The sequence below is a fragment of the Nonomuraea sp. B1E8 genome, assembly GCF_039871515.1.
GTDB lineage: Bacteria > Actinomycetota > Actinomycetes > Streptosporangiales > Streptosporangiaceae > Nonomuraea.
In genome coordinates, this window is record NZ_JBDPLS010000004.1 from 396,040 (window position 1) to 453,710 (window position 57,671).

Below are 57,671 nucleotides of genomic sequence, written 5' to 3' on the forward strand. Positions count from 1 at the left end.
GCCGATCGCGCCGCCCAGCCCGATCATGGTGAGCTGGCGCCCGGTCAGCCTGCGTCGCAGTCCGGATGCGTTGTCCACAAGAGACCTCTCGGGGGTGATCAGGCCCGGCGGCAGGCGCTGATGGCTTCGACGGCCGCGTCCACGTCGGACCGGTCGTTGTAGTAGTGGAAGGACAACCGCAGCAGGCCGCCCCGCGGCGCGGTCCAGATGCGGCGCTCGGCCAGCCTGGCCGCCAGCCGGGCCGGGTCGTCGTCGGCGATGGCCACCTGCGCGCCGCGTGCCCCAGCCGGGCTCGCCACGCGCTCGCCGGCCGCCGTCAGCCGCTCCGCCATCTCCTTGACCAGGGCGGACACGTGCGTGTCCACGGCCTCCATGTCGACCCGTTCGATGAGGTCGAACCCGGCGTTGGCCGCGTAGGCGGACGGGATGGGCGGCGTGCCGGTCTCGAAGCGCTGGGCGCCGGCGGGGAAGTCGAGCAGCCGGGGGTCGAAGGCGAACGGGTCGGTGCGGCCGAACCAGCCGGTGAGCTCGGGCTCGCGCTGCTGCTCCATGCCGCCGCGTACGTAGAGGAACGCGATGCCGGGCAGGCCGAGCAGGTATTTGAGCGACCCGGCCGCCAGGTAGTCGCAGCCGAGCCGTTTCACGTCGATCGGGGTGACGCCGGCGCCCTGGTAGGCGTCCACGAACACGCGCGCGCCCTTCTCGTGCGCCAGGCGGACGACGTCCTCGACCGGGAGGCGGGCGCCGTTGCGGTAGGTGTGCAGCGGCACCGACACCAGGTTGACGCTCTCGTCGACGACCTGCTCGTACGCCTCGGCTGTGACGTTCTCGCCGGTGTCGGCGGCCACCCTGACCATGGCGCCGCGCCCGCGCTGGGCCAGCCACACGTGGGCGATGGACGGGAACTCCAGGTCGTTGGTGACGAGGCCGGGACGGCGCGACCAGTCGAGCGACGAGGCGGCCTGGAAGGCGGCCTCCGAGGCGCACGACAGGACGGCCACCTCGTCCGGCTCGGCGCCGATGAGCCGGGCGAACCGCCGCCTGGCGCGGCCGACCTCCCCCATCCACGCCTCCCAGGGGGCGCCCGCGTCGCGCAGCGTGTGGCCGATCTCCTGGAGCGCGTACGCGAGCCGCGACGACAGGGCTCCCTGGCTGCAGCTCGCCAGGTGCACGGAGTCGGTCAGGGAGGGAAACTCGGCCCGGAACTGGGTGGCGTTCAGCAGATGCGACATTTCGGGCACCTTATCGGGACTGTTTTAACCAGGTCAATACATCTTCAATGGGATTAATGCCCGCTAGGATCTGCGTGTGATTGGCGCCAGGATCCGTGAGCTCCGCACCGTACGCGGGCTGACCCTCGCCCGGCTGGCCGCGGAGGCGGGCGTGTCGAGCGGGCTGATCAGCCAGGTCGAGCGCGACCTGGCCGACCCCAGCCTGGAAACGCTCAGGAAGATCGCGAAGGTGCTCGACCTGCCGCTGTTCAGCCTGTTCCAGGAACCCGACGCGGCCACCGTGGCCGTGGTCAGGCGCGAGGGGCGGATGCTGGTCAGGTCCCCCGCGGGCGGGATCACCTACACCCGCGTCTCGCCCGGGCACGGGCGGCTGGAGGTGCTGGAAGGGCACCTGCTGCCCGGCGGATCGTCGGCCGCCGAGCCGTGGTCGCACCCGTCCGAGGAGTGCGTGCTCGTGCTGCGGGGACGGCTCGTCGTCGAGGTGTCCGGGGCCGGGCACGTGCTGGAGGCGGGGGACAGCTGCTCCTTCGACTCGGCGCTGCCGCACCGCTATCTCAACACCGGGGACGAGCCGGTCGACTTCCTGATCGTCGCCACTCCGCCCAGCTACTGACCCGGCGCGCCGGCAGGTGAGCGCGTCGATCACGTAACACGCCCACGCGTCGGGATTTATCCCGTTAAGGTGCATGAGGTCCGCCCCAGCCGTCACAGGAGTTGCCCCCCTCATGCCGAACGCCGAGCCGCTGCGCCCAGACGATCCCGCGGCGATCGCGGCCTACCGGCTCGTCGGGCGGCTCGGCGAGGGCGGCCAGGGCACCGTCTACCTCGGACAGGCTCCCGACGGCCGGCCGGTGGCCGTCAAGGTGCTGCGCCAGTCCGTCGCCGGGGGCAACGGCTTCGCCAAGGAGATCGCCGCGGCCCGGCGCGTGGAGCCGTTCTGCATCGCGCAGGTGCTCGACGCCTCGATGAGCGGGCGTCCGTACATCGTCAGCGAGTACGTCGAAGGCCCGTCCCTGCAGGAGGCGGGCCCCCATCGCGGCGCCGATCTGCAGCGCCTGGCGGTCAGCACGGCCACGGCGCTGGCCGCCATCCACGAGGCCGGGGTCGTGCACCGCGACTTCAAACCCTCCAACGTGCTGCTCGGACGGGACGGGCCCCGCGTCGTCGACTTCGGCATCGCCCGCCTCGCCGACTCCGCGGTCACCGTGACCAGCAGCGTGGTCGGGACGCCCGCGTACATGGCCCCCGAGCAGCTGGCGGGCGCGTACGTCGGCCCGGCGGCGGACGTCTTCGCCTGGGCGTCGGTCATGGTGTTCGCGGGGACGGGCACGCCACCGTTCGGCGAGGACTCGTTGCCCGCGGTCATCAACCGGGTGCTCAACCAGGAACCGTTCCTCGGCGACCTGTCGGAGCCGCTGCGCCAGGTCGTGCACGCCTGCCTGGCCAAGGACCCGAACGCCCGCCCGCGGATGCGGGACGTCCTGCTGCACCTGCTCGGCGGGTCACAGCCGCACCCGGCCGGGGCACACCCACCGCCGCCGCAGACCGCACCCGGCCATCCGCACGGCGCGCCCGGTTCGCCGCGCCGCACGCTTCCGCCGCGCCGTACGGGAGCGCGTGTGCCGCTGATCGCCGCCGTTTCCGGGGCGGTCGCCGTGTGCCTGGCGGCCGGCGTCGTCGTGTGGAACGCCTTGGCGGACAGGAGTCCCGCCCCGCCGGTGCTGGCCGCCGGCTCCAGCGAGCCGTCCCTCTCCGCCACCACCACGCCCCGGCGCGAGAGGACCGCCCCGCCCAGGAAGAAGGCGCGTACTCCATCGGCCGCTCCCGAGACCGCGCGCTCGCGCCCCGCCACGCGGCCGTCACGGGAGCGCACCGCCGCGCGGCGAACGCCCACGAGCACGCCGAAGCCGACGAGGAGCCCGGCGACCAGGAAGCCGGTGACCAGGCGGCCGTCGCCCACCGCCAGCAAGAAGAGCACGAAGGCCGCATCGTTCACCCTCGCCTATGTCCGGGTCGCCGGCTCGTCCAAGATCAACAGCGAGGGCGTCACCTGTTACACGGGCTCGCTGGGCTTCGGCGTCGGGCTGGACGCGTCCGAGATGGGAGCCCCGTTCTCCTACCAGTGGGTGGTCGACGGCCAGGTGATCGAGAGCGGCTCCAGGCGCATCCCGTCCCACGCCAGGTCCGACTATTTCGGTTCGAAGAAGCAGATCAGCCCCGACCTCGGAACCGAGCACACGGTCGTCTTCCAGCTCACGTCGCCGGTGCGGAAGAGCCAGTCCACCTCGTGGACCATGTGCTGAACGCCGGACGCGGCGTCAGCCGAGCTCCTTCGTCAGGGTCTCGAACGCCAGGTCGTCACGCATGGGCACGCCGACTGCACCAGGTCGACCAGCGCGGGGACGTCGGAACGGCGGGCTGGGCGGAAGGTGTGCTCGCGGGGGCCGCTCATGCTCCAGAAACGTACCCGGGAACCTTCCGCGCGGTCGCCCGCCATCAGGAGACGGCGACGCCGAGCAGGTGGCCCAGCCCGAAGGTGACGGACGCCGCCCCCACGCCCAGCGCGAGCTGGCGCAGCCCGCCCAGCCACCACGGCCGCGCCGTCATCCGCGCCACCGCCGCCCCGAACCCGAACAACGCCAGCACGCTCAGCACCACGGCCACCGCCAGCCCCGACGCTCCGAAGAGGAAGGGCACCAGCGGCACCAGCGCCCCGGCGGCGAACGCGCAGAACGAGGACCCCGCGGCCACGTACGGCGAGGGCAGGTCGTCGGGATCCACGCCCAGCTCCTCGCGGACGTGCACCCGCAACGCCTGCTCGGGATCGGCGGACAGCCCCTCGGCCACCCGGTGCGCCAGCGCGGGGTCGAGCCCGCGCGCCTGGTAGAGGGCGGCCAGCTCGGCCAGCTCGCCCTCAGGGTTCCTGGCCAGCTCGCGCCGCTCGACGGCGATCTCCGCCCGCATGAGCTCGGTCTGGGACTTCACGGACGTGTACTCCCCGGCCGCCATGGAACACGCCCCGGCGACGAGACCGGCGAGCCCCGCCAGCACCGCGCCGCGCCCGGCGCCCGCCGCGCCGACGACGCCGGCGATCAACGCGAAATTGGACACGAGCCCATCCATCGCCCCGAACACGGCCGGACGCAGCCAGCCGCCGGTGACGTCCCGGTGGCTGTGATGCTTCTCGGGCGAGTACGGCCGGGTGAGCTCGATGGTCATGCATTCCTCCGTTTTCGGGTGCCTTATCCGGAAATGTAGGCATATGTCGCCAAGATCCGCAACGAAGGAAAGCCTTTCCTGACCAGGCATTCCGCCGCCAGAACAGCTCGGCGGGCGTGGTCCAGCGGTTCTCGCCGGCGTCAGCCGGCCGCGCGGCCGTGGTGGCGGCTAGCGCGCGGGCCTCCCGTCGGCGTCGACGTCGATCACCACGCGGTCGGAGTAGGTTCGCCGCTCGGTACGGAGCACCGTCAGCGCGTCGTCCATGACCGGGAAGACATGGACGGGTGTCAGGGTGATCCGCGCCTTCCGGCCGCCCTTTCCCCGCACCCGGTCGACGTCGATCTCGAGATGGCCGTAGTGCTTGCCGCCCGAGAGCAGCCGCGGCGTACCGCCGGCGACGTCCCACACCTCGGGCTCGCCCTGGTCAGCCGTCCACCGGCTGAACGCGTTGTACGCCAGGGGCGGGCTGTCGAGCGTGGGGCCGTCCCTGCGCACGCCCCGCAGGCCGTCGCCCGAGACACCCACGTCGTAGTAGTGCACACCGGTGCCGTCGCCGTCCGTGTCGACGAAACTCCGCTCGAACATCTCGCTGTGTCCGGAGATGACGGCGGTCACCCCGTACCGTTCGAACAGGGGATGGTAGACCCGCATCGGGGTGCCGCCCTGGCCCGAGGTCAGCGTGTGGTTCATGGGCAGGCCGTGCTCCCCGCTGCTGTAGGGGATGTGGTGGAACTGCACGAGCACGATCTGACCCGCCGCTCTGGCATCGCGGAGCTGCTGCTCCACCCACGTCCATTGCCGGCCGCCCGGGCTGTAGTCCGAGAGGTCACGGCCGCCGGCCGCCTCGTACTCCGAGCGCGTGAAGTTCTCCTGGGTGTCGGTGCCCGGTCCGGTGTACTCGCGGCCGGTCAGCTTCTCCTCGGGCGGGTAGCTCGCCGCGCTGTCATCCGGTTCGCCGTTGTTGCTGTCGAGCGTCAGCACGGTGACCGGCCCGTAGTCGATGCGGTGGTAGTTGTCGCGGTGCTCCGGCGTTCCGTTGGGCGGCCCGTCGAAGTAGGCGTGGAACTTGGCGCGCGATCGTACGACCGGCGTGCGGTCCTCCGGCGTGCCGTACCCGCCGTTGATCGCCCCGAAGCTCTCCCAGTTCCCGAACGCGGGGATGATGGGCACGCCGGTCAGCAGGTCGCCGGAGGCGCCGGCGGTGTGCCGGAAGAACTCGTCCCAGCCGGGCTGGTAGCCGCCGCCCTGGACGAGGTCTCCGGTGAAGAGCACCGCGTCGGGCGATCTGCCGCGCACGACCGCGAGGTTGCGGCGCAGGCCCTCGTCCTCGGTGAGCGGATAGCGCAGGACGCGTGTCCCGGACAGGACCGTGGTGCCGTAGGTTCGGTCCCAGAGCGAGCCAACATCGGCCAGGGGCCGGGAGTGGGCGCCGGCGCCCGGCGCCCACTCCCGGCGCTGGACGCGCCCGCGCGGCTCGGTCTCGGAGTCGGACATGGCGATCAGCCTGATGTGCTGCCAGCGGTCGGCGGCCGGGGCGGTGCGGAAGCGCCCGCGGAAGGTCTCCCCGCCCTGTTCCACCGTGTAGTGGTACTGGGCGCCCGGTCGCAGGCCGCTGACCTGCCTGGAGTGCTTGTAGCTGTCCGGCCCTCCGAGCCATGATCCCTGCTCCAGCCCGGGGATCTCCTGGGTGAGCTCGGCGGCCGTGTAGGCCAGGTCCGGCTGCGGCTCGCCGGCGACCCGCGCGATCTGGCGGCCCCGGAGGCCCGGGCCGCGGACGGTCAACCGGCCCGGCTCGCCGTCCTCGGTGAACCAGGTGATGGTGATGCCCGAGGAACTCGGGCTCTGCAGATACGGAAGGATGCGGAACTCCGCCTGCCGGGTGGCCGCCGTGGCCTGACCTGACAGGGTGCCCGCCGGAAGGAGGGCCGCGGTCAGCGCCGCGGCGCACAATCTCGTTCGCCTTCGCATGTGCGTGCCCCTCAGTGCTTCAGCGCGACGTCGCCGACGACGATGCGGTGGTCGGAGTACGGCGTCGAGACGACCCAGCCGGACGTGGGGCCGACCTTGAAATGGCGGCGATCGACGAAGATGTAGTCGATCTTCCGGTTGCTCTGGTACGGCCGGTCGTAGTCGTCGGGCAGACCTTCGGCACCCATGGTCCACTCGCCCTGGCGGTGCGGGCACGCCTCCGTCCCGAGGTGCCATCGCCTGATGTTGCCGCGCCAGCGCGGGTCCGCCCCGTCGACCTCGTTGAACACCCCCGTCCCGCCGCACTTGGCGTAGAAGTGGGTGAGCGAGGGCAGGAACGGCAACTCGTTCAGGTCGCCGAGCAGGGCGACCGGCATCCGGGCGGCCATCGGCGTGATGGTGTCGGCGATCAGCTTCGACTGGGCGTAGTTGATGGAGCGGCCGTAGTGGGGGTCGGCGGCGATGTCCGGGTCGTCGGGGAAGGAGTCCTCGTTGATGATGACCAGGGGCACCTCGGTATGGGTCACGCACGCGCGCACGGCCGCGGCGCGGGGCACGTGGACGTCGCCGCAGACGAGCTTGCGGAACCGCTGGCGATAGTGGTAGCCGAGGTCCAGGTACGGCGTGTCGCCGAACATCACCCGGTCGGACGGGTGCTTGCTCAGCAGTCCCATGACGTACCAGCCGCCGGGATTGACGTCCGCGTCGTGGCAGTTGGGGATGTCGTGGTTCGTCACGACGACCTGCTCGGTGAGGCCGCCGTACCCCGGCTTCGCCTTCAGCCGGTCCCGCAACGCGACCCACTGCGTGTAGCACATCTCGTTGAGAGAGATGATCTCGGCGCCCTGCTCGTAGATCTTCGTCACGGCGTCGTCGACCGGGGCGCCCGTGCTCCCGCCGTTGAAGCCGTTTCCGGCGAAGTTGAAGTCCAGCATCCGGATCCTGCGCTCGGCCTGTCCGGCCGGAGCGGAGTCCGACGGCTCCGCGGCGGCGACGGCGGGCGTCGCCAGGAGTAATGCGGCGGCTGCCACGATCGCGGTGACTCCGAATCTCATGGTGCGTCTCCCTGAGGGTGGGTCCCAGCCCAGACATTCCTGTCTAGACCAGTATTCGGCGGAAACGTAACACCGCGTGGAGGGAGTGACAAGAGGGAGATGTGTGGAGGAAAGGGGCCCGGCAGTCCGCGTGAGGGTCCGCCGGGCTGGGATCAGTCAGCGGACGGAGGCCGGCTGACGTGCATCTGGATGACGTAGCGATCGCCGCGGTACAGCGAGCGGCCGAACTCGACCACGTTGCCCATGTTGTCCACGGCGACGCGCTCCACGAGGAACGCCGGATCATAGTCCGGCACCTCCAGCCGTCTGGCCTCCGACCGGCTCAGGCGGGCGATGGAGACGGTCTGCTCCGCCGTCTCCAGCCGCACGCCGAACAGGCGTCCCAGGAGCTCGAAGAGCGAGTCGTCCCGCCCCATCTCGGCGAGCAGATCCGGGAAGCGCGCGGCGGACAGGTTCGTGCGCTCCAGCGCCATGGGAACGCCGTCGGCGGTCCGCACCCGCTCGATGGAGTGGACCGGATCGCCGGGGGCGAGGCCGAGGCGGGCCGCGATGTCGCGCGGCGCGGGCCGGGTGCGGCCCCGGTAGCTCCTGGCGCCGGGAACCATCCCGCGCATCCGCATGTCCTCGCTGAAGGAGCGGAAGTTCTCCGAGTGCGTGAGGGTGGGCTGCTGCACGAACGTGCCCCGGCCCGCCACGCGCCTGACCAGCCCGCGCGCCTCCAGGTCGTTGATCGCTCCGCGGACCGTCATCCTGGCCACGCCGAACCGCTCGGCGAGGACGCGTTCGGAGGGGAGCAGGGCGCCGTCGCGCATGTCGAGCACCAGGGCGGTGAGGACGTCCTGGATGTGCTTGCCCTTCGGGCTTCCCTCGCCCGCCGAGAACACCTCTGGTGCGACATCACGCGGTTCGTGTCGCGGCCTCGCCACCGCCGGCTCCCTCCCAGTCCTGTCGGCGCACCATCTTATGGCCTCGCGCCTGTTGACTTACGGTCTATACCAGTATTAACTTCCAGTCCATCGCATGAGCGCCTGATATGGAGAAATGCGTATGTTTCGTACACGGCGCGGCTTGATCGCGGCGGCCGGGGTGCTGACCATGGCTCTGTCGGCATGCGCCCCGAGCGCCCCCGAGGGGCAGGCGAGCTCCGGCACGACCTCTGAACAGGTCACTCTTGACGTCTGGGGATGGCGGCAGGAGGACGTCGCCGCCTACGAGAAGATCTTCAAGATCTACGAAGACGCCCATCCGGGCGTGAAGGTGAAGTACGTGCCCTACAAGGCCGACGAGTACGACACGATCCTGCGGACGGGGCTCAGCGACGCCAACGGCCCCGACGTCGCCCAGCTGCGCTCGTACGGGCTGCTCCAGCCGCTCGTCGCCGCCAAGAGCCTGGTCCCCCTGGACGGCCAGGTCCAGGAGCTGGCCGGCTTCCCCGAGCCGGTCCTGGACGGCGCCCGCGGCGAGCGCGACAAGCGGGTGTACGGCGTGCCGTTCGCCATCCAGACCCTGCACGTCATCTACGACAAGGCCCTCTTCGGCAAGCACGGGCTGACCCCGCCGAAGACCTGGGACGAGATGATCGCGGCCTTCGACACGCTGGCGGCGGCCGATCTCGTCCCCCTCGCCACGACGGTGACCGACACGTGGATGCTCCCCATCCAGCAGGAGATCTTCGGCGCGACGAGCTACGGCGGCCACGACTACCTAAGCAAGATGCTGGCCGGGCAGGCCAAGTTCACCGACCGGCCCTGGGTGGACTCGCTGGCGAGGTGGAAGAGCACGAGCAAGTACTGGCCCGAGCAGTACGAGGGCGTGAGCTACGTCGACGCCCAGGCGCTGTTCACCTCCGGGCGGGCGGCGACGTTCCCCGGAGGGGTCTGGGAGCTGGCGGTCTTCGAGAAATCCAACCCGGAACTTGAGCTGGGCATCTTCAACGTCCCACCGCCGCCAGGCGCGACGGCCACCCGGACGCTCGTCCCCGGCTACGTCGACGGCTCGTTCGGTGTCTCGGCCAAGTCCCCCCACCAGAAGGCAGCCATGGACCTGGTGCGCTGGATGGCCTCCCCCGAGTTCGGCCAGGCGTTCTCCACCGGGCTCCGGCAGATCTCGGCGGTGCCGGGCGTGCGGCCCCAGGACCCGCTGCTCGCCCAGGCGCTGGCCGCCTACCAGGCCGATCCCAGCCCGTACGTCACCTACGCGTACTTCTCCGGCGGCTCGCCGACCGCCTGGGACCTGGCCTCGGAGGCGTTCTCGACGTTCGTCGCCGGGCGCTCCGGCGCCGAGGACGCCGCCGAACACATTCAGCAGGGTGTGGACCAGTGGTTCAAACCGACCCAGTGACCGCCGGGCGCCTAGGGCCGGCGCGCTACCGTGCTGGCTACCGGGCCGGCCGCACCTCCCCGGCCTGGATCGCGGCGTTCTGCCTGCCGGCCCTCGTGCTCTACGGCGTGTTCGTCGTCGTCCCGCTGGTCACGGCCTTCTACTACGGCCTGTTCCGGTGGGAGGGCATCCGCCGGGCGGAGTTCGCCGGGCTCGGCAACTACCTCGAGGTGCTGACCAGGTATCCGCTCAACCAGGAGATTCCCGCCGCGCTCTGGCACAACGTGCTGTTCTTCGCCGGCACGATGGCCATCCAGAACACCGTCGGGCTCGGGCTCGCGGTGCTGCTGTATCGCAACCCCCGAGGTAAGCGCCTCTTCCAGACGATCTTCTCCCTGCCGTACCTCATCAGCCCGCTGATCGTCGGATACGTCTGGTCACTGCTGCTGAGCCCCACGTTCGGTCCGATCAACTTCCTGCTGCGGGCGGCCGGCCTGGACTCATGGGCCCGGCCGTGGCTGGGCGATCCCGACACGGCGCTTCCCGTCCTGGTCCTGGTGAACGCCTGGCAGTGGATCGGGGGCCCGATGCTGATCTTTCTCGCCGCGCTGGGCGGCATCCCCCGGGAGCTGGAGGAGGCCGCGGCGATGGACGGCGCCTCCCCGTTCCGGGCCTTCTGGAGCGTACGGTTCCCGCTCCTCATGCCCGCGGTCGGGGTCATCACCGTGCTGACCTTCATCGGCTGCTTCAACCTCTTCGACCTGGTGTACGCGCTCGGCGGATCGGACGGCGGCCCGGGCGGCGCGATGGACGTGCTGGGCCTGCTTTACTACCGCACAGCCTTCGAGGGCGGCACGAACGCGATCGGGGAGTCCTCCGCGCTCGCCATCATGATCTTCATCCTCGTCTTCGGCGCCTCCGCGGTCCTGGAGCGCTTCCTGCGGCGCCGGGAGGTGACCCCGTGACCACGAGACGCCGAGGCGTACGGGTCCTGGTCGTCCACGCCCTGTTGTGGTCCTACGCCGCGGTCGCGTTCGGCCCGCTCCTCCTGGTGGCGATCGGCTCGTTCCGTACCAACGCCGACATCCTGCGGCAGCCGGTCGGGCTGCCGGAGTCGCTCACCCTCGACAACTACCTGCGAGCCTGGGAGACCGCGTCGATCTCCACGTACTTCGCCAACTCGCTCCTGGTCACCGTCGGCGCCGTCGCGCTGTGCGTGGCGGTGTCGGCCACGGCCGCCTACGCCCTGTCGCGCTGGCGGTTTCGCGGGCGCGCGCTCCTGGCCGCCTTCTTCCTGTCAGGGCTGATGATCCCGGCCAAACTCGGGCTGCTGCCGGTCTTCTACATGTACCTGTCCATGGGGCTGATCGACACACGGCCCGGCCTGATGCTGCTGTACGCCGCGAGCGGCGTGCCCTTCTCGATCTTCGTGATCATGGGTTTCATGCGAGGGCTGCCCACCGGACTGGAAGAGGCCGCTCGCCTGGACGGCGCGAACGAGGGACGGCTCTTCGTGTCGATCGCCCTGCCGCTCATGCGACCGGCCCTGGCCGTGGTCACCGTCTTCCAGTTCGCGCCCACGTGGAACGACTTCTTCTACCCGCTCGTCCTGTTGCGCAGCGACGCCAAGTACACCGTGCCCGTCGGCCTGACCCGCTTCTTCGGCGAGTTCGCCACCGACCGGGCGACGCTCTTCGCCGGGCTGGTGATCGCCCTTGTGCCGCTGGCCCTGGTGTTCGCGCTCGCGACCAAGCAGATCATCGCCGGACTGACGGCAGGTATGTCCCGTTGACGACGGATCACAAGCCCTACATCAGCATCGACGGCGGCAAGTCCGAGCTTCGCCTGCTCGTGAGCTCCGGCCGGGACCGGCAGTACGGCGTCGGGCCCGGCATGTCGTACGAGCCGGGCGAGGACGGCGTCGCCCGCATCCTGGGCAGCGTCCGGGCCGCCGCCGAGGCGGTCCGGCTGCCGGCGAGGGCGGCAGGCGTGGCCGCCGGCCTCACCGGGGTCCCCGGCGACCCGGCGGCGAGGCGCCGGCTGGTCTCCCTCCTCGAGGAGTTCTTCGGAGGCCCGGCCCTCGTCGTGGAGGACAGCCTGCTCGCCCACGCCGGGGCCCTGGAGGGCGCGGGCACGGTGTTGTGCGTGGGCACCGGGACCACGGTTCTCGCGGTCGGCGACTCCGGGCACAGCACCAGGATCGACGGCTGGGGGCCGCTGCTGGGAGACCGCGGCAGCGCCCACGCCATCGGCCTGGCCGGGCTGCGCGCCGCCACGGCGGCCCACGACGGCGTGGGGCCGGCGACCGAGCTGGCCGACCGGCTCGTCGAGGAACTGGGCGGCACGGATCTTGCCGGCCTGCAGCGCTTCTACCGGGACGCCGCGCTGGTCGCGCGGACCGCCGCCTTCGCGCGTGCCGTCCTGGAGGCCGCGGAACACGACGCGGTGGCCCGCGGCATCTGTGTCGAGGCGGCCGAGGATCTCGCCGCCGCCGCGGCGGCGGCGGTGTCGCGCCTGCCGGACGCGGGCCGGCGGGTCTCCTACAACGGGCGCCTCCTGGCTCCCGGCAACCTCCTGCACACTGCTCTGGTCGCGAGTCTGTCCGGCCGCGGGCTGGACCTGGCCGCGCCGCTCGCCACATCTCTGGAAGGTGGATTGACCTTGCTCCGTTCGCAAGAACCGTATCGAGGCCTGCTGCGGCGGCTCGCCACCCAGCAGGGAGGCCAGGCTTGAGAGCCGGGCATGGCGCCGAGCGACTCGACGTCGTCGTGGGCGAGGCCATGGGCGGGTACGCCGACCGGACGGAGGGCATCACCGGCACCCTCGACCCGCTGGAGGTCCACGCCGTCACCTTCACCGGCGGCGGGCACCGATTCGCCCTGATCGTCGCCGACCTCGTGTGCGTGAACACCGATGTGGTGGAGCGGATCCGGGTCGCCGTCCGTGACCTGGGCGTCGGCTCCTGCTGGGTGGCGGCGACGCACACCCACGCGAGCCCGGAGGCCGGATGCGTCCCCGGGGGCGCGCCGACCCCTGCCTCGCTGGCCGAACGCCTGGTCCGCGCGTCGCTCCAGGCCGTCAGGGCCGCGCTCGCGGACGAGCGGGACGCCCGGCTCCACACGGTACGGGCGGAGGTCCCGAACCTGGGTGGCCGGCGCGCGTTCCCGGACCGGCACGCCGCCGACCTGCCGGTCGACGCGCTTGTCGTCTCGTCCCCCGAGGGAGAGACCGTGGGCGTCATCGTGGTCTCGCCCGTGCATCCCACGGTGCTCCCGGCGGGCAACAGCGGTGCCGGCGCGGACCTCGCCGGCGGCATCCGGCGTGCCCTCCAGACCGGTGACCGATGGGTCGTGGTGGCGACCGGCGCCGCGGGCGACATCAGCACGCGGCACACGCGGCGGGCGCGGGACCGGGCGGAGATCGACCGGCTCGGCATGCTGGTGGCCGAGCGGCTCCCTGTCGCGGCGCCTCCCGCGGGCGAGCCGGGGGAGGCGTCCGTCCTCGTACCGGCTTCCGTCCGGGTCGAGCTCGCGCCCAAGCGGCCCGAGGAGTTCGCCGCCGCCATCGACGCGGCGGCGGACGCGCGGGACGCCGGCGAACGCCACCGGAGCGTGGTCCGCCAGGGCCGGCGGATCGCGCGCGACCTCCAGACCCGGGGGCGCACACGACCCTACGAGATCGAGGTCCAGGCGATCCGGCTCGGCGACGTCACGCTCGTGGCCGTGCCGGGTGAGCTCTTCCTCGAACTGGGCGAGGCCGTCCGCGCCGCGTCCTCGGCGCACGGTTCACCCGTCGTCGTTCTCGGCTACACCAACGGCTATCTGGGGTACCTGCCCAGCCGTGGCACTCCGGCCACGTACGAGACCCTCGTCAGCCCGGTCGCGGAGGGCAGCGGCGAGCGCGTCGTGGCGGCCGCGGTCCATGCCGTCGAGACATCGGGAAGGAACGGAGCCTCCATGGCCGGATCACAGTTCGCGGCCCGTGCCGGGTCACTCGTGGACCAGGTGCTGACGACGCAGATGACCGCCATCCACCAGGCGGCCGAGCTCGTCGCCGACTCGATCGCCGCCGGCGGGGTGCTCCAGGCGTTCGCCACCGGGCACTCGCGGGTGGTCGCGCTGGAGCTCACCGGTCGCGCCGGTGGCCTTGCGGCCGTGAGCATGCTCGCGGTCAAGGACCTGGTGATGTTCGGGGGCGTGGACCCGGCGCTCGTCCTGGATCCGACGTACGAGCGCACGCCCGGCCTCGCCGAGCGGATCTACACGCTGGCGCGGCCCGAACCGGCCGACGTGTTCCTGATCGTGTCGAACTCCGGGATCAACGCGGCGATCGTCGAGATGGCGGAGCTCGCCCGCGCCAACGGCCATCGGGTGATCGCGCTCACGTCGCTCGAACACACCCGCTCGTCATCCGCGCGAAAGGCAGGGGGACCACGCCTGGCCGATCTCGCCGACGTCGTGATAGACAACTGTGCCCCGGCCGGCGACGCCGCCGTCGAGCTCACCCCCGGGACACGCGTCGGCGCGGTCTCCTCCTTCACGGGGGTGCTCATCGCGCAGGTGCTCGCCGAGCTCGTCTGCCGGAGGCTGCTCGAACGAGGAGCCGACGTCCCGGTCTTCCTCTCGGCGAACCTGGCGAGCGGCGACGACCACAACGCCGCGCTGTACGAGCGCTATCGCGAACGCGTGCGCCCGCTCGAGCCGTAGCCTCCGGTGGGCGGACGATCAGGGTGAAGGCCATGGTCGTCCGGTCGATCCGGCAGGTCGTGCGTTCCAGCGGGCGCCGGGGACGCCGGCCGTCTCAGGCGTGGGCCGCCGGGGTGGTGATGGTGCCGGAGGTGTCGGCCTGCGGGCCGCGGATCATCGCGTCGCAGTCGGCGATGGTCTCCTCCAGAAGCCGGCGCAGCAACGCGTCCGGGTCGGGGATGCAGGCCTGCACGATGCCGACCACCGACAGTTGCACCGCGTTGGGCGCGGCGTACCGGCGGAAGCCCTTCTGCGTGATCCTGGCCGCGCGGCTGAAGCGGCGCGCCTGCTCGGCCGCGTGCGGGACATCCTCCATCACCCGCACGCTCGACTCGCTGAGCCGCCCCGGCGGGGCGCCGTCGAGCCTGGCCAGCATCTCCTCGGCCGCCAGCACCGACACCGCCAGCGCGAGTTGGCGCTCGGCCGCCGCCACCGGCAGCGCCGTGGTGGCGCAGCGCAGCGCGATCCGCGCGTCCACGCGCAGGTCGTCGCTGGCCAGGCCGATGATGGACGGAACCAGGTGGACGAGCCCGGCCCGGCTCTCGTCGCTGGTGTTGTCGTTGACCAGGCGGGCGAGCGCGGCCAGCAACGGGTGTGTGCAGGCCGGATGGTCGCTCCAGCGCTCTCCGGCCAGATAGGAGGCCAGCTCCATGAAACAGGCACCGCGTTTCGGGTTGCGATGTCTGCCTCGGGACAGAACCGGCATGTGATCAAGGTGATAGTCCACGGGTGCTCCACTGCTCCACGCGATCGCCGTCTATCCAGTCTGCGTTGCCGTGCGGCTGAAAGCCATGGGTTTTCGACCTGGGGATTCCCCTACCCAGCGCACCCGTCGTCTACCGGCTGCGCTCACCGGGCCGTGACGAAGACCGCGACCGTGCGACGTAGGAATACGCCTGAACGACATGGCTGGCATCGTTGCTTGCAAGCATTTCTGGAAATTTCTGCAACGGCCCACCCGGTTCCCGGCTCGCCCGGCGGCGGCCGACCGCCGTCCGGCCGTCCACCATGTGGAACGACTCTCCCTGTACCTGCGGAAACGCCGAGGGGTGCGGCGTGCAACGGGCGGAAGGCCGCGTGTGCGGATCAATGTAACAACTTGCAGAAATCTTGCGTTCCCATCTATCCGAGAACGCCGCCTCGGCGTAACCTCCGGCGTACCCCGACCTCTGATTCAGACAGCTGTGAGGACAAGGACATGCGACGACTCTTAGCGGCCTCGGCCGTGGCGGCGCTCACCCTGACGGCCACCGCGTGCGGCGGCGGGGGTGGTGAGGCCGCCGCTCCCACCGCCTCCGTCACCGACCCCTCGAAGATCACCGGCGAGCTGACCTGGTGGGACACGACCAGGCCCGACAGCGAGGGCCCGACGTTCCAGGCGTTGATCAAGGAGTTCGAGGCGCAATACCCCGGCGTCAAGGTCAAATATGTGAACGTGCCGTCCGACCAGGCCCAGAACCAGTTCCAGACGGCCGCGCAGGCCGGCACCGGCGCGCCCGACGTGATCCGCTCCGAGGTGGCGTGGACACCGCAGTTCGCCTCGCTGGGTTATCTGCAGCCCCTTGACGGCACCCGGGCGGTGGAGGACGAGTCCGACTTCCTGCCCGGGCCGTTGAGCAGCACCAAGTACACCGGCAAGACCTACGCCGTGCCGCAGGTCACCGACACGCTGGCGTTGATCTACAACAAGCGGCTGCTGAAGGAGGCCGGCCACGAGGAGCCGCCCACGACGATCGCCGAGCTGAAGCAGGCCGCCCTCGACGTCAAGGACAAGACCGACGCCGACGGCCTGGCGCTCAACGTCGACTCCTACTTCCTGCTGCCGTTCATGTACGGCGAGGGCGGCGACCTGCTCGACGTGCAGAGCAAGAAGATCGTGGTCAACTCGCCGGCCAACGTGAAGGCCATCGAGACGGTGGCCGACCTGATCAACTCCGGCGCCGCGCCCAAGCCGGCCACGACCGACAGCTACGCCAACGCCATGACGGCCCTCAAGGAGGGCAAGGCGGCCATGATCTACAACGGGCCGTGGGCGCTGTCGGAGATCTACCAGGGCAAGGAGTTCAAGGACAAGTCCAACCTCGGCATCGCCCCCGTCCCGGCCGGTTCGGTCAAGGCAGGGGCTCCGACGGGCGGCTGGAACCTCGCGATCTACGCCGGGTCGAAGAACATCCCGGCCGCGTACGAGTTCGTACGGTTCATGACCACGGCCAAGGCCCAGGCGAAGATCGCCAAGGAGATCAGCCTGCTGCCCACCCGCACCTCCGCCTACGCCGACCCCGACGTGCAGGGCAACCCGGACGTCGCGGTGTTCAAGCCGATCATGGACACCGCCGTGCCCCGCCCGTGGATCCCCGAGGGCGGGCAGCTGTTCCAGCCGCTGCTGGAGGGCTACCAGTCGCTCGTGGGCGGCCAGGCCACGCCCGCCGACATGCTCAAGAAGGTCGACGAGCAGTACCACGGGATCATGAAGGACTGGAGCTGACCGGTGGCAGTCTCGACCGGACGGGCTCCGGCCGCGGGCGGGTCCGCCCGCGGCCGGAGCCGCCGCCATGACCGCCCCGGACGGCTGAGACGCGCCCTGTCGGCCCACTGGTACGCCTGGGCGATGATCGCTCCGGTGGTGGTCGTGATGCTGGTGCTGATCGGCTGGCCGCTGGCCAGGGGCGTCTACCTGTCGCTGACCGACGCGACCGAGGCCAACATGGGCCGCACCATCGGGGTCAACGTGATCCCGTCCACGTACGAGTTCGTCGGCCTGGACAACTACCTCCAGATCCTGACCAGCAGCCTGTTCTGGGACAAGGTGCTCTGGACCGTGACGTGGACGGTGGTGTGCGTCGGCCTCCACTACGGCGTCGGGCTCGGTCTGGCCGTGATGCTCAACCGCAAGCTGCGCCTGCGCTCGGTCTACCGGGTGCTGCTGATCCTGCCGTGGGCGGTGCCGGCGTTCGTGGCCGCGTTCATCTGGCGTTACCTCTACAACAGCGACTACGGCGTGATCAACGGCTTCCTCAAGGTCGCCGGGCTGTCCGGCGTGGGATGGCTGGACGACCCGGTCACCGCCAAGATCGCGGTGATCGCGGTCAACGTGTGGATCGGGGTGCCGTTCATGATGGTCGCCATGCTCGGCGGCCTGCAGTCGATCCCGGCCGAGCTGTACGAAGCGGCCGAGGTCGACGGCGCCTCCCCGTGGCAGCGCTTCAAGGCGATCACGCTGCCCGGGCTGCGGCAGGTCTCCACCACCGTGGTCCTGCTCGGCACGATCTGGACGTTCAACATGTTCCCGATCATCTTCCTGGTGACGCGGGGCGGGCCGGGCAGCGAGACCGAGATCCTCGTCACCTACGCCTTCCGCGAGGCCTTCACCGGCATCCGCAACTACTCCGGCTCGGCCGCGTGGGGCGTGATCATCCTCGCCATGCTGGTCGTGCTGGCCATCGGCTACCGCCGCACCCTGCGCAGTCAAGGAGGCCCCTGGTGACCCGCGCGACCCGGCCCCGAGGCGAGCGGGGACCGCTGGCCTCCATCGGCCTGCACGCCGGCCTGCTCACCGCCGTGGCGATCTCGCTGTTCCCGGTGGTGTGGCTGGTGCTCACCTCGCTCAAGCCGCGCGACAGCTGGCTGTCGGCCGAGCTCCGGCTGTTCGACGACTCCTCGCTGGACAACTACGCCCGCGTGCTGACCGCCACCGCGTTTCCGCAGTGGCTGCTCAACAGCGTGCTGACGGCGGGGCTGACCATGGTGCTCGGCGTGTTCCTCGCCGCCACCACCGGCTACGCCGTCAGCCGCTTCCGCTTCCCCGGGCACCGCTCGGTCATGTGGCTGCTGCTGATCACCCAGATGTTCCCGGTGGCCATCCTCATCGTCCCCCTGTACAACCTGATGGCCGGGCTCGGCCTGCTCAACCAGATCCCCGGCCTGGTGATCGCCTACATGACGATCGCGGTGCCGTTCTGCGCCTGGATGATGAAGAGCTACTTCGACACCGTGCCGGTGGAGATCGACCAGGCCGCGATGGTGGACGGGCTGACGCCGTTCGGCACGTTCTGGCGGGTCGTGCTGCCGCTGGCCCGTCCGGGCATCGCGGTGACCGCGTTCTACTGCTTCATGACCGCCTGGGGCGAGGTCGGCTACGCCACGGTGTTCATGTCGCAGGAGGACAAACGCACGCTGGGGGTGGGCCTGCAGCAGTTCGTCGGCCAGCACTGGTCGGACTGGGGGCTGATGACCGCCTCCGCCGTGCTCATCGCCATCCCGGCGGGCGTGGTCTTCCTCCTCGTGCAGCGCCACCTGGTCACCGGGCTCACCGCCGGCGCGACCAAAGCGTAAAGTATTCGATCGATAACTGTACGTGACGGGATTGTCGCAGGATCCTTGTCCACATGGACGGATTCCTCGACGAGACCTGCGGCGGGGTGACGGAGCTGCGCGTCCACGGTGTCTCGGGCACGCCGCCGGCGGGCATGCTCAACCATCCCCATCCCCGGCTGGTCGCGGGCGACGGCACCACCGGGTTCTACCGGCGCTGGTGGACGGCGGGGCAGCCGGTGGGCGACCGGGCCGACGTGCCGGGCGTCCGCCGGCGGGAGGCGTACGCGTGGGGCGGCCTCACCTCCGGCGGGCGGACGATCGCGCTGTGGTTGCTCCTGCTGCCGTTCTCGCTGGCGAACCTGTCCTACTTCATGCTGCCCAGGCCGCGGGGCGGCGACCGGCTGCGGCACGTGACGGAGGCGGCGCAGCGGCTGTTCGCCCTGCTCCTCACCGGCACCCTCGTCGGCGCCGTGACCAGGGCCTGCGTGGACCTCGTCGGCTGGCAGTGCACGGCCGCGGGACGGGCCTGCACCGATGTGCTCGCGCCCGTCTGGTTGCGGTGGATGGGCGAGATGTGGGGGCACGAGCCGTCCAAGCGCCTGGCCGTCACCGCGCTGGTGCCGCTGCTGGTGGTCGTCCTGCTGTGGTGGATCGCCCGCCGCACCTGGCGCCGCGACGAGAGCAAGGTCGTCCCCGCCGGCGCTTCCGGCCGCGATTCCGGCAGCGGTCCTGATCACGGTCCTGATCACGGTCCTGATCACGGTCCTGATCACGGTCCTGATCACGGTTTTGATCACAGTCCCGGCCACGGTCACGGCGGCGGTTCTGACGGCGTTCCCGGTGGTGCCGGCGAGGGCCCCCAGGACGGGCCCGCCGGTGAGCGGCTGCTGCTGGCGCGGGCGCGGCTGTGGCACGGCGGCGCGCCGGTGTGGCGGTTGCGCATCGTGCACGTCGCCTTCGCAATCGCCTCGATCGGGATGGCCGTCGCCGCGCCCTTCGCCGCCACCCCGCTGGGGCTGGCGCTCACGTCGGCGAACGCGGGCGTCGAGCTCGCCGCCGCCGTGCTGGTCGTGCTGCCGTGGACCGGCCGGCGGCTGGACCCGCACTCCGGCGGGCGCGAGCCCACCTGGCTCAGGGTCGCGTGCCATGCGCTGCGGGTGGCCGCGCCGCTGGTGTTCCTGGCCACGTTCTGGGCGGCGCTGGCCGGTCTGCCGCCGGGCATGGAGGGGCTGGTGCTGCCCAGCGTGGGCGCGGGGCCGGTCCAGTTCGCGCTCATGCTGGGGCTCGGGGCGTTCATCCTGGCCGCCACCTGGGTGCTGGCCCGCATGGACCGGCCAGGCGGCGGCCGGGACCCGCTCGACCGGCCGGCGATGGGCGGGCTCGCCGCGTGGTTCATGCTGATGGTGGCCGCGGGCTGCGCGAACGTGCTGGCGCTCGGCGTGCTGTTCTGGACCGCCACGTTCTTCGGCGTCCCCGGCAGCCTGGCCGACCCGGGACCGCCCGGCAGGAGGCTCTTCATCGACGACCCGGTCTGGTGGACGGCCGCGCTGGTGCCGCTGCTGGGGGCGGCGTCGGCCGGGGTGGCGATCGCCCTCTGGCTGGTCCGCCGCGCCGAGGCGGGCAGGCTGGCGCCCGAGCTGGAGGAGCACTACGGGGAGCGGGGCGGCGCCACGGTCGCGCGGAAGTGGGCGCTGGCCGCGCTCACCGACCGGGCCGGGCTGGTGCTGGGCCTGCTCACCGGCATCGGGGTGGCCGGGTTCGCCGTGGTGGCCGTGATCTACCAGCTGCGGCTGTACACGCCGAAGGCGGGGTTCGCGGGGCTGCTCGCCTCGATCGGGAGCTGGGCCACGGCGGCCGCCGTCGTCGGCCTGGTGCTGCTCGGACGCCGCACGTACGGCAGCTCGCGGCTGCGCAGGACCGTCGGGATCGTCTGGGACGTGTCCACCTTCTGGCCCAGGGCCATCCACCCGCTCGCCCCGCCCTGCTACACCGAGCGCGTCATCCCCGAGCTGATGGCCCGCCTCGGCAGGCTGGCCGCGACCGACCGGGACACCGTCGTCCTGTCCGGGCACAGCCAGGGCAGCGTCATCGCGGCCGCCCTGGTCCTGCAGCTCGACCCCGACGTGCGCCGGCGGGTCAGGCTGCTCACCCACGGGTCGCCGCTGCGCCGCCTGTACGCCCCGTTCTTCCCCGCGTACTTCGCCGGCCGCGGCCTGCCGGTCCTGCGTGACGCGGTCGCCTGGCGCAACCTGTACCGGCTGAGCGATCCCATCGGCGGCCCCGCGTTCCGCCGCGTCGACCCCCTCGCCGCCGAACCCGACCGCGGCAACACGGTGGACCGGTTCTGCTGGGATCCGCTCCGGCCGGAGCCGGGCGAGCCGCTGCCCGAGGCGCGCTGGCACTCGGGCTACTGGCTCGACCCGCCCTACCACGACGAGCTGGCCCGGTTGATCACCCCGAGCCTGCCGCCCGAGCGTACGGCCCTGTAAGGGCGCGGATCACCAGGACAGGACGAGCTTCTCGGGGGCGCGGTGGATCAGGGTGGCCGCCATGGTGACCTCGGTTTCGGCCAGGCGCAGCCCGGGCAGCTCGCGTACGAGCAGCTCCAGCGTGATGCGCAGTTGCTCGCGGGCCAGGAGCGCGCCGGGGCAGGCGTGCACGCCGTGCCCGAACGACAGGTGACGCGCCGGCTCCCGGGCGATGTCGAACACGTCCTGATCCGCGTACACGGCCTCGTCCCGGCCCGCCGAGGCGAACGACACGAACACCGTGTCGCCCTCGGCCAGCTCCGTGCCGCCCAGCGTGAGCGGCCTGGTGACCCGGCGGCGGAAGCCCTGCACGGGCGCCTCGAACCTGGCGGCCTCCTCGATCGCCGCCGGGATCAGCTCGGGCCGCCGGCACAGCAGCTCCCACTGGCGGCGGTCGCGCAGCAGGCGGTGCACGGCGGTGCCGAGCAGCGCGGTGGTGGTCAGGTGGCCGGCCAGCATGAGGTTCTGGGTGTTGGAGACGATCTCGTCGCGCTGCCGGTCGGTCGGTTCGGCGGGGCCGGGGGCCAGGCCGCGGACCAGCTCGCCGGTCAGGCTCTCCTGGTCGCGCGAACGGGCGGCGTGCGCGACCAGGAGGTGCCGCAGCGCGGCCACCTCGCGGGCGGCGGCGATCTGCTCGTCCTCCGGCATGGGCGTGAAGATCAGGTCCTCGGCGCGGTCGCCCGCCCGGACGGCGGCGGGCACGTCGGCCGGGTCGAGGCCGAGCAGGTGGCCGATGACGGTGGCGGGCAGCGGCCTGGCGTAGCCGTCCATCCACTCCACCCGGCCCGCCGCCGCGAACGACGCGACCAGCTCGGCCGCCGTGGCCTGGATGAACGGGCGGGCGGCGGCCACCCGGGCGGCCGACAGGCCGCGGGTGAGCGGCCTGCGGTAACGCTGGTGGGCCTCGCCGTCGGAGCTGAGCACCACGGGGGCGTTGCCGGGCGCGCCGGCCAGCTCGGCGAACGCGCGCGGGCTCGGCGTCACGTCGCCGCGGAAGGCGCCCTGGGAGGAGAAGTCGGCCGGCCGGCCCAGCACCTCGCGCACGTCCGCGTGCCGGGCCACGAGCCAGGCGTCCAGCTCGCCGGCGAAGGTCAGCCCCGGGGCGGCGCGGGCGCGGGCGTAGACGGGGTACGGGTCGCGGTAGAAGGCCTCTCGATCCACACGTTCCATCGTGGTGGGCCCCGCGCGAGGCGTACAAGATCTGAAATTTTCTTTTAGTTCATGCGTAAGCCTTGAAAGTTATATCCATGAACGATTGAGTTCGGTCGTGCAGACCCTCAGATTGCTGGCCGCCGCCGCGCTCGTGTTAGCCCCCGTGGCCCTGAGCGTGCCCGCGCGGGCCGATGCCGCACCCCCCGCGGAGGACGCTCCCCAGGCGTCGTCCTACCCGCCGCCGTCCACGCTGATCACCAAGGCCGCCGACGGGCGGCAGCGGCTGGAGACGGCCAAGAGGACCCGGCCGGTCGCGCCGGGGATCTCGCTGACCTCGTTCGACACCTACGACCCGCTCGGCTGGCTGCGCGCCGACGCGATCACCGCGGACCTCGGCGGAGCGAAGGCCGGCTACGTGTTCTCCGGCGAGGTGTCCAAGACCGAGCCGCTGTCCGGCCCCGCCAGGCGCTCCCACGCCGTCGCCGCCGTCAACGGCGACTTCTTCGACATCAACAACTCCGGCGCCGCCCAGGGCATCGGCGTCCAGGACGGCACGCTCGTCCAGTCGCCCGTCGCCGGGCACGAGAACGCGGTCGCGATCACCGGCGACGGCGTCGGACGCGTGCTCAAGATGTACTTCGAGGGCACCGCCACGCCCGGCGGCGGCTCCCCGATCACGCTCACCCAGTTCAACCAGATCGTGCAGGACGGCGGCGTGGGGCTGTTCACGCCGCTGTGGGGCTCCTACAACCGGGCCCGCGCCGTCGAGGGCGCCACGTCCGTCGCCGAGGTCGTCATGAAGGACGGCGTGGTCACCGAGGTGCGCACCTCCGCGGGCACCGGCCCGATCCCGGCGGGCACCTCGATCCTGCTCGGCCGCGACGCCGGCGCCGAGGCGCTGTCCGGGCTGAAGCAGGGCGACCGGATCGACGTGAAGTACCAGCCCAAGGCGTCGGACGGCAGCACGGTCAAGGCGGCCGTCGGCGGCAACTGGGTGCTGGTCAAGGACGGCGCCGTACAGAACTCCACCGACACCAGCGCCCACCCGCGCACCGCCGTCGGGTTCTCGGCCGACGGCAGGAAGATGTACCTGCTGACCGTGGACGGCCGCCAGGCCGACAGCCGCGGCGTCACGCTCAACGAGCTCGCGGCCATGATGGTCGAGCTGGGCGCGGCCAACGCGCTCAACCTCGACGGCGGCGGCTCCTCCACCATGCTCGCCCGCGAGCCCGGCTCCGCCGACGTCCAGGTGGAGAACAGCCCCTCCGACGGCGGGGAGCGGCACGTCCCCAATGGCCTGGCGCTCTACGCGCCCGAGGGCAGCGGCAAGCTGAAGGGCTTCTGGCTGGAGACCGCGAGCGACCCGTCCAGGGCGCCCGGCGTCGCGCCCGTCGCCGGTGGCCGCCCCGACCGGGTCTTCCCCGGCCTCACGAGGCGCCTGTCCGCCGCCGGGTACGACGAGACGTACGGCCCCGCCGAGGGCGAGCCCGCATGGCGAGCGGAGCCCGCCGTGCACGGCGTCGTCCGCGACGGCAGGTTCCACGCCCTGGTGCCCGGCCAGACGACCGTCACCGCCTCCCGCGGCCGCGCCAAGGGCGACATCGAGCTGACCGTCCTGCAGCCGCTCCAGCGGCTCGGCGCCACCGCCGACCGGCTCGCCGTCGCCGGCGCGGACGGCGTGGCCACGTTCGGCGTGGTCGGCTACGACCGCAACGGCAACTCCGCGCCCATCGAGCCCGCCGACCTCAAGCTCGACTACGACAGGAACCTCTTCGAGGTGACCGCCGCCGACCACGGCTCCTTCACCGTCAAGGCCAAGCAGGCCTCGGGAGCGGGGCTGATCACCGCCAGGGTCGGCAAGCTCACCACCGCCGTGCCCGTCACCGTGGGGTTCGAGGAGAAACCGGTCGCCGACTTCGAGGACGCGGCCACCTGGAAGTTCGCCGCCGCCCGCGCCACCGGCTCGCTGTCGGCCGCGCCCGGTCACGACGGCGGCGGCCTCAAGCTGTCGTACGACTTCAGCACCTCGACCGCCACCCGGGCCGCGTACGCCAGCCCGCCGAAGGAGATCGTGGTGGAGGGGCAGCCGCAGGCGTTCGGGCTCTGGATCCACTCCACCGGCAAGGGGGAGTGGCCGAGCCTGGAGTTCTACGACGCGCTCGGGCAGTCGCAGATCCTGCGCGGGCCGTACATGACGTGGACCGGCTGGAAGTACGTCGAGTTCGCCGTGCCTCCCGGCGTCGACCACCCGCTGCGGCTGCGGCGCTTCTACGTGGCCGAGACCAAGGCCGACGTGCGGTACACCAACGAGATCATGATTGACGGCCTGGTCGCCAAGGTGCCGCCGCCGGTCGACGCGCCGCCCGCGGCCAAGGTCGCCGACCCGGTCGTCAGGGACGAGGTGGCGACGATGCCGTGGCGGTTCGCGGTCATGTCGGACGCGCAGTTCGTGGCCAGGGAGCCGGACAGCGACCTCGTCAAGAACGCCCGCCGCACGCTGCGCGAGATCAAGGCGGCCAAGCCCGACTTCCTGGTCATCAACGGGGACCTGGTGGACGAGGCGTCGCCCGAGGACTTCGCGCTGGCCAAGCGGATCCTCGACGAGGAACTAGGCGGAGAGCTGAAATATTACTACATCCCCGGTAACCACGAGGTCATGGGCGGCGCGATCGACACCTTCAAGGCCGCCTTCGGCGACACGTACCGGACCTTCGACCATAAGGGCACCCGCTTCATCACCCTGGACACCTCCCGCCTGAGCCTGCGGGGCGGCGGCTTCGAGCAGGTGGCCATGCTGAGGTCCGAGCTGGACAAGGCGGCGAAGGACACCTCGATCGGGTCGGTCACCGTCCTGTTCCACGTCCCGCCGCGCGACCCCACACCGGGCAAGGGCAGCCAGCTCGGCGACCGGAAGGAGGCGGCGCTCGTGGAGGGCTGGCTGGCCGACTTCCAGCGCACCACCGGCAAGGGCGCCGCCCACATCGGGGCGCACGTGGGGACGTTCCACGCCGCCCACGTGGACGCGGTGCCGTACTTCATCAACGGCAACTCCGGCAAGAACCCGGCCACCGCGCCCGAGGACGGCGGGTTCACCGGCTGGTCGCTGTGGGGCGTCGACCCGGTCACGCCGGCCGAGGCCGAGCACGTCAGGCGGAACTGGTTCGCCGACGCGCCCGACTGGATCGGCACCCAGGTGCGCCCGCACGTGGACGAGCTCGCGCTGACCGTCCCCGCCACCGTCGCCGTCGGCGCGGACGCCGAGGTGAGCGCCGCCGTCAGGCAGGACGACACGACGGTGCCCGCCGCCTACCCCGTCTCGGTGGCGTGGTCGGGCTCGCCCAACCTGCACGTCGGCAGCCGCAGGACGGCCAAACCCTGGCACGTCGCCGTGCTCGACCCCGCGAAGGGCACGCTCACGGCGCTGCGCGAGGGGAAGGTGACGGTCGCCGTGACGGTCAACGGCGTCACCGAGCGGGCGTCGGTGGCGACCACCGCCAAGGCCGCCGCCTGACCCCGTCCGATCCCCTCTGGACCAGGCCGCTCCACGCCGGGGCCGGGCCGCGTCGTCAAGGCGCGGCGCGGCCCCGGCATCCCCGTCCTGGACGCGATGTGCGGGTGTTGTATACGCTTTCAGGAGGTTTTCCTGGTGCTCGAGGAGCCTATGGACAGACTCTCTGACGACGACCTGGCGCTGCTGCTCCTCATCCGGTCCTTCGAGCTGAAACTCCTCGAGCTCTTCGAGCGGGGCGAGCTCAACGGCACCACCCACACCTGCCTGGGGCAGGAGTACGTCCCCGTGTCCCTGCGCCCGCTCCTGCGCGAACCCGACTGGGTGTTCAGCAACCACCGTGGGCACGGGCACTACCTGGCCAGGTTCGGCGACCCCGAAGGGCTGCTCGCCGAGATCATGGGCAGGAAGGGCGCGGTCTGCGAGGGCGTCGGCGGCAGCCAGCACCTGCGGCGGGACCGTTACCTGTCGACCGGGGTGCAGGGCCAGAGCCTGCCGGTCGCCGCGGGGGTGGCGCTGCGGCTGAAGCGGCACGAGCCGGGCGCGCTGGCGTGCGTGTACATCGGCGACGGCACGTGGGGCGAGGGCTCCGTGTACGAGGCCCTGAACCTGGCGCAACTGTGGCGCCTGCCGCTGCTCGTCGTGGTCGAGCACAACGGCATCGCCCAGTCCACGCCCACGGCCCTCCAGATGGCGGGGACGATCGAGGGCCGGGCGCGGGCGTTCGGCATCGGTCACCACCGCGTGGACCTGTTCGACATCCCCCGCGTCCGGGACGGCCTGGCGCCCCTGATCGACTCCGTGCGCGCCGACCCCCGCCCTCTGGTCGTCGAGTTCGCCACCCACCGCCTCGGCCCCCACAGTAAGGGCGACGACACCCGCCCGCCCGGCTTCCCCCGCACCGACTGGTACGCCGCCTACCGGGCCGCCCACCCCGCCCAGGCGGCCAGGATCGAAGCCGAGGCCCGCGCCCGCGTCGACGAGGTCGCCGCCGAGGTGGCCGCCCGCCCACCGGCGGCCTGGACGGCGGCGTGAGCCCGGGGGAGCCCGCCGGGCGTCCGGGGCCCGCCGTCCCGCCGGTCGCGGACCGGGGCGGCGCCCGGGTGGGCGAGGACCTCAACCGCGCCCTGCACGGCCTTCTGGAGGACGACCCCTCCGTGTACGTCCTCGGCGAGGACCTGCTCGACCCCTACGGCGGCGCCTTCAAGATCACCAAGGGCCTGTCGACCCGGTTCCCCGACCGCGTACTGACCACCCCGCTCAGCGAGGGCACCATCGTCGGGGCGGCCTCCGGGCTGGCCCTCGCGGGCGGCAAGGCGATCGCCGAGATCATGTTCGCCGACTTCGCCGCGCTCGCCTTCGACCAGATCCTCAACTTCGCCAGCAAGTCCGTCACCATGTACGGCGCCCGCGTCCCCATGCCGCTGGTGATCCGCTGTCCCTCCGGAGGCCACCGCGGGTACGGCCCCACGCACAGCCAGAGCCCGCAGAAGCACTTCATCGGCATCCCCGGCCTGTCGCTGTTCGAGATGTCGCCGTTCCACGACAACCGGGCCGTCCTCGACCGCATGCTCGCGCTGGGGGAGCCGTGCCTGCTCTTCGAGGACAAGGTGCTCTACACGCGGCGCATGTACCCGCCTGGACTGGCGGAGGAGCTGTTCCGATGGGATCTCGTGGGCGATGTGGCGGTGGTGCGCCTCGACCCGGCCGCGACCGGATCCGGCTCCGCGCCGCCCGCGACCGGCCCCGGCACTGGTTCCGTGCCGGCCGCGACCGGTCCCGGTTCCGCGCCGCTCTCCGGTGCTCCGGAGATCCCTCCCGGCGACCTCGACTACGTCGTCATCGTCCCCGGCGGGCTGGCCCACCGGGCGCTGGCGGCCATGCGAGCCCTGCTGCTCGATCACGACCTGGCAGGAGTGCTCCTGGTCCCCTCCCGCCTGTACCCCTTCGACCCGGCGCCCCTCCTCGACCTGCTCGGGCGGGCGCCGCTGATCTGTGTGGCCGAGGACGGCAGCGCGGGCGGCACCTGGGGCGGCCACGTCGCCGCCGACCTGCACACGCGGCTCTGGGGGCGGCTCCGGCGGCCGGTCAAGCTGGTCAGCTCGGCCGACAGCGTCATCCCCACGGCCGCCCACCTGGAAAGGGACGTGCTGGTGCAGGACAGCACGATCCGCCGCGCCGTACGGGAAGGGCTCGATGGTTGAGATCCGGGTGCCCAAGCTGAACTCCAACGACTCGGCGTACGTGCTGGTCGCCTGGCTGGCACCGGACGGGGCGGCGGTGCGCGCGGGCGAGGTGGTGGCGGAGGTGGAGACGTCGAAGACGGTCGAGGAGCTGGCCAGCGAGCACGACGGCGTGCTGACCCACCTGGCGCCGGCGGGCCGCGACATCGCCCCCGGCGACCCCATCGCCCGCGTCACCGCCCCGGACGCACCCGCCGGCCCGCCTTCCCGCCACCCGCCCGCCTCCGCCGCCCCCATGGCCGCGCCGACGGGGGCGGGGACCGGTGACGGGCCGTTGGTCACCGCGCCCGCCCAGGCGCTCATCGACGAGCTGGGCGTCGACCCGGAGCGGGTACGCGCGCTCCCGGTGAAGGTGGTGCGCCGCGCCGACGTCGAACGCCTGGCCGCCGCGGGCCCGCACGCGATCCCGGCACGCCGTGCAGGTGGTCCCGACGGCAGCGAGCCCGGACCGGTGACCGCCGATCGGGGCACGCCCGTGACCGGCGGTGGGAGCTTGCGGGCGTTGAGCGGGAACCAGCGCGCCGTGGGCAGGACCGTGAGCCTTTCGCACCGGACCGTCCCCGCCGCGTTCGCCGCCGTCAAGGTGGACGTGGGGGAGGCCGCCGCCGCGGCGCGCGACCTCACCCGGCGGCTGCGCATGCTGGTCGGCCTGCCCGACCTGCTCATCTCCGCCGTCGCCCGCCTGCACCACGACTTCCCGCTGTTCTTCGCCACCCTCGTGGACGAGGGCACCGCGAGGGTCCCGGACGCGCCGCACGTGGGCGTCACGATCGATCTCGGCACCGGCCTGTACGTGCCCGTCATCCGGGACGCGGACACGAAGTCCGTGACCGAGATCGCCGGGGAGCTGGGCGCGTACCGCAGGCTGGCGCAGCGCGGCGGGTTCAGGGAGGAGCAGCTCGCGGGCGGCAACATCGTCGTCACCCTGCACCACGACGCCGGCATCGTCATGGCCGTGCCGATCGTCTTCCCCGGCCAGGCGTGCGCCGTCGCCCTCACCTCCCCGCAGCCGGAGGGAGGGCGTACGGTGGCCGTGGTCGGCCTCGCGTACGACCACCGGCTGATCAACGGCAGGGACGCCGTGCTGTTCCTCCAGGCGCTGCGGGAGACGTTAGAGGGGACGCCGGCCGAGGGCCTGTAGGCCCACCAGGTCGTCGGGCAGGGCGTCGGCGCCGTCGTCGACCAGCGACGGCAGCCGGGAGCGCAGCGCGGCCAGCGCCAGCACCGCCATCGCCACCGCGAACAGCACGTACATCAGCCCGACGCCGCGGCCCTCCCCGGTGCCGACCAGCGCGCCGGCCGTGGACGCGAGCGGCCCGTCCGGGGCCACCAACGGGTCGAACACGGCCGCCCCGTACGGCGCCACGAGCCCGAACCCGAGCGGCAGCGTCGACCAGGCGATCAGCGTGTTCAGCGCGAACACCCGGCCGTGGAACCGCTGCGGCACCTTCACCTGCACGATCGTGGCGTAGATGCCGTTGAGCAGCGTCAGCCACAACGACATCCCGAACGCGCCGACGCCGATCGTCACGAGATCCGCGCGCAACCCCGTGACGAGGCAGAACGCCGCCAGCGCGAGCGTGCACCAGAGCACCGCCCGCATCCGGTGCCGCCCCGGCCCGCCCCAGACCGTCATGGCCAGGCCGCCGATCAGCACCCCGAGCCCCGACAGGAAGGAGATGCGCCCCACGTCCCGCAGTTCGGCGAATGAGAGCACCAGCGGCGAGAGCATGAGGAAGAGCGGCGACAGGAAGATGTTCAGCGCCGCGAAGAACAGCAACATCCGCCGGAAACCGTGGTGGCCCCAGGAGTAGCGGAACCCGGCGACCAGCTCGGCCACGACCGGCTCCTTGCGCCGCCACGCCAGCCGCGCGGGGAAGCGCACCAGCGACGTCACCACGATCGCGAACGCGTACCCCGCCACGTCCAGGATCAGGATGCCCTCCAGCCCGATGACGGCCATCAGCCCGACGGCGGCCAGCGGCACGAGCAGCTGCGTCATGCCCCCGGCCATCTGCACGATGCCGTTCGCGTGGCCGAGGTGGCGCTTGGGGACGAGCTGCGGGATGGCGGAGCTGTACGCGAGGCGCTGGAAGGTGAGCGCCACGGACAACACCGCCAGCAGCGGGTAGACGTGCCAGGTCTGCAGGTTGCCCGTCCAGAGCAGGACGCCCAGCATGAGCTGGGTGCCCATGGCCGCGTAGTCGCCGGCGAGCATGACGGTGCGGCGGTCGTTCCTGTCGACCACGGCTCCCGCCAGCGGCGCCACCAGCATCCCCGGCACCAGGCCGATGACGGCGAGCAGGGCGAACTGGGCGAGCGAGCCCGTCGTCAGGTAGATCCAGATGGGGATGGCGAACTCGGTCAGGGCCGACCCCATGATCGAGATGAGCTGCCCGCTCACGACGCCGAGGAAGCGCCGCATGCTCGGCTCCGGCGCCACCGCCCGCCCGCCTGCGCCGCCGGCCCGCCCACTGGCCCGCTCGCGGGCCGCGGGCCGGTGGCCGGGGTCCGTCCTGGACACCTCGCGCAGGCGCCAGTTCGGTCCTGACGCCTCGCCTCCCGAGGCCACGGCCCCGTGGACGCCGGTGACGATCTCGGCGAGCTCTTCCGCCCGATATTTCAGGAAAAAGTGGCCAGCCTCGTCCAGCTCCACCACGGCCGCCACCGGCGTCAGGAAATGCCACTCCCTGAACCGTTCCTCGAAGTACTCGGTCGCCGGGTCCCGCTCACCCGCCACGCTGATGACCGGCGCCCGCAGCGGCGTCACGGAGCTCCGGAACAGCCCGGTGAAATACTCCTCGGCCGCCTCCGTGTCCTCGCGCATGTTCCTGATGATGTGCCGCGCCTGGCCCGGGTCGAGGTCGCTCATGTCGAGCCCCATCGACGTCAGCCAGTTGGCGTAGCTGCGGTCGCTGCGCATGTACTCGCGCCTGGCCAGCCGCGACAGGGCCGCCAGCACCCGGTTCCCCGGCCGGGCGAACGGGAAGATCGCCCCGATGTACACCGCTTCGAGCGACCGCCCGGCCGCCTCCAGCCGCCGCGCGATGGCCACGGTCAGCGCCGACCCGACCCCGCAGTGACCGTACAGGGCCAGCGGTCCCCGTACGTTCCGCAGGATCTCCGCCACGCAGCGCTCCGCCACCTCCTCCAGGGGCTGCGGGTCCTCGTCCAGGCCCACGTCGTGCCCGGGGATGGACACCGCCCACAACGCGTGCGTCGCCGGCAGGGCGTCGGCCAGCGGCTGGTACGCCACCGCCGCGCCCCCGCCGTACGGGACGCACACGTACGTGAGGTCGGCGGGCCCGGCCCGGCGCGGCGTCAGCTCGTGCAGGAGGGGGCGCGGCCCGGTGGCTGCGCCGTCGGCGTGGGCGGCCAGCTCCCTGACCGTCGGGTGCTTGAACAGGTCCACCACGGCGACCGGCGCCGACCCCTGCGGCAGCTCCCTGCGTAACCGCGCCACGACCTTGATGGCGAGCAGCGAGTGCCCGCCGGCGTCGAAGAAGTCGTCGTCGATGCCGAAGTCCGCGCCGCCGAGCACGTCCGCCCAGACGGCGTGCACCAGGCGCTCGGTGCCGGTGCCCGGCTCGGCGCGCGTGCCGTCCGCCCCGGGGGCCGCGGACGGCGCGGGCAGGCGGCGGCGGTCCACCTTCCCGTTGGCCGTGAGGGGCAGCCGGTCGAGCGGCACGAAACGGGTGGGGATCATGTACGCGGGCAGGGTCTCGGCGAGGTGCGCCCGCAGCCGCACCGGGTCGGGGCCGGCGCCGGCCACGTACGCGACGAGCTGCGCGGCGGTGCCCTCCCCGTCGGTGGTCACCACGCACTCGGCGACGTCCGGGTGACGGGCGAGGTGGGTCTCGATCTCGCCGAGCTCGATCCGGTAGCCGCGGATCTTGACCTGGGCGTCGGCCCTGCCGAGGAACTCGATGGTGCCGTCGCCGGCATAGCGGCCCAGGTCGCCGGTCCGGTAGAGGCGCTCGCCGGTGCGCGGAAGGGTGACGAAGGAGGCGGCCGTCCTGTCCGGGTCGCGCCAGTAGCCGGTGGCGACGCCCGCGCCGCCGATGTACAGCTCGCCGGGCACGCCCACGGGGACGTCCCGCAGCCCGGGGCTGAGGATGTGGAAGGTCTGGTTGGCCAGCGGGCGGCCGTACGGGATGGACGTCCAGGACGGGTCCACCGCGCCGATCGGGTACGAGATGGACCAGATCGAGCCCTCGGTGGCGCCGCCCAGGCTGACGACCTCCGCGTCAGGGGCGAGCGCGCGGATGCGGTCCGGCAGGGTCAGCGGGATCCAGTCGCCCGAGAGCAGCACCAGGCGCAGCGAGCCGAGTTCGGTCCCCTCGTGCTCGGCGTGGTCGACGAGCAGCTCCATCAGGGCGGGCACGGAGTTCCAGACGGTGACGCGCTCCTCGGATACCAGGCGGGCCCAGGCGGCCGGGTCCTTGTCGCCCGACGGGTCGCCCATCACGAGGGTGGCGCCCGCGGCGAGGGCGCCGTAGACGTCGTACACGGACAGGTCGAAGCTGAGCGCCGACAGGGCGAGGAACCGGTCCGCGGGGCCGATCCGGTAGCGGCGGTTGAGGTCGCGCACGGTGTTGACGGCGGCCCGGTGCTCGATCACCACGCCCTTGGGGGTGCCGGTCGAACCCGAGGTGAAGATCACGTACGCGAGGTCGCCGGGTGTGGCGGGGTTCTCCAGCGGACCACCGGGGGCGTCCGGGACGGTGAGGCGGGTCAGGCCGGCCGGCCAGGCGAGGCCGAGCCACGGCTGGGTGACGGCGATCTCGCACCCGCCGCGCTCGATGAGCTCGAATCGCCGCTGGTCGGGCAGGTCGGCGTCGACCGGCAGGTACGCGGCCCCGGCCAGGTTGATCGCCAGGACGGCGGCGACCTGCTCCCAGCCGCGCTCCATGACCACCGCCACGAGCCGCCCGGGGCCGGCGCCGGCGCTCACCAGCTCGGCGGCCAGCGCGCGGGCCCGCCCGAGCAGCTCGGCGTAGGTCAGCGCGCCGCCCGGATGGACCACGGCGACGGCGTCGCCGTCACGGACCGGGTCCGTCAGCAGCCCGGGCGGGCCCAGGTCGGCGGCGGTGTCGTTCCAGCGTCGCCGCTCCTCCTGTTCGGCGGCCGTCAGCAGGTCGAGCTCCGCCACCGGAGTCTCCGGGGCGTCCGCCACCTGAGCCAGCAGCGTGGCCAGGTGCCCCGCCATGCGCTCCACCCGCCAGGCCGAGAACAGCGCGGTGTTGTAGACGAACAGGAACGACCCGTCGCCTCCGGTGTAGAGCTCCAGGTCGAACCGGGTGGCCCAGCGCCCCGGCTCGAACCCCTCCAGCGCCAGCGCCCCCGCCTCCGGCTCGCCGCCGTAGTTCTGCATGGCGAGGATCACCTGGAACATCGGCGAGCGCGACGGCTCCCGCGCCACGTTCAGCTCCGACACCAGCCGCTCGAACGGCACCTCCTGGTGCGTGTACGCGTCCGTGGCCGTGTCGCGCACCCGGCGCAGCAGCTCCGCGAACGTCGGCTCGCCCGACAGGTCCACCCGCATCGCCAGCATGTTGACGAAGCACCCGACCAGCCCCTCCAGCTCCGGCACCATCCGGCCGGCGACGGGTGAGCCGATCGTCACGTCCCGCTGGCCCGCGTACCGGCCGAGCAGCACCGCGAACGCCGCCAGCAACACCATGTACGGTGTGGCGCCGTGCTCGCGTCCCACCCGGTCGAGCCGCCCGGCCAGCTCCGCGCCGACGGAGAAGTGGTGCGCCGCGCCCGCGTGGGTCGGTTCGGGAGGGCGCGGCGCGTCCGTGGGCAGCTCCAGCGGCTCCAGCCCGGCCAGCCGCTCCCGCCAGAACTCCACGTCGCCGCCCGGCCGGTCCCGCTGCCAGGCGGCGAAGTCGCCGTAGCTCACGGGCAGGTCGGGCACCGGCTCCCCGCCGCAGAGCGCCACGATCTCGCGCAGCAGCACGTTCGCCGACCAGCCGTCGGCCGCGATGTGGTGCACGGCGATGGCCAGCACGTGGTCGCCGGCGGCCAGCCGCACCAGCAGCACCCTGATGACCGGCCCCGACGCCAGGTCGAACGGCTCGGCCAGGAACGGGCCCACCAGTTCCCTGGCGGCCTCGGCCGACTCCGCGTCCGCGACGGTCAGGGGCACCGCCGCCTCCCGCGCGACCAGCACGGACGGCTGCCCGTCAGGGCCCGTGGGGAACGTCGTGCGCAGCGGCTGGTGCCGGGACACGATCCGCTCCAGCGCCGCCTCCAGCGCGTCCGCGGTGAGCGGGCCGCGCACCCGCCGCACCAGGGGGATGGTGTGCGCCGGGCTGCCGGGGGCGTACTGCTCCATGAACCACAGCCGCTCCTGCGCGTACGACAGCGGCGGCGCCTGCCCGGGCGGCAGCGCGGGGACCGACGGCCCGGCCGCCGGGCGGCGCCTGCGCAGCCGCTGGGTCAGCAGCGCCCGCTGCGCCTCGCTCAGTTCCGTCATGGGCCCTCCCGATCCAGCAGGCTCCTCGCCTGCTCGTCGGACAGCACCGCCACCTCGGCGGCCAGCGCCTCCTCGACGGCGACCGCCAGCGCGGCCACGGTACGGCGGTCGAACAGGGTGCGGATCGGCAGGTCCACGCCCGCCAGGGCGCGCAGCCCGGCGGCCACCCTGATCGCGAGCAGCGAGTGGCCGCCGAGCGCGAAGAAGTCGTCGAAAGCGCCGATCTTGCCGGCGCCGAGCACCTCCGCCCACACGTCCGCGACCAGCTCCTCCGCGTCGGTGCGCGGCGGCACGTCGCCGCCCTCGGCGGGCCCCGGCAGGGGCAGCGCGCGCCGGTCCAGCTTGCCGTTGCGGGTGAGGGGGAGGGCGTCCAGCACGACCCAGTGGGTGGGGACGAGGTGCGGGGGAAGCCTGCGGGCGACGTACGCGGCGGGCTCGGGCGCGGGCGCGGACCCGCCGGACGTGCCGGACTCGCCGGGGACGATGTAGGCGATGAGGTCGCCGTCCCTGGCGAGCACCGCGGCCTGGCGCACGTCCGGATGCCCGAGGAGGCAGTGCTCGATCTCGCCCGGCTCGATCCGGAACCCGCGTACCTTCACCTGGTCGTCCAGCCGCCCGAGGAACTCCAGCTGCCCGTCCCGCCGCAGGCGCACCCGGTCGCCGGTCCTGAAGACGCGGCCGCCCGGCCCGGCGGCGAAACGCGGGTCGTCCCCTCCGAGGTAGCCGCGGGCCACGCCGGGCCCGCCGACGTGCAGCTCGCCCGGCGCGCCCGGAGGCACCGGGCTTCCGTACGCGTCGAGCACCCTGACCGTGGTCGCGCGGACCGGGCGGCCGATGGGCGGGCGCGGGTCGCCGCCGCGCAACTCGGCGGCCGTGGCGATGATCGTCGTCTCGGTCGGCCCGTACGTGTTGACCAGCCGGACCCGGTCCCCGAACCGCTCGCGCCAGCGCTCCACCGCCCCGGCCCGCACCTGCTCGCCGCCGAGGATCACCAGGCGCAGCCGTTCGGGCCAGGCCACCTCGTCGACCATGCTCACCAGGTGGTGGAAGTAGGCGGTCGGCAGGTCGAGCACGGTGACGTCGGGCCGCCTGGCGAGCAGCTCCGGCAGGGCGGTGCCGCCACCGGGCAGCAGCTCGACCGTGGCGCCCGCCGCCAGCGCCGGGTAGATCTCCTCCGCGTGGGTGTCGAAGCCGAGCGCGGCCAGCTGGACGACGCGGTCACCGGGACCCAGGCCGTAGACGGCCCGCATCCACCGGATCCGCTCGGCCAGCCCGGCGTGCTCGACCACGACACCCTTCGGCGCGCCGGTCGATCCCGAGGTGTGGAGGACGTACGCGGCCCCGCCGCAGCGTTCGTGCGCCGCCCCGCCGGAGGGTCCGTAGGCTACCGCTTCCCCCTCCGGCCCGGCGTGGGGTCCTCGCGCCGGGCCGTCCTCGATGACGAGGCCGTCCGTGACGACGAGGGACGCCACGGAGGCCATGGCGCGCAGCCGCTCCTCCGGGTAGGCGGGATCCAGCGGGAGGTAGGCGGCGCCGGCCCGCCAGATCGCCAGCATGGCCACGACCGCGTCGACCGAGCCGCCGGCCATCCGCAGCCCCACCACGCCTGTCGCGCCCCGCCCCGCCGGTTCCCCGGCCGGTTCCCCGGCCAGTTTCCTGGCCAGCTTCCCGGCCAGCCGGGCCACGCGCCGTTCCAGGCCGGCGTACGTGACGGCGTCCTGGCCGCAGCTCACGGCCACCCGGTCCGGGTACGCCGCCACCGCCTGCGCGATCAACTCCGGCACCAGGGCCGCGGGATCGGGGCCGTCCCCGCCCGCGGCCGCCCAGCCGGGCGGAGGGCGGCTCGCCGTCTCGATCAGCGCCTCGTCGGCGGCCGTGAGCACCGGCAGGCGTGACAGCGGCGCGTGCCGGTTGCGGGCGTCGGCCACCCCGCGCAGCAGCACCTCGAACCGCGCCGCCAGCACGGCCACCGTCTCCGCGTCGAACAGCCCGGCGTCGTACCCGAACGCCACCCGCAACCGCCCGGGCGCCCGCCACGCCTCCACCGTCAGGTCGAACTTCGCCTGCCGGTACCCGTCGTCGAAGAACGACATCCGCAGGTCGCCCAGCCGGTCCCGCGCCCCGTCGCGACCGGCGAGGCCGGCCGTCTGGCCGTTCAGCGCGAACATGGTCTGGAACATCGGCTTCCTGGTGACGTCCCGCTCCACGTCCAGCTCCGCCAGCAGCTGCTCGAAGGGCACGTCCTGGTGCGCCATCGCGTCCAGAACCGTGCCGCGCGTGCGGGCCAGCAGCTCCTCCAGCGTCGGGTCGCCCGACAGGTCGCCCCTCAGCACCAGCGTGGTGCTGAGGTAACCGACGAGCGGCTCCAGCTCCACCCGGTTCCGCCCCGCCGCGGGCGAGCCCACCAGCACGTCGTCCTGCCCGGTGTGCCGGCACAGCAGGAGCTGGTACGCGGCCAGCAGCACCATGAACAACGTGACCTGATGCCGGCGCGCCGTCGCTTCCAGCTCGGCCAGCAGATCGCCGGGCACGTCCAGCAGGTGGACGCCGCCGCGCAAGGGCTCCGCGCCGTGCGGCCGGTCGGTGGGCAGGTCCAGCGCCGGCGGGTCGGCGAGCTGGGCCCGCCAGTACGCCAGCGCCTCCCCGGTGTCCTGCTCCCGCTGCCAGAGGGCCACGTCCCCGTGCTGCACGGCCAGGGCGGGCAGCCCCGGCGAGCCGGACGCGACGGTGTCCTGCGCCGCTTCACGTGGGGCCGTTTCGTGCGGGGCCGTTTCGCACCGGGCGGCTTCGTACCGGGCCGTTTCGTACCGGGCCGTTTCGTACAGGGCGGCGAGGTCGTCCAGGAGGACGGTGATCGACCAGCCGTCCGCGACAATGTGGTGGAGCACCACGCACAGCACGTGGTCGGCGGGGCCGAGCCGGATCAGGGAGACGCGCAGCGGCGGCGCCGCACCGAGATCCAGCGGCGCGTTGGTGCGGGCGGCGACCAGCGCCCGGGCCTCGTCCTCGTCGCGGGCGTCGAGCCGTTCGACGCGGACGGGCGAGGGGCGCTCGACGACGGCCACCGGCCGGCCGTCCACCTCGGGGAAGCGGGTGCGCAGCGACTCGTGCCTGGCGACCAGCCCGGTCAGCGCCCGCCGCAGCGCCTCCTCGTGGAGCGGGCCCTGGAGCCTGCGCACGACGTACATGTTGTACGAGGCGTCGCCGGGGTCGAGCCGGTGCAGGAACCACAGGCGTTCCTGGGCGGGGGAGAGCGGCGGCAGCGTGCCCGCGGGGCGGGGCAGCAGCGGCCTGCCCGGCGTGTCCCCCTGATCGTCGAGCGTCGCGGCGAACCCGGCCACGGTCGGGTGCGCGAACAGCGCCCGCAGCGGCGCGGGCGTGCCCGCGTCCGCCAGCCGGGCGATGACCCGGGTCGCCAGCAGCGAGTGGCCGCCGAGCGCGAAGAAGTCGTCGCCGGCGCCGAGGTCGCCGGTGCCGAGCACCTCGGCGAAGATCCGCGCCACCTGCCGTTCCCTGGCGGTGGCCGGCCGCCCGCCCCGCCCCGCCGCGGGACGCGACGGCGCGGGCAGCGCCTGCCGGTCCACCTTGCCGTTCGGGGTCAGCGGCAGCGCGTCCAGCGCCACGACCGCCGAAGGCACCATGTACGCCGGCAACCACTCCGCCGCCCGGTCCAGCAGGTCGCCGGGAGCGCCGGGCGCCACGTAGGCCACGAGCACGTCGTCCCGCGCCACCACGGCGGCCTCGCGCACCCGCGGATGCCGCAGCAGCGTGGCCTCGATCTCGCCGGGTTCGACGCGGTGGCCCCGCACCTTGACCTGGCCGTCGTCCCGCCCGAGGAACTCGAGGGTGCCGTCGCCGAGCCACCGGACCCGGTCGCCCGTCCGGTACCGGCCGCCCTCGAACGGCTCCGGCGGCTCCCCGGGCCCGCGCAGGTAGCCGAGGGCGACCCCCGCGCCGCCGATGACGAGCTCTCCCGGCACGCCGACCGGCGCCGGCGACCCCCACCGGTCGAGGACCTGGACGGTCGTGTTGGCCAGGGGCCTGCCGATGCTGACCCGCTCGGGCGACTCGGGCACCTCCCAGGCGGTCGACCAGATCGTGGTCTCCGTCGGCCCGTACATGTTGAACAGCCGCCGCGCCCGCCGCCGCAGCCTTCTGGCCAGCGCGAGCGGCAGCGCCTCGCCTCCGGCCAGCGCGACCAGACCGGCCGGGTCCAGCCCGCCGGCCAGCAGCATGCCCCACCCGGACGGCGTCGCCTGCACGTGCGTCACCCCGGATCGGGCGGCCAGCCCGGCCAGCGCCACGCCGTCCCGCGCGGTGGCGTCGCCGGCCAGCACCAGCCGCCCGCCCGTCACCAGCGGCAGGAACAGCTCCAGCCCCGCGATGTCGAACGACAGCGACGTGCTGCCCAGCCACGCGTCCCCCGGGCCGGATCCGAGCAGATCCGCCATCCCGGCCAGCAGGTTGACCAGCGCGGAGTGCGGCACGGCCACCCCCTTCGGCACCCCGGTGGACCCCGACGTGTGCAGCACGTAGGCGGCCGCTCCAGGCCCGGGACCGGCCTCCGGCGCTCCGCCGCCCGGCATCGTCTCGGCCGGAGCGGAGAGGGGCAGCGTCCTGATGTGCTCGGGGAGGGGGGCCGACGGGCCGGCGAGCGCCACGCGTACCCCCGCCCGATCCACCATCCCGGCGACCCGCGCCGCCGGCAGCGCCGGGTCCACCGGCAGGTAGGCGGCCCCGGCCAGCATGACGCCGAGGAGCGTCCCCGGCAGGTCGGCGGTGCGGGGCAGGCACACCGCCACCACCGACCCCGGCCCGGCCCCGCACGCCCGCAACTCCCCGGCGACCGCCCGCGCCCGCGCCGCCACTTCGGCGTACGTGCGCCGTTCCCCGCCACGCCCCCCGCCGTGTTGCCTCGCGCGCCCGTCGTCGTGTTCCCCGCCGTGTTCCCCGTCGTGTTCCCCGTCGTGTTCCCCGTCGTGTTCTTCCTCGCGCTCCCCGTCGCACTCGACGGCCACCGCGTCCGGCCGCGCCCGCGCCTGCCGCAGGAAGAGGTCCACCACGGTGCCGCCGGGCACGGCGAGCGCGGTGCCGTTCCAGGTCGTGGCGACCAGCTCGCGCTCCCCGGACGGCAGCACGTCGAGCTCGGACAGCCGCGCCTCCGGGCGGCCGGCGACCGAGGCGAGCAGCGTACGGAAACGGGCGGCCAGCCGGTCGGCGGACGACTGGTCGAACAGGTCGGCGCTGTAGACGAACGCGCCGCGCAGCCCGTCGCCGTCGGGCCACAGGTCCACCCGCAGGTCCACCATGGCGGGCGGCACCCCGTGCGGGAACGGCGTGCTCTCCAGGCCCGCGAACGTCGCCGCCTCGCCGTAGCCGACCGCCGCGTTGTGCAGCCCGAACATGGTCTGGAACAGCGGCGTGCGGCTGAGGTCGCGGTCGATGTCGAGCGCGGACAGCACCCGCTCGACGGGCGTCTCGCCGTGCGCCATCGCCTCCAGCACGGTACGCCGGGTCCTGCGCAGCAGTTCGGTGAACGGCGGATCGCCCGAAAGATCGCCCCGCAGCACCAGCGTGGAGGCGAACAACCCCACCATCGGCTCCAGCTCCGGCCGGGCCCGCCCGGCGGTGGGCGTGCCGACCAGGATGTCCTCCTGCCCGGTGTGCCGGGCCAGCAGCGCCTGGTAGGCGGCCAGCAGCACCATGAACAGCGTGCAGCGCCCGGCCCGCGCCAGCCGCCGCAGCCCGCCCGTCAGCGCCGGGTCGAGGTCGACGTGCGACTCGCCGCCCCTGCTGCCGCGGCGGGCCGGGCGCGGTCGGTCGGCGGGCAGGTCCAGCGGCGTGGCGCCGGCGAGCTTGCCCGTCCAGTAGCCGACGTCGGCGTCCGCGGCCCGCTGCGCGTCGGCGTACCCGGCGTACGTCACCGGCAGCTCGGGCAGCGCGGCCGGCGTGCCGTGCGCCCGGGCGGCGTAGCACCTGGCCAGGTCGTCCATGAGCACGTTGAGCGACCAGCCGTCGCCGATGATGTGGTGCAGCACGACGCAGAGCACGTGGTCGCCGCCGGCCAGCCGGATCAGCGTGATCCGCAGGGGTGGCGCGGCGCCCAGCTCGAAAGGGGTGTTCGCGCGTTCCTCGCACAGCCGCTCGGCCTGCTCGGGCGTCGCGAGCTCGACCAGCTCGACGGGTACGCGACCCGGCGGGTCGACCACGGCGACCGGCTGGCCGTCGGCCTCGGGGAACCTGGTGCGCAGCGCCTCGTGCCTGGCCGCCACGTCGGCGAACGCGCCGGTCAGCGCCCCGGCGTCGAGCGGGCCGCGCAGCCGGCGCGTGACGACCACCCGGTAGGCGGGGTCGGCCGGGTCGAGCCGCTGCAGGAACCAGAGCCGCTCCTGCCCGAGGGAGATCATGCGCGCAGCTCGCTCACCGCCGCCGCCACCCCGGCGACCGTGGGATCGTCGAGGAACACGTCGAACGGCACCTCCACGCCGAGCCGTTTCCTGATCCTGGCGCTGATCTGGGTGATGGTGAGCGAGTGGCCGCCCAGGTCGTACAGGTCCTCGTCGGGGGCGACGTCGTCGATCCGCAGGACCTCCATCCAGATGAGCCGTACCTGCTCGACCAGTTCGCCGTCCACGGCCCCCGCCTCCCGCGCCGGCGCGGGAGGGCCGCCGGAGCCCGCGGAGCCCGCGGAGCCCGCGGCGACCGGCGGCGGGGCGGCGGCGGGCCGCGCGCGGGCCGGCGCCAGAGCTGTCAGGGGCACGTCGGGGTCGGCGCCGGCGGCGGCCAGCACGGCCCTCAGATCGTCGCCTGCCGCCTCCACGTCCTGCGCGGACACGAGGTCAGGGCTGTAGTGCAGGGTGAGCCGGAGCCCGTCGTCGCCGTCCACGGCCTGCAGGTGCAGCACGTTCCTGACCGTGCGGCTCGACATCTTCCACTCGGCCGACGTCCGCAGGCCGGGGAAGACCACGTTCGCCGCCCGCCGCCGGAAACTGATCGACACCGGCGCCAGCGCGGGCCGCGGCCTGACCCCGCCCGCGGCGCGGGCCGCGGGGACGTCGCGGAAGCGGTTCAGCTCGCGTACCTCCGCCCTGAGGGCGTGGGCGAGCTCCCTGAACGTGGTGTCCGGCTTGGGGGCGGAGTAGACGGGCAGCTCGGTGGCGAACAACCCGATGTGGTCCCGCGTCCCTTCATGCCGGGTGGACATGGCGATGGCGACCGCGACCTCCGCGTTGCCGTAGGAGTACAGCAGGCCGTGCACGGCGGCGAGGAACGCCTCGAACCGCGTGACCCCGGCCGCCCGCGCCGCGGCCATCTCGCCGGTCAGGTCGAGCAGGACCTCCTCGGCGCGGCCCGCCGTCCCCACGGCCCTGACCGTCCCGCCGATCACCACCTCGGACGCGTCCCGCCAGCGGGCCCGCCAGTACGCGGAGGCCTCCGGCGGGATCGCGAGCGGAGCACCGTACGGCATGGGCAGCGGCGGCGGCGCCTCACCTGCGTAGGCGGCCGCCAGGTCGCGCGTCAGCAGGTCCTTGGACATGCCGTCGAACACCAGGTGGTGCCCGACGAACAGCAGCACGTGCCGTTCCCGGGCCACCTCGGCCAGCGTGAACCGCGCCAGCGGCCCGCGCCCGAGGTCGAACGGCCGCGCGATCTCCGTACGCAGCAGGTGCTCCGGATCCGGCGCGGTCGTGACCGCCACGGGCGGCCGCCCGGCGGCCGGCACCAGGTGCAGCTCGCCGTCGCGCTGCTCGAACGCGCACCTCAGCACCGGATGGCGGTCGACGACCGCCTCGCACGCCCGCACCATCGCCTCCCGGTCGAGCGGTCCGTCGAACCAGAGGGCGAACGGCATGTGGTAGGCCGTTCCGGTGCCGTGCAACACCTCGGTGATCCACATGCCGTGCTGCGCCTGCGATGCCAGGACCATGTTCACTCCTCTGCCAGACGGCGCAGTTCCCGCTTGATGACCTTGCCCGCGGCGTTCCTCGGCAGGACGTCGAGGCAGAGCAGCTTCGACGGCAGCGCGTGCCCGGCCAGCCGGCCGCCGAGGAACGACCGCACGTCGCTGAGCGCCAGCGGCTCGCGGGCCACCACCGCCGCGGCCACCGCCATGCCCATCACCGGGTGCGGCACGCCGAACACCGACGCGTCCGCCACCGCGGGATGCTCGTGCAGCGCGGCCTCGACCTGCAGCGTCGAGACCTTGAACGCGCCCGACTTGATCACGTCGCCGTCGCGGTCGACGAGGTACAGGTAGCCTTCGTCGTCGAGGTAGCCCAGGTCGCCCATGCGCACCCAGCCGTCCCGGAAGGCGTCGTCCCGCTCGCCGTAGTAGGCGCGGGGGTGGGCCGCCGCGCGCAGCCACACCTCGCCGGTCGTCCCGGCGGGTACGGGTTCGCCCGCGGGGTCGGCGATCCTGAGCCGCGACCCGCCCGCGGCGCGGCCGAGCGAGCCGGGCCGGTCGCCGTCGTAGATCATGATGGTCTGGGCGGGGGCCGCCTCCGTGGAGGTGTAGTAGTTGGCCACGGTCGCGTTCGGGAACGCGCCGGTGAGCTCGGCGGCCACGGCCGGCGGGAGCGCGGCGGCGGCCGAGCCGAGCAGGAGCACGCTCGACAGGTCGTGGCGGTCCTGGACGCGGGCGTTGAGCAGTTCGATCGCCATCGCGGGCACCACGAAGCAGGTGCCGGCCGCATGCTCCTCGATCAGGGCGGCGAAGCGGGCCGGGGTGAACATCGGCAGCGTGACCACCGTGGGGGCCGCGGTGAGCGCGTGGAGCACCATCACCTGGCCGGCGTTCGTGCCGATCGGGAAGGCGTGCACTAGATGCCGGGAATGAGCGAACGGGCGGCGCTTGGGGTGCACGGGCGGGGAGGTCAGGTTGGCGTGGGTGGCGGCCACGCCCTTGGGCCGGCCGGTGGTGCCGGAGGTGTAGAGGATCTGGGCGAGCGAGAGCGGGTCGATCGCGGGCGGAGGCGGCGCTTCCGAGGGGCGTGACAACTCCTCGAAGGCGATGACGGTGGGCCCCGCCGGCGGCTCCCGCAGCGCGTCGCGGCCGTGCACCACCGCCGCCGCGCCGCAGTGCCGGATCATGTACGCCTGCTCGGGAGGGGCCGCCCGGTCCGGCAGCGGCACCGCCACGCCGCCCGCCTTCAGCACGGCCATCCAGCTCACCGCGTAGTCCAGCCAGTCCTGGCCGCCGAACACCAGCGCCACCCGGTCACCCTGGAGCGGCCCCGGCAGCCCGCGGGCGGCGGCGGTGGAACGCTCGTCCCATTCGCGCAGGGTCAGGGCTCCCTGACCGGCGACGACGAGCGCTTCGTGCTCGGGTTCGGCGGCTGCTCGGGACGACAGGAGTTCGGGGACTGGAAGGGCCGACGGAACCACCCCCAGAATTTTTTTCGTCGTGCCGCTTGACGCTAGAAAAAATGCACAAAGGCGTCAAGCCCTCACCTTCTGGCGCTTGCCGACATCTGGTAACGCGTGACACACTCGCCGCGGATTCCCCGATCACGGAGGGTTCGCCAGGTGCAGATGGATGGAGAGCTCCGCGAGCGGCTCGCCGGCATGATCGTCAAGGCCACGGACGGCGCGGTCGACCCGGCCGAGGTGATGGCCGGGCGGACCCGGCTGAGCGATCTCGGCGTCACCTCGCTCGCCTACCTGCGGCTGATCGACGCGGTGGAGGCCGAGTTCGGGGTGCAGCTCGAACCTGCCACCCTGGACGGCCTCGACGAGCTGGTGGACTACGTACGGCTGCACGGCTGACCCGCCCGGCATGGCTGAACCGGTCGGCGCGCCGCTCACCGCCCCCCTCACCTGGGGCCAGCAGGACATCTGGCGGGCCGTCCTCGCGGCCGAGCCACAGGACCACTACCTGACCATCGGCCGCGTGTTCGACGCGCCCAGGAAGCGGCCCGTCACCGTGGAGCGCGCCGCCCAGGCCCTCGACCGGCTGGTCGCCAGGCACGAGTCCCTGCGCACCCGGCTCACCGGACCGCGCGACGCGCCGCTGCAGCTGATCTTCCCCGAGGCGCGGCCCGCCTTCGAGGTGACCGGGGACGAGCCGGCCCAGCAGGTGTGCGACCGGCTGGCCGCCGTGCCGTTCCGGTACGCGGAGGAGTGGCCGTTGCGGGTGGCGTTCGTGACGGAGGGAGGACACGTACGCCAGGTCGTCCTGGTCCTCAGCCACCTCGCCGCCGACGGCCACGCGGCCGACCTCGTCGCCAAGGACTTCCGGCTGCTCCTGCTGCGCGACTCCCTGCCGCCCCCGCAGGGCCCGGTCCCCAGGGAACTGGCCGCCTGGCAGGGCTCGGCCGAGGGCCTGCGCCTGTCGCGCGAGACCATCGCCGCCTGGCTCGCCGAGCACGCCCGCCTCGACCCGGTCCCGCCGCCGTCCCACCCGCCGGACCGGCCCCGGTTCGTGGAGGTCACCCTGCGCTCGCCCGCCCTCGACGGCGCCGCGCAGGACGTCGCCGCCCGCAACCGGGTCAGCTCCTCCACCGTGCTGCTGGCGGCCGCGATGCGGCTGGCCGGCGGGCTCACCGGGCAGCGGTTCCACGGGATGCGGGTGATCGTGAACAACCGGTTCGCGGCCGGCCGCCGCGACGTGGTGGGCACGATCTCGCAGGAGGCGCTCGTGGTGCTCGACCTCCGTACGGAGTCGTTCGACGCGCTGGTACGCCAGGCGTGGGGGAGCGCGCTGCGCGCCTACCGGCTGGCCCAGTACGACCCGCGCGCGATGGCGGAGGCGGTCGGCGCCGCCGGGCCGGGGATCAGGTCGTTCGGCTGCTTCAACGACCAGCGGCTCGTGCAGGAGGACGGGGCGCCGCGCGCGTCCGTACCAGGGGTGACGGAGGTGACCAGGACGGACGCGATGGACCGCAACATCTGCGACTTCCGCGTGCACGTCGGCGGCGAGCCCGGCCGGATGGAGGTGTCGTGTTACGCCGACACCGCGCTGCTGCCGCCGCCGGACGCCGAGCGTTACCTGCTCGACCTGGAGAAGCTGGTGGTGGGGGAGGCCCGGTCATGAGCCTGTACGCCACGGCGACGTCGTGCGCGCAGGGCGAGGCGCTGCGCTTCCGCCTGCTCGGCGAGGGCGGCGGACCGGTCAGGGTGGAGGACGTGCCGTCCGGGCGGACCGTCCTGGAGGGCGCCGCCGCGCCGGGGCCGTACTGGACGCTGAAGGTCGGGGCGGACTGGCCCAGCTCGCTCTACCGAGCCGTCTACCACGAAACTTCGGCATATTTCGTCGTACGCAGTGTCGTGCCCGCTTCGCCCATTCTGGTGTCGATCCCGTTCCCCACCTGGGAGGCGTACAACCGGCCCGGCGTCCCCGGCGAGGGCCTCTACCAGTCGGAGCAGCCCGACCGCGCCGTCAAGGTCACCTTCGACCGGCCGGGAGCCGGGCCGCAGGTCGAGGAGTGGGAGCTGGGCCTGCTCCGCTGGCTCGCGCCGGCCGGCTACACCGTCGACTACTGCTCGGCCCTCGACCTGCACGGCGCCCCCGCCCGCCCGGCCCCCGACCCTCGTGAGGGGCTCGGCCCGCATGGAGGTCTCGACCTGCTGAGCCGCTACCGGCTGCTGGTCGTCAACGGGCACGACGAGTACTGGTCGTGGGAGATGCGGGACGCGGCCGAGGAGTTCGCCCGCCGCGGCGGCAACATCGCCATCTTCTCCGGCAACACCTGCTGGTGGCAGGTCCGTTTCGAGGACGACCTGCGGACCATGGTCTGCTACCGCGACGCCGTCGCCGACCCGCTGGCCGCCACCGACCCGGGCCGCGTCACCGTCGAATGGCCCAGCGAACCCGTCAACCGCCCGGAGAACCTCCTGACCGGCCTGTCCTTCAGGAACGGCGCCGGCTGCTGGGTCGACTCGCGGGTCATGGCCGAGGAGTCCTACACCGTCCGCTTCGCCGGGCACTGGGTGTTCGAGGGCGCCGGGCTGGCCGACGGCGACACCTTCGGGCGGGGGGCGATCGGCTACGAGACGGACGCCGCCGACCTCGACTGGGTGGACGGCGTTCCCCGGGCCTCCGGCCGCGACGGCGCGCCTCCGTCGCTCGTGGTGCTCGCCACCGCCGACCTCGCCCACTGGCGCCGCTACGGCAGGGCCGGGGCGGCCACCATGAGCGTGCACCGCCTCGGCGCGGGCACCGTCTTCAACGCGGGCACCATCAACTGGGGCAACACCCTGCACGACCCGGCGCTGGCCCGCATCACCCGCAACGTCCTCGACCGCCTCTCCCAACCCCCGCCCGGACCCGCCTGGGAACCGATCGGCCCCGCCCCCCGGCCCACCCCGCCCGCGCCCGTGCGGGCCGGACCTCCAGCCGCGGAGGCTTGGCCCGTGACCGTCCCGGACCGTGCCCGCGGATCGTCGGGGGTGCCGGGGGAATCCCCGGCCATCCTTGGGGAGACGCCGGGTTCAGGGTCCCGGAGCGTGCCTGGGGAAACGCCGGCTGCCTCGTCCCCGCGCGCCGGTGGTGTCCGGGCGTTGGTGTGTTGTGAGGGCCGGCTCTTCGCCGCCTGCGCGGACGGCACGCTCGCGTACCGGGATATCTCCGGTCAGAACCTCCCGTGGCGAACGATCGACGAGACCGACGCGATCGCCCTGGCCGCTCCAAGGGAGGCGCACGGCGGCCCGCCCGCCGGTCTCTACGGCGTCGCCCCCGACGGCACGATCCGCTACCGAGACCCCGTGCCGGGCCCCGCACCCTGGCAGGACGCCGGCCGGGCACCCGAGGGCACCACCGGACTGGCCGCCGCCGACGAGGCACTGTTCGCCGTCACCACCGCGAACGAACTCTGGCACCTCCCCATCCGGCGGCTCCCCGCTCACGACTGGACCCCGATCGGCCCAGCACCCGGCGCGACGACCGGCCCAGGGAGCGGCCCAGGGAGCGGCCCAGGGAGCGGCCCAGGGAGCGGCCCAGGGAGCGGCCCAGGGACGCTGGCCGCGATGAACGGCAGGCTGTTCGGCGTCGCGGGCGACCGTATCCTCACCCGATCGGTGAACCGCCACGACATGCCCTGGGCGGATCTGGGCCCCGCGGCCGGACACAACGTCCTCGCCGCCGCGTCCGGCCGCCTCATCGGCGCGGGCCCCGACGGCATCCTCCGCTGGCGGCCGATCGCATGACCATGACCGGGCACGCGCGGCCGGTGGTGGTCCGCGGGTGAGGGCCGGGCGCGGGTGCTCTCCGGGGCCGGGTCAGGCGCGGTCGCTCTCGTACGCCAGCCACTGCGCGAACGTGTGCAGCCCGTAGTCCAGCGTCACCCCGGCCCGCCACCCCAGCTCCACGCCCGCCCGCTCCACGTTGACCAGCGGCCCGCCGGGACTCTCCGACGTCTCCATGTGAACCGGCCGCACCGCCTTGGACACCGCCTCGGCCAGCTCCCGCATGCGCCACCGCCGCCGCCCCGCGACGTTGTACACCCGCCCCGCGACGCCCTTCTCCAGGGCCGCCAGGACCGCCTGAGCCACGTCCCGCACGTGCACGAGCTGCACGGGAGGGCCGTCGACGGGCGCCGGACGGTTGAGCGACGAGCGCAGCACCAGCTCCGCCACCGCCCCGCGCTGGGGCATGCCGGGCCCGTACGGCTCGCCGAGCCGCAGCACCACGGAGCCCGGAGCGGCCGACTCGACGGCGCTGAGGGCCCGGGCCAGGGGTGTGGCCGCCGGGTCGACGGGCGTCTCCTCGTCCACCCACTTCCGCGCCGGATAGACGTGGCACGAGCTCAGCAGCACCCCGCCCCGGCCGCCCGCGAAGGCGGCGCGGGCCAGCCGTACCTCCTCCTCGGGGTCCGCGTCCGCGTCCCAGCCGAGCGCGCAGACGTGCACCACGAGTCCGGCGTCGCCCCCGTCGCCCCCGTCGCCCTCGTCGTCCCCGTCGCCGCCGGACAGGCGGAAGCCCCGGTCGGCCAGCGCGTCCGCCACGTGCTGCCGGACGAACGTCGCCGCGCCGCTCACGGCCACCTCCGAGCGCTCGAGAGCGACCGGTGATGCGAGGACGGCCGGGGCGCCCGCCAGCCCCGCCTCGAGGCCGGCCCTGGCGACGTCGTGCAACTCGGGCCACAGCCGGGCGAGCTCGCGCGCCCCGAGCTCGTGGCAGAGCCCGCCGGGGCCCATGGTGGCCAGCGCCTCGTCCACGACCCGCGCGTCCCCGCGCGGCCCGCGGTGGACCACCCCCATCGTGTACGCCGTCAGCCACAGCGGGAAGTGCGGCCCCGCACCCGCCTGGTTCCGCAGCGAGCCCGCGTCGATCCCCAGGCCCGCCAGGTAGTCGTCGCAGCGCAGGTCCCGCCACCGGCCGGACTCCGGCACGCGTACCGCGCACTGGGCCACGCCGCGCTTGAAGAACGGGATCACCGGCAGCCGGTCGAGCACCCGCTCCTCGCCGGCATCGGCCGGCGGGTCGTCGGCGAAGAAGCACGGGGAGCGGCGCACCCCCTGGAAGTCGTTCTCCACCAGGCTGGCCAGGTCCTCGTGCTCGGCCAGGTTCGGCACCGCCACGTACACCGGCACCCCGGCCTGGCGCAGGTAGCGGCCCATGAGCACGTCGTCGGGCCAGGTCTCGCCCCGGCCGCCGGCCCATTCCACGTATCCCGCGGCGACGTGCCTGGGCAGCAGCAGCGCCGCCACCGGTGTGTACTCGCCCGCCCCGCGCACCCAGCGTGCCCCGGCCAGCGCGCCCATCCGCACGGCGGCGCCGTTGCGCGAGTTCCAGAACGCGAACAGGGCCAGCGCGGCGCCCGGCATGGCGCGCGCGGCGCGTTCGGCGCGCTCGAAGAACCGGCCGGACAGGGCCATGTCGTCGTGCAGCAGCACGTGGTGAGTGGCGTGCTCGGGGATGCTCGACCAGGCCAGCAGCGAGGTGCGGAACGCCGAGGGCCTGCCCGCGGGATCGGGGTCGGTCACCACGTCCAGGACGTCCCCGGCCAGCCGGGCGGCCGCCTCCCTGCGCCGGGGATGCGCCATCACCGCACCGGTCAGCCGCACGTCCCCTTCCGGATCAGCGCCGCCGGGGTGCCGCGCGCCGGAGGGCGGGCCGCCGGACGGCTTCAGGCGCCCAGGCATGCGCCGACCGCGAGCTCGTCCGACTCCAGCAGGTCGAGGGCGTCGCGCCGCTCGCCGCCCTCCCACTGGACCTCGCGCACCACCAGCAGCCCCGACCCGCACGCCACCAGCATCCCGCCGGTGCCGGTCGACCAGACGGGCGCGAGCACCGTGCCCGCGGGCTCCGCCCCGGCGACCGGCCCGCCGTGCTCGATGAGGTCGGCGCTGTGCACGTACAGCCGCCGTCCCGCCACGGACGTGAACGCGCCCGGGTAGGGGGCCGCCAGAGCGCGCACCCAGTCATAGAGGTCGGAGGCGGGCCGCGACCAGTCGATCACGCCGTCCTCCGGCCGCCGTTTCTCCCACCACGACCCGCCGGGCTCCTGCGGCCGCGCCACCACCCGCCCGTCCAGCAGCAGCGGGATGTACGTCGCCAGCAGGTCGATGTTGATCTCGGTGACCTTGCGGTACACCGCGGTGACGTCGTCGCGCCGGCTGACGGTGAACTCCCGCTGCGCGATCAGGTCACCGGTGTCGGCGCCCTCGTCCAGGAAGAAGAGGCTGACCGCGCTCGTGGCGAGCCGCTTGATGATCGTCCACGGCAGCGCGGCCCGTCCCCGCCCCTCGGGCAGCCGGGTGGGGTGCAGGCCGATCGACCCCCTCGGGCAGGCCGACAGCAGCGGCTCGCGGACGAGCTGCGACCATCCCGCGATGACGAACAGGTCCATGTCCTTGACCCGCTCGTAGGCCTGGCCGTCGTTGATGTCGTCCGTCTCCAGCAGCGGGATGCCGTGCTTGTCCGACGCCTCGCGCAGCGGCGCGTAGCCGGAGCGGTGGCTGAGCCGCGGCGGGTAGCCGATCAGGAGCGACGGCGGTGTGCCCTGCGCGACCAGCACGTCCACGGCCGGGGCGGCGAACTCCATGCCGGTGGCGAACGCGAACGTCTTCACAGGACCTCCCTCAGCACCCCGAACGCCTCGGCGTGGGCGACGCCGATCTCCGCCCCGCGCAGCGTGGCCAGCGCCGTCACCGACTCCTCGCTCCTGATGTGCGGCGAGGGCCGGTGCTGGCTCTTGTAGCCGCGCAACGCGTCGAGCTTGCTCCGCAGGTGGGCGCCGATGTCGCAGTACGCCGTCGAGCGCGGGATCGGCTCCGATGCCCACTGGATCTTCGACATTTCGTACATGAGGACGTTGGGCACCAGCCACTTGCCGAACTGCGGCGCGATCGGCCGGGCCGCGGCGAAGGCGGCGTGGAACACCGCGCAGTGGTCCTGGTCGTAGTCGGCGAAGCTGGGCAGCAGCAGCAGGTCGGGCCGCCGCTCGTTGAGCGCCTGCTCGAACAGGTCGACCAGTTCCCTGCGCGGCAGCGTGTCGAGCCGCTCGGTCAGCCCGCGGTCCCCGTACGCGATCTCGTAGGTGAAGCCGAGCAGCTCGCGCACGGTCTCGATCTCGTCGAGGCGCTGGCCGTAGGTGGTGGCCCCGTCGAGCCCGTAGTGGCGCATGCCGTCCACGGCCAGGTACAGGACGTGCACCTCGGCTCCGGCGTCGGCCTGCGCCGCCATCAGGCCGCCGCAGCCCAGAACCTCGTCGTCGGCGTGGGGGGAGATCACCAAGACGCGGTCAAAGCGGCGCATTCACTGCCCTTCGGTCCTCTCTGGCACGGTAATAGTCGGCGGTGCTCAGGATCAGCTCGTCGAGCGGGATCCGGGGCCGCCAGCCCAGGTCGGTGGCCGCCCTGAGCGCGGGGATCTTGTGGAACGACTCGGCCTCCGCGTAGTGGGGGCCGTGCACGCTCCTGCCGTCCACCCTGACGATGGGGGAGGGGCTGGCGAGCAGGCTCTTGACGCGTTCCGCCAGATCCATGATGGTGACGGCGTTGGCGGGGTTGCCGACGTTGATGATGACCTCGTCGCCCCGCAGCGCCAGGTCCATGTACCCGGTGAGGAAACCCGTCAGGTCGCCCGCCGCGATGAACGCCCTGACCTGGTCCCCGCCCGCGAAGACGGTGATGGGCCGCCCGGCCAGCGCCTGCTGCACGAACGTCGGCATCACGAACCCGCCGGCCCGCGACTGCCGCGCCCCGGCCACGTTGAACGGCCGGATGACGATCCCGCGCAACCCGTGCCTGCGACTGTTGCAGACCATCGCCTCGGCCAGGGTCTTCGCGACCGCGTACTCGATGCGCGTGTTGTACTGCGTCGGGACGACGATGTCGTCCTTCTCGTCCAGGACGCCGCTGCGGCCGTACACCTCGGCGGAGCTGAACACGCACAGCGGCGCCCCGGCGTTCATGCACGCTTCGATGACCGGCGCGGTGCTCCCGATGATGTCGTGGCCGAGCCGTCCCGCCCGGGACAGGATGCTGGCCGGGCCCACGTAGGAGGCGGCGTGGATGACCCGGTCCACGCCCGCGAAGTCGCCGCCCGCGGCCAGGTAGTCCTCGACGCGCTCCCGGATGACGGCGCATCGGGGGTCGGCGTCGTAGTCCTCGCCGTCGATGACCGCGCCGGCGTTCGAGTCGATGATCCGTACGCGGTGGCCGGCCGCGAGGTAGGCGTCCACGAGATGAGAGCCGATGAAACCGAGACCGCCGGTGATGACGACTTCGCCACCTGGTGCTCGCACGGACCCGCCTTTCCCGCTCGAGGAAAACGGTCACACGGGGCTATGTAGCCCCTTTGTCATCTAGGCGGGATTAAAACAGTTTTCGCCCTTCTTGTCACCCATGGCCACAACTTTTCACCGGGCCGGGGACCGGCACGTCCAGGCGGCTATGTCGTGCCCCAGACGGGTGTGCCGGGGTCGGGTGGAGGAAGGGCCCGGAGGAGGGCGGCCACGCTCTCCCAGTCGGCCATCGTGACGCTGCCGGACATCGCCCGCAGCCGCATGGCGATCTCGTGGTGCGCGGAGTGGAACACGTCGATGCCCTCCATGACCTGCCCCGTGACCGCTTCGTACCCCATGCCGCCGCCCTGGCCCTTGAAGAAGGTCACGCCCTCCTTGCCGTCGCCCCAGAAGTCGCCGATGGCGTCGAGTTCCTCCCCCATCAGCGTGACGAACGCGGCGAACTCGCCGGCCTCGAGTTCGAACGCCTCCGCCGACGATTCGATCCCCGGTCGGTCGATCTCCATGTGGTCCTCTCAGCGCGCGGGTTTGTGAGCCATGGCGAAGTACACCAGCGTCCTGCCGATGGTCTCCTTCCAGGTGGGGGCGAGCTCGGCGCCCGTCTCCCCGCTCAGAACGTCGTACGTGGGGCCGTAGCCGATCGATCCCCCGGCCAGCCGGCTCAGGAAGTACTGCACGTCGGGGTTGGCGCTCACCCTCTTCATCAGGGGCGCCGCGGCGTCGAACACGCCGTAGAAGGCGACCGACGCGGCGAACTCCTTCAGCGCCCGCGTCGCGTTCTCCTGGAACGATCCGACGTCCTCGCCCCGCAGCGCCTTGACCCCCGCCACCACCGACACGTCGCCGACCGCGAAGACGGCGCTGCCGAGGGAGTACTCCGTCAGCTTGCTCAGCACGATCCTGGCGATGCTGTGCTCCAGCAGCTTCGCCAGCATGCCCGCCTGCGCCCGGCGCATGAGGAACTGGGTGACCTGGTACGCCGCTCCCGCCTGCCAGGGAAAGGTGGCGATGTAGACGAAGCTGGCGAAGTTGGCCATGGCGAGCGTCTCGTACGTGCGCCGCGCCGCCTCGATCACGTCGGCGAACTCCTCGCAGGCCGAGGCGTTCTGCCGGCAGCGGCGGGCGAGCCTGGCGGCGTATCCCGCGCTCTCGTCCGCGGGATACAGATCGGCGGTCACGGCCCGCTTGTAGGCGTCCACCCCGTCACCGCCGTTGCGCCGCCAGACGGCCTCGGCCGCGGGGAAGGTGCGGTGCGGGCTCCGCTCGATGCGGTCGGCGAGCCGCCTCCAGACGGCGGCGGCCTGGCGGGCCTTGGCGGGGTCACCTTTCGGATAGTCGACGGCGAGCATCTGGGAGACGAAGCCGGCCAGACCGAGGGTCCCGAAAGCGAGGATGCCCGCGCGGCCGAAGTTGAGCTTCAACGTCGACGACCCCCGCGGGGGTCGTCCCGCGTGCCGTCGTCCAGCGGCGTGCCGGCGAGGAACGGAGTCACCAGGTCGGCCGCCGCCTGCTCGGCGTCGCGTGCCGCCTCGCCCGCCGCCTCCAGGATGGCCTCCGCCAGCGCGTCCGAGCCGAGGCGCATGGCACGCGGGTCGATGGTGAGGCCGGTGAGCCCGCCGGTCTGTGAGGTCTCGGCGACCACGCGTCCCTGCGCCGCCTCGCCGCGGCCCCTGACCGCGGTGACCTGTTCGTTCAGCCGCTCCAGCGCCGCCACGTCCTCGTGGTAGCCCTTGAGCAGCCTCCCGAGCTCCTGATTTCCTGCCGCGTCGAGAGGCTCCGCCGGTGGTGTCATCCCCGTCTCCTGGCTCACAACCCTGCCTTGGCACGTCGCTGCTGTCATTGACGATCTTCTACCTTATCCACAAACAAAGCCGGACATATATGGACGTCCCGGACCTTTTGCGTTGGCCGTCCGCCGGACGGCGGCGCGTGAACCCCGGCGGGCACGGCGCCTCGCCTATCCTGGTCGCCTACGCTGACCTTGGGAGACATCGCCGATGTCCATGGAGCTCGACCTCGTGCCCAGCGGCCTCGCGCGGGTCATCGACGAGCTGCCGCTGGTCGACCACCACGTGCACGGCGCCACCACCCGCGACCTGCCGCGCAGGGCGTTCGAGGAGATGATCGGCGAGTCCGACCGGCCGGTTCCCGAGTGGATGACCCGCTTCGACTCCCAGCTCGGCCACGCGATCCTGCGCCACTGCGCGCCCGTGCTCGGCCTCGGCCCGCACTGCGCGCCGGAGGAATACCTGGCCAGGCGGGCCAGGCTCGGCACCGGCGAGGTCAACCGGCTGCTGCTGACGGCCTGCGGCGCCGGGCACTTCCTCGTCGAGACCGGCTACCGCGGCGACGAGCTCCTCGGGCCTGCCGGCATGGCCGAGGCCAGCGGCTCGCCCGCCGACGAGGTGGTGCGGCTGGAGACCGTGGCCGAGCAGGTCGCCGCCGCCGGATGCGAGGCGGGCGCATTCGCCGGCCGGTTCGCGGAGGCCCTGTGGGAGCGCACCCGCACGGCGCGCGGGCTCAAGACCATCGTCGCCTACCGGCACGGCCTCGACTTCGACCCCGGCCCGCCCTCGCCCGCGGAGGTCGCCGAGGCCGCCGGGCGCTGGTTCGCCGGGGGAGGCGGGCGGCTGGACGATCCCGTGCTGCTGCGGCACCTGATCTGGGCCGGGCTCGACCGAGGGCTGCCCCTGCAGTTCCACATCGGCTACGGCGACCCCGACATCGACCTGCGCCGCTCCGACCCGCTGCTGCTGCGCGGCCTCATCGAGCGGGCCGAGCCCACCGGGGTGCCGCTGATGTTGCTGCACTGCTACCCCTACCACCGGCACGCGGGGCTGCTGGCGGAGGCGTACCCGAACGTCTTCTTCGACGTGGGGCTCGCCGTCACCCACACGGGGGCGCGGAGCACGGCGCTGGTGGCCGAGAGCCTGGAGGTGGCGCCGTTCTCGAAGGTGCTCTTCTCCTCCGACGCCTGGGGCCCGGCCGAGCTGCACCTTCTCGGAGCCCTGCTGTGGCGGCGGGCGATGGCACGCGTGCTGGGCGGGTTCGTGGCCGAGGGGGAGTGGTCGGCCGCCCAGGCGGCGCGGGTCGCCTCGATGATCGGCGTGGAGAACGCCCGCCGCGTCTACGACCTGGGCCCCGGCACGTGAACCGAGCACCGGACAGACAACGCGACAATGACGAAACCGCCGCGAAGCCTTAGGCTCGGCGGCGATGGACCTCGAAAGCTTCCGCCCCGGTTCCGGCCTGCTCGAACCCCGCGCGGCCCTCCGTTCCGACGCCCCAGCCGTCGACCTCAACGGCACGTGGCGCTTCCGCCTCTCGCCCGCGGCCGACGTCCCCGACGACTTCGCCCGGCCCGACTACGACGACGCCGGCTGGCACGACCTGCCCGTCCCCAGCCACTGGCCGCTGCACGGCCACGGCGCCCCCGCCTACACCAACGTCTCCTACCCGTTCCCCGTCGACCCGCCCCGGGTGCCCGGGGAGAACCCAACGGGCGACTACCGCCGCGCGTTCGACCTGCCCGAGGGGTGGACGGGCGGCCGGCTGCGGTTCGAGGGCGCCGAATCCTTCGCCAGGGTCTGGCTCAACGGCCACGAGCTGGGCTTCTGGACGGGAAGCAGGGTGCCGGCCGAGTTCGACGCCGGCCCGTGGCTGAAGCCGGGACGCAACGTGCTCGCCGTGCGCGTGCACCAGTGGTCGGCCGCGAGCTACCTGGAAGACCAGGACATGTGGTGGCTGCCGGGCATCTTCCGCGACGTCACGCTCACCCGCTCCACCGCCGACGTCTTCGTGCACGCCTCCTACGCCGACGGCCGTGGCACGCTCCGCTTCGACGGCGAGGGCACCCTGAGCGTTCCCGAGCTCGGCGTGGCAGGGCTGGAGCCGGGCGCCGAGATCACGGTCGAGGCGGAGCCGTGGACGGCCGAGACACCCCGCCTGTACGACGCGGTGCTGGCCTGCCCCGGCGAGTCCGTGCAGCTGCGCGTCGGCTTCCGGACGATCTCCATCGCGGACGGCGTGCTCCTCGCCAACGGCCGCCCGCTGCTGCTCAAGGGCGTCAACCGGCACGAGTTCCACCCCCGGCACGGCCGCGCGGTCACCTACGAGACGATGCGCGAGGACGTGCTGCTGATGAAGCGGCACAACGTCAACGCCGTCAGGACCAGCCACTACCCGCCGCACCCCGCCTTCCTCGACCTGTGCGACGAGCTGGGCCTGTGGGTGATCGACGAGTGCGACCTCGAGACCCACGGCTTCGGCCAGGTCGGCTGGCACGGCAACCCCACCGACGACCCCCGCTACGCCGACGCGCTGCTCGACCGCATGCGCCGCATGGTCGAACGGGACAAGAACCACCCCAGCGTCATCATGTGGTCGCTCGGCAACGAGGCTGGCGTCGGCAGGAACCTCGCCGTCATGGCCGGCTGGACCCGCGAGCGCGACCCGTCCCGCCCGCTGCACTACGAGGGCGACCGTTCCTGCGCGCACACCGACGTCTACTCGCGCATGTACGCCTCCCACGCCGAGGTCGAGGCCATCGGCCGCTACGAGGAGGAGGCGCTCGACGACCCCGGCCAGGACGCGCGGCGGCGGGCCATGCCGTTCCTGCAGTGCGAGTACGCCCACGCCATGGGCAACGGGCCCGGCGGGCTGGCCGAGTACCAGGAGCTGTTCGAGCGTTACCCGCGGCTGGCCGGCGGGTTCGTCTGGGAGTGGATCGACCACGGGCTCGAGCACCCCGACCACGAGTACGCCTACGGCGGCGACTACGGCGAGCCCGTGCACGACTCCAACTTCGTGATCGACGGGCTCGTGTTCCCCGACCGCACACCGTCCCCCGGGCTGCTCGACCTGAAGAAGGTGTTCGAGCCGGTCCGGTTCGAGTTCGGCGACGGGGTCGTGCGGATCGTCAACGGATACGGCTTCCGTGACCTGTCCCACCTGGAGTTCGTCGCCTCCGTGGAGGTGGAGGGCGAGACCGTCGCCGAGCACCGGCTCGACGTGCCCGCCGGCGGCGGCGAGTGCAAGGTGCCCGGCGCGAGCGGCCCCGACGGCGAACGGTGGCTGACCGTGCGCGCCGTGCTCGCCCGCGACGAGCCGTGGGCGCGGGCCGGCCACGAGGTCGCGTGGGGTCAGGCGCTGCTCGTCCGGCACCCCGCCCGCTTCGAACGGCCGGCCGCCGCGCTCGTGCACGGCGGCACGGAGATCACC

General features: G+C 73.1%; 39 protein-coding genes (2 of these 39 only partly in view). 20 read left to right on the forward strand and 19 right to left on the reverse strand.

What is annotated here, in order from left to right; all coding sequences use genetic code 11:
- Both ABGA98_RS16820 and ABGA98_RS16825 read right to left on the reverse strand, forming a co-directional pair.
- Positions 1 to 78, reverse strand: the beginning of a protein-coding gene (locus ABGA98_RS16820) for an amino acid permease (RefSeq protein WP_347619233.1). Its footprint begins 1,296 nt before the window's first position; the window shows 78 of its 1,374 coding nt (coding positions 1-78); it begins with the start codon at positions 76 to 78; its stop codon lies beyond the left edge, outside the window.
- 20 nt (positions 79 to 98) lie between these two features.
- Positions 99 to 1,232, reverse strand: a complete 1,134-nt coding sequence (locus ABGA98_RS16825) for an aminotransferase class V-fold PLP-dependent enzyme (protein ID WP_347619234.1) — start codon at positions 1,230 to 1,232, stop codon at positions 99 to 101.
- Positions 1,233 to 1,308: 76 nt separating this feature from the next.
- Here ABGA98_RS16825 and ABGA98_RS16830 point away from each other — a divergent pair, with 76 nt between their 5' ends.
- Positions 1,309 to 1,845: an XRE family transcriptional regulator gene (locus tag ABGA98_RS16830; protein ID WP_347619235.1), complete on the forward strand. Its 537-nt coding sequence runs from the start codon at positions 1,309 to 1,311 to the stop codon at positions 1,843 to 1,845.
- Positions 1,846 to 1,957: 112 nt separating this feature from the next.
- Complete coding sequence (locus ABGA98_RS16835) at positions 1,958 to 3,535, forward strand: protein kinase (RefSeq protein WP_347619236.1); 1,578 nt, start codon at positions 1,958 to 1,960, stop codon at positions 3,533 to 3,535.
- A 193-nt stretch (positions 3,536 to 3,728) separates the two neighbouring features.
- Here the strand turns inward: ABGA98_RS16835 and ABGA98_RS16840 are convergent, their stop codons facing one another.
- The 4 genes from ABGA98_RS16840 to ABGA98_RS16855 all read right to left on the reverse strand — a co-directional run bounded on the left by ABGA98_RS16840 (position 3,729) and on the right by ABGA98_RS16855 (position 8,400).
- Positions 3,729 to 4,451, reverse strand: coding sequence for a VIT1/CCC1 transporter family protein (locus ABGA98_RS16840; RefSeq protein ID WP_347619237.1), 723 nt, complete (start codon positions 4,449 to 4,451; stop codon positions 3,729 to 3,731).
- Positions 4,452 to 4,619: 168 nt separating this feature from the next.
- Complete coding sequence (locus ABGA98_RS16845) at positions 4,620 to 6,419, reverse strand: metallophosphoesterase (RefSeq protein ID WP_347619238.1); 1,800 nt, start codon at positions 6,417 to 6,419, stop codon at positions 4,620 to 4,622.
- 11 nt (positions 6,420 to 6,430) lie between these two features.
- Complete coding sequence (locus ABGA98_RS16850; protein WP_347619239.1) at positions 6,431 to 7,474, reverse strand: endonuclease/exonuclease/phosphatase family protein; 1,044 nt, start codon at positions 7,472 to 7,474, stop codon at positions 6,431 to 6,433.
- A 152-nt stretch (positions 7,475 to 7,626) separates the two neighbouring features.
- On the reverse strand, positions 7,627 to 8,400 hold the full coding sequence (locus ABGA98_RS16855) for a GntR family transcriptional regulator (RefSeq protein ID WP_347619240.1): 774 nt from the start codon (positions 8,398 to 8,400) through the stop codon (positions 7,627 to 7,629).
- A 121-nt stretch (positions 8,401 to 8,521) separates the two neighbouring features.
- On the opposite strand from ABGA98_RS16855, the gene ABGA98_RS16860 reads away from it, so the two are divergent.
- From ABGA98_RS16860 to ABGA98_RS16880, 5 genes are read left to right on the forward strand one after another with little or no spacing between them, the layout of a single operon-like run.
- Complete coding sequence (locus tag ABGA98_RS16860; RefSeq protein WP_347619241.1) at positions 8,522 to 9,814, forward strand: extracellular solute-binding protein; 1,293 nt, start codon at positions 8,522 to 8,524, stop codon at positions 9,812 to 9,814.
- Positions 9,811 to 10,758 (forward strand): sugar ABC transporter permease, encoded by a 948-nt coding sequence (locus tag ABGA98_RS16865; RefSeq protein WP_347619242.1) that lies wholly within the window; start codon positions 9,811 to 9,813, stop codon positions 10,756 to 10,758. Before ABGA98_RS16860 ends, ABGA98_RS16865 begins: the two co-directional genes overlap by 4 nt.
- Entirely contained in the window at positions 10,755 to 11,585 is an 831-nt protein-coding gene (locus tag ABGA98_RS16870; RefSeq protein ID WP_132597047.1) for a carbohydrate ABC transporter permease, read from the forward strand. The genes ABGA98_RS16865 and ABGA98_RS16870 overlap by 4 nt, the downstream gene beginning before the upstream one ends.
- The gene (locus ABGA98_RS16875; RefSeq protein ID WP_347619243.1) at positions 11,582 to 12,526 is read left to right on the forward strand and encodes a BadF/BadG/BcrA/BcrD ATPase family protein; all 945 of its coding nucleotides are present in this window, start codon (positions 11,582 to 11,584) and stop codon (positions 12,524 to 12,526) included. Before ABGA98_RS16870 ends, ABGA98_RS16875 begins: the two co-directional genes overlap by 4 nt.
- On the forward strand, positions 12,523 to 14,499 hold the full coding sequence (locus ABGA98_RS16880; protein ID WP_347619244.1) for a sugar isomerase domain-containing protein: 1,977 nt from the start codon (positions 12,523 to 12,525) through the stop codon (positions 14,497 to 14,499). The genes ABGA98_RS16875 and ABGA98_RS16880 overlap by 4 nt, the downstream gene beginning before the upstream one ends.
- A 94-nt stretch (positions 14,500 to 14,593) precedes the next feature.
- Here the strand turns inward: ABGA98_RS16880 and ABGA98_RS16885 are convergent, their stop codons facing one another.
- A complete protein-coding gene (locus ABGA98_RS16885) occupies positions 14,594 to 15,190 on the reverse strand; it encodes a hypothetical protein (RefSeq protein WP_347619245.1) in 597 nt (198 codons plus the stop codon).
- 546 nt (positions 15,191 to 15,736) lie between these two features.
- Here ABGA98_RS16885 and ABGA98_RS16890 point away from each other — a divergent pair.
- From ABGA98_RS16890 to ABGA98_RS16905, 4 genes are read left to right on the forward strand one after another with little or no spacing between them, the layout of a single operon-like run.
- On the forward strand, positions 15,737 to 17,023 hold the full coding sequence (locus ABGA98_RS16890; protein ID WP_347619246.1) for an extracellular solute-binding protein: 1,287 nt from the start codon (positions 15,737 to 15,739) through the stop codon (positions 17,021 to 17,023).
- A 3-nt stretch (positions 17,024 to 17,026) separates the two neighbouring features.
- The gene (locus ABGA98_RS16895) at positions 17,027 to 18,022 is read left to right on the forward strand and encodes a sugar ABC transporter permease (RefSeq protein ID WP_347619247.1); all 996 of its coding nucleotides are present in this window, start codon (positions 17,027 to 17,029) and stop codon (positions 18,020 to 18,022) included.
- Entirely contained in the window at positions 18,019 to 18,870 is an 852-nt protein-coding gene (locus tag ABGA98_RS16900) for a carbohydrate ABC transporter permease (RefSeq protein ID WP_347619248.1), read from the forward strand. Before ABGA98_RS16895 ends, ABGA98_RS16900 begins: the two co-directional genes overlap by 4 nt.
- Before the next feature lie 53 nt (positions 18,871 to 18,923).
- Positions 18,924 to 21,341, forward strand: a complete 2,418-nt coding sequence (locus tag ABGA98_RS16905; protein WP_347619249.1) for a hypothetical protein — start codon at positions 18,924 to 18,926, stop codon at positions 21,339 to 21,341.
- Positions 21,342 to 21,350: 9 nt separating this feature from the next.
- Here ABGA98_RS16905 and ABGA98_RS16910 read toward each other — a convergent pair whose 3' ends face one another.
- Entirely contained in the window at positions 21,351 to 22,550 is a 1,200-nt protein-coding gene (locus ABGA98_RS16910) for a cytochrome P450 (protein ID WP_347619250.1), read from the reverse strand.
- 97 nt (positions 22,551 to 22,647) lie between these two features.
- Here ABGA98_RS16910 and ABGA98_RS16915 point away from each other — a divergent pair, with 97 nt between their 5' ends.
- The 4 genes from ABGA98_RS16915 (at position 22,648) to ABGA98_RS16930 (ending at position 29,424) form a co-directional block, all read left to right on the forward strand.
- A complete protein-coding gene (locus ABGA98_RS16915) occupies positions 22,648 to 26,043 on the forward strand; it encodes a phosphodiester glycosidase family protein (RefSeq protein WP_347619251.1) in 3,396 nt (1,131 codons plus the stop codon).
- Between the two features lie 150 nt (positions 26,044 to 26,193).
- Positions 26,194 to 27,075 carry a thiamine pyrophosphate-dependent dehydrogenase E1 component subunit alpha gene (locus ABGA98_RS16920; protein ID WP_347619252.1) on the forward strand — a complete coding sequence of 294 codons (882 nt, stop codon included), beginning with the start codon at positions 26,194 to 26,196 and terminating at the stop codon, positions 27,073 to 27,075.
- Positions 27,072 to 28,244 carry an alpha-ketoacid dehydrogenase subunit beta gene (locus ABGA98_RS16925; protein WP_347619253.1) on the forward strand — a complete coding sequence of 391 codons (1,173 nt, stop codon included), beginning with the start codon at positions 27,072 to 27,074 and terminating at the stop codon, positions 28,242 to 28,244. The genes ABGA98_RS16920 and ABGA98_RS16925 overlap by 4 nt, the downstream gene beginning before the upstream one ends.
- Positions 28,237 to 29,424, forward strand: a complete 1,188-nt coding sequence (locus ABGA98_RS16930) for a 2-oxo acid dehydrogenase subunit E2 (RefSeq protein ID WP_347619254.1) — start codon at positions 28,237 to 28,239, stop codon at positions 29,422 to 29,424. Before ABGA98_RS16925 ends, ABGA98_RS16930 begins: the two co-directional genes overlap by 8 nt.
- Here ABGA98_RS16930 and ABGA98_RS16935 read toward each other — a convergent pair.
- From ABGA98_RS16935 to ABGA98_RS16950, 4 genes are read right to left on the reverse strand one after another with little or no spacing between them, the layout of a single operon-like run.
- On the reverse strand, positions 29,395 to 34,764 hold the full coding sequence (locus ABGA98_RS16935; protein ID WP_347619255.1) for an amino acid adenylation domain-containing protein: 5,370 nt from the start codon (positions 34,762 to 34,764) through the stop codon (positions 29,395 to 29,397). The genes ABGA98_RS16930 and ABGA98_RS16935 overlap by 30 nt on opposite strands.
- Positions 34,761 to 41,171: an amino acid adenylation domain-containing protein gene (locus ABGA98_RS16940; protein ID WP_347619256.1), complete on the reverse strand. Its 6,411-nt coding sequence runs from the start codon at positions 41,169 to 41,171 to the stop codon at positions 34,761 to 34,763. The genes ABGA98_RS16935 and ABGA98_RS16940 overlap by 4 nt, the downstream gene beginning before the upstream one ends.
- Entirely contained in the window at positions 41,168 to 42,691 is a 1,524-nt protein-coding gene (locus tag ABGA98_RS16945; protein WP_347619257.1) for a condensation domain-containing protein, read from the reverse strand. Before ABGA98_RS16945 ends, ABGA98_RS16940 begins: the two co-directional genes overlap by 4 nt.
- A gap of 2 nt (positions 42,692 to 42,693) precedes the next feature.
- Positions 42,694 to 44,148 carry an AMP-binding protein gene (locus tag ABGA98_RS16950; RefSeq protein ID WP_347619258.1) on the reverse strand — a complete coding sequence of 485 codons (1,455 nt, stop codon included), beginning with the start codon at positions 44,146 to 44,148 and terminating at the stop codon, positions 42,694 to 42,696.
- 147 nt (positions 44,149 to 44,295) lie between these two features.
- On the opposite strand from ABGA98_RS16950, the gene ABGA98_RS16955 reads away from it, so the two are divergent.
- Genes ABGA98_RS16955 through ABGA98_RS16965 form a run of 3 tightly spaced genes read left to right on the forward strand, consistent with a single transcriptional unit; the run spans position 44,296 to position 47,907 of the window.
- A complete protein-coding gene (locus tag ABGA98_RS16955) occupies positions 44,296 to 44,529 on the forward strand; it encodes an acyl carrier protein (protein WP_347619463.1) in 234 nt (77 codons plus the stop codon).
- A 10-nt stretch (positions 44,530 to 44,539) separates the two neighbouring features.
- Positions 44,540 to 45,796, forward strand: coding sequence for a condensation domain-containing protein (locus ABGA98_RS16960; protein ID WP_347619259.1), 1,257 nt, complete (start codon positions 44,540 to 44,542; stop codon positions 45,794 to 45,796).
- On the forward strand, positions 45,793 to 47,907 hold the full coding sequence (locus tag ABGA98_RS16965) for a N,N-dimethylformamidase beta subunit family domain-containing protein (RefSeq protein WP_347619260.1): 2,115 nt from the start codon (positions 45,793 to 45,795) through the stop codon (positions 47,905 to 47,907). The genes ABGA98_RS16960 and ABGA98_RS16965 overlap by 4 nt, the downstream gene beginning before the upstream one ends.
- Before the next feature lie 72 nt (positions 47,908 to 47,979).
- Here ABGA98_RS16965 and ABGA98_RS16970 read toward each other — a convergent pair whose 3' ends face one another.
- The 7 genes from ABGA98_RS16970 to ABGA98_RS17000 all read right to left on the reverse strand — a co-directional run bounded on the left by ABGA98_RS16970 (position 47,980) and on the right by ABGA98_RS17000 (position 54,243).
- Positions 47,980 to 49,845 carry an NAD-dependent epimerase/dehydratase family protein gene (locus ABGA98_RS16970; protein ID WP_347619261.1) on the reverse strand — a complete coding sequence of 622 codons (1,866 nt, stop codon included), beginning with the start codon at positions 49,843 to 49,845 and terminating at the stop codon, positions 47,980 to 47,982.
- Complete coding sequence (locus ABGA98_RS16975; protein ID WP_347619262.1) at positions 49,830 to 50,774, reverse strand: methionyl-tRNA formyltransferase; 945 nt, start codon at positions 50,772 to 50,774, stop codon at positions 49,830 to 49,832. The genes ABGA98_RS16970 and ABGA98_RS16975 overlap by 16 nt, the downstream gene beginning before the upstream one ends.
- Complete coding sequence (locus tag ABGA98_RS16980) at positions 50,771 to 51,460, reverse strand: PIG-L family deacetylase (protein WP_347619263.1); 690 nt, start codon at positions 51,458 to 51,460, stop codon at positions 50,771 to 50,773. Before ABGA98_RS16980 ends, ABGA98_RS16975 begins: the two co-directional genes overlap by 4 nt.
- Entirely contained in the window at positions 51,447 to 52,451 is a 1,005-nt protein-coding gene (locus ABGA98_RS16985; RefSeq protein ID WP_347619264.1) for an NAD(P)-dependent oxidoreductase, read from the reverse strand. The genes ABGA98_RS16980 and ABGA98_RS16985 overlap by 14 nt, the downstream gene beginning before the upstream one ends.
- 146 nt (positions 52,452 to 52,597) lie before the next feature.
- Positions 52,598 to 52,957, reverse strand: a complete 360-nt coding sequence (locus tag ABGA98_RS16990) for a hypothetical protein (protein WP_347619265.1) — start codon at positions 52,955 to 52,957, stop codon at positions 52,598 to 52,600.
- 9 nt (positions 52,958 to 52,966) lie between these two features.
- Positions 52,967 to 53,872, reverse strand: a complete 906-nt coding sequence (locus tag ABGA98_RS16995; protein WP_347619266.1) for a hypothetical protein — start codon at positions 53,870 to 53,872, stop codon at positions 52,967 to 52,969.
- Complete coding sequence (locus tag ABGA98_RS17000; RefSeq protein ID WP_347619267.1) at positions 53,869 to 54,243, reverse strand: YbaB/EbfC family nucleoid-associated protein; 375 nt, start codon at positions 54,241 to 54,243, stop codon at positions 53,869 to 53,871. The genes ABGA98_RS16995 and ABGA98_RS17000 overlap by 4 nt, the downstream gene beginning before the upstream one ends.
- A gap of 205 nt (positions 54,244 to 54,448) precedes the next feature.
- Here ABGA98_RS17000 and ABGA98_RS17005 point away from each other — a divergent pair, with 205 nt between their 5' ends.
- Both ABGA98_RS17005 and ABGA98_RS17010 read left to right on the forward strand, forming a co-directional pair.
- Positions 54,449 to 55,603, forward strand: a complete 1,155-nt coding sequence (locus tag ABGA98_RS17005; protein WP_347619268.1) for an amidohydrolase family protein — start codon at positions 54,449 to 54,451, stop codon at positions 55,601 to 55,603.
- A gap of 64 nt (positions 55,604 to 55,667) precedes the next feature.
- Positions 55,668 to 57,671 carry the 5' portion of a glycoside hydrolase family 2 TIM barrel-domain containing protein gene (locus ABGA98_RS17010; RefSeq protein ID WP_347619269.1) on the forward strand. It continues 765 nt past the right edge of the window, so the window shows 2,004 of its 2,769 coding nt (coding positions 1-2,004); it begins with the start codon at positions 55,668 to 55,670; the stop codon falls past the right edge of the window.

Coding starts and splice junctions, on each gene's coding strand:
- ABGA98_RS16825 (WP_347619234.1), bottom strand. CDS start 1,232: ATGTCGCATCTGCTGAACGCCACCCAGTTCCGGGCCGAGTTTCCCTCC.
- ABGA98_RS16835 (WP_347619236.1), top strand. CDS start 1,958: ATGCCGAACGCCGAGCCGCTGCGCCCAGACGATCCCGCGGCGATCGCG.
- ABGA98_RS16840 (WP_347619237.1), bottom strand. CDS start 4,451: ATGACCATCGAGCTCACCCGGCCGTACTCGCCCGAGAAGCATCACAGC.
- ABGA98_RS16845 (WP_347619238.1), bottom strand. CDS start 6,419: ATGCGAAGGCGAACGAGATTGTGCGCCGCGGCGCTGACCGCGGCCCTC.
- ABGA98_RS16850 (WP_347619239.1), bottom strand. CDS start 7,474: ATGAGATTCGGAGTCACCGCGATCGTGGCAGCCGCCGCATTACTCCTG.
- ABGA98_RS16860 (WP_347619241.1), top strand. CDS start 8,522: ATGTTTCGTACACGGCGCGGCTTGATCGCGGCGGCCGGGGTGCTGACC.
- ABGA98_RS16885 (WP_347619245.1), bottom strand. CDS start 15,190: ATGGAGCTGGCCTCCTATCTGGCCGGAGAGCGCTGGAGCGACCATCCG.
- ABGA98_RS16890 (WP_347619246.1), top strand. CDS start 15,737: ATGCGACGACTCTTAGCGGCCTCGGCCGTGGCGGCGCTCACCCTGACG.
- ABGA98_RS16905 (WP_347619249.1), top strand. CDS start 18,924: ATGGACGGATTCCTCGACGAGACCTGCGGCGGGGTGACGGAGCTGCGC.
- ABGA98_RS16910 (WP_347619250.1), bottom strand. CDS start 22,550: ATGGAACGTGTGGATCGAGAGGCCTTCTACCGCGACCCGTACCCCGTC.
- ABGA98_RS16920 (WP_347619252.1), top strand. CDS start 26,194: ATGGACAGACTCTCTGACGACGACCTGGCGCTGCTGCTCCTCATCCGG.
- ABGA98_RS16930 (WP_347619254.1), top strand. CDS start 28,237: ATGGTTGAGATCCGGGTGCCCAAGCTGAACTCCAACGACTCGGCGTAC.
- ABGA98_RS16935 (WP_347619255.1), bottom strand. CDS start 34,764: ATGACGGAACTGAGCGAGGCGCAGCGGGCGCTGCTGACCCAGCGGCTG.
- ABGA98_RS16940 (WP_347619256.1), bottom strand. CDS start 41,171: ATGATCTCCCTCGGGCAGGAGCGGCTCTGGTTCCTGCAGCGGCTCGAC.
- ABGA98_RS16945 (WP_347619257.1), bottom strand. CDS start 42,691: ATGGTCCTGGCATCGCAGGCGCAGCACGGCATGTGGATCACCGAGGTG.
- ABGA98_RS16955 (WP_347619463.1), top strand. CDS start 44,296: ATGGATGGAGAGCTCCGCGAGCGGCTCGCCGGCATGATCGTCAAGGCC.
- ABGA98_RS16960 (WP_347619259.1), top strand. CDS start 44,540: ATGGCTGAACCGGTCGGCGCGCCGCTCACCGCCCCCCTCACCTGGGGC.
- ABGA98_RS16965 (WP_347619260.1), top strand. CDS start 45,793: ATGAGCCTGTACGCCACGGCGACGTCGTGCGCGCAGGGCGAGGCGCTG.
- ABGA98_RS16970 (WP_347619261.1), bottom strand. CDS start 49,845: ATGCCTGGGCGCCTGAAGCCGTCCGGCGGCCCGCCCTCCGGCGCGCGG.
- ABGA98_RS16980 (WP_347619263.1), bottom strand. CDS start 51,460: ATGCGCCGCTTTGACCGCGTCTTGGTGATCTCCCCCCACGCCGACGAC.
- ABGA98_RS16990 (WP_347619265.1), bottom strand. CDS start 52,957: ATGGAGATCGACCGACCGGGGATCGAATCGTCGGCGGAGGCGTTCGAA.
- ABGA98_RS17000 (WP_347619267.1), bottom strand. CDS start 54,243: ATGACACCACCGGCGGAGCCTCTCGACGCGGCAGGAAATCAGGAGCTC.
- ABGA98_RS17005 (WP_347619268.1), top strand. CDS start 54,449: ATGTCCATGGAGCTCGACCTCGTGCCCAGCGGCCTCGCGCGGGTCATC.